Here is a 41,612-nt window from a genome sequence, read left to right as displayed (position 1 = left end):
GCCCGTAGCTCAGTTGGATAGAGTACCTGGCTACGAACCAGGCGGTCGGGAGTTCGAATCTCTCCGGGCGCACCATTACATCGCGGCAACAACCAGACAATGCAAGCGCGCCCGTAGCTCAGTTGGATAGAGTACCTGGCTACGAACCAGGCGGTCGGGAGTTCGAATCTCTCCGGGCGCACCATTGCATCGATGACGAAAAAAGGCAGCCACGGGCTGCCTTTTTCGTGTGCGCGTTCATGACCGGATCGGGTCGCCGGCACGTACCGCCGACATGGCCATCTGGTCCGCTTCGCGCGGGATCTCCGGCGCCGGGCAGCGGCCACCGGCATGCTCGTCATGCGCCAGCCAGTCATCGACCACGCCGCCGAGCAGGTCCAGCCGAAGTGGCAGGGTGATGTGGTCTTCGCCACGCATCTCGATGTAATGCACGCGCGGGCTGGCGGCGGCCAGCGCACGCCCCTGGTCCACCCGCACGTGTGCGTCATCCTGGCCGTGCAGCAGCAGCACGCAGGCGCGCGTATCGGCCAGCGCACGGGTCACGTCCACCGTGTCCAGATCCAGGTCCAGGCGCTGGCTCGCAGCGGCGATCACCGCATTGATGTCCTGTCCGCCGTAGCGCCAGCGACCATACGCGGCCATCGCCTGCGCCTTCCATGCGGTGGGCTGCAGCGACATCAGGTGCGGGATCATGCTGCGGATCGCCTCGCCGGCGTTGGCGAACGATTCCATCGCCACCACGCCGGTGACCCGATCGCCGAGCTTGTCCGCCGTGAACAGCGCGGTTGCAGCGCCGTAGGACACGCCGAACAGGTACAGCGGCCCGACCACCTCCCCACGGCGCTGCAGCGCGTCGATCACATCGATCACGTCATCGGATTCGAACGTCCCATAGCCCGACGGCCCGGCACCGGAATGGCCATGGTTGCGCAGGTCGATGGTCACCACCCGGTAGCCGGATTCGGCCAACTGCAGCGACCACGGCAGCATCGAATCGCCGTTCATCATCCAGCCGTGCAGCAGCACCACGGTGCCACGCGGCGCCTGCGGCTGGAACGGCTGCGGCAGGGCCAGCTGCAGCCCGGTGTTCAGGGGCTCGCCGTTGTCATGCTGCTGCGCCAGGTAGTGATAGCGCAGCCCGTAGCGGCCCGGATCGAAGGCGCGCCAGAACAGCGGCACCCCGGCGCGGCCCGTCACGAACCCATGGCGGTTGGGGACCGCGTCCACCGCTTCGGCGATGCGCGCGGTATCGAGCAGCGTGGAAACGCCTCCGGGCGCGACCAGCCGGTCGCTGAGCGAGGTGGAGGCAGCGGATGAGGTGAGCGATGAGCACGCGGCCAGCCACAGGCCGGCCCCGGCCAGCGCGAGCAGCAGCAGGCGTTTCATGGGCACAGGAGTTCACATTGAGCCGCGCAGCGTAGCGACGGCGCGCTGGGCGCTCTACCGCAACCAGATGACCAAATCGTGACACCCCAGCCGGGGTTCAGCCATCGGCGGTCACAGCCATGCCGACATCTGCCCCCACCACCCCTCCATCAACCCCGGCTGGCGCATCCGCTCGCGCCACCAGCGCAGCGCCGCGCCTTCCTCCCCGGTGCGCCAGGCCAGCCAGAAGGTCTCGTCCGGCTTGGGCTCCTCCACCTGCCGCACCACCAGCCGGCCCTGCGCCACCGCGGCCTGCACATAGGGTTCGGGCAGGAAACCGAAGCCCAGCCCCGCGCACTGCAGGCGGAACTTGCTGACCGTATCGGGCACGGTCACCGTCTCCTGCCCCATCAGCAGCCCGACCGTGCGCGGCAGCAGCCGGCGCGCGGAATCGGCCACCGCAATGGCGCAGTGCCCGGCCAGCTGTTCCCGCCCGAGTGGTTCCGGCAGCGCCGCCAGCGGGTGTCCCGGCGCCACCGCGAACACGAACCGCACCACGCCCAGCGGCTCCACCACGTAGCCACCGCCACTGGGGCCCTCCCCGGCTGCGCCGACCAGTAGATCCGCACGCCGGTCCAGCAGCGCCTCCCATGTACCCGACAGGGCTTCGCTGATCAGGCGGATCCGGGTCTGCTCGGCGACCGTGCTGAAGGCGCGCACATCCTCGGCCAGCAGCGCCGGCTGGAACAGCGAATCCACCGCCACGGTCAGCTCGGCCTCCCAGCCGGAAGCCACCCGCCGTACCCGCATCTCAAGCTCGCGGGCGGCGCGCAGCAGGTGCCGGCCCTCGTCCAGCAGCGCGACCCCGGCCTCGGTCAAATGTGCGCGCGGGCCAATCCGGTCGAACAGCTGCACCCCCAGGTCCTGCTCCAGCTTGGAGACGGTGTAGGAGATGGTCGAAGGCACCTTGTGCAGCTCCTTGCCGGCCGAGGCGAACGAGCCACGGCGGTCGATGGCATCCAGGATCTGCAGGGCGTCGAGGCTGAGCTTGAGCATTCGAATTTTTCGATGATGGCTTGCAAAACTATCCGTTTTTCAAGCGGCAGGCGCAAGCGGATACTGGCGCCAACAGGAAAGGGGCAGCACACACCGCCCCGGACCGCCATCGAAACCATCGAACACCCGAGGAGAACCACCATGCTGCAGATCCGCAAGAGCGCCACCCGTGGCCAGGCCAACCATGGCTGGCTGAACTCCCAGCACACCTTCTCCTTCGCCGGTTACTACGACGCGCGCTACACCAGCTTCGGCCCGCTGCGCGTGATCAACGAAGACAAGGTGATCGGCGGCCAGGGCTTCGGCACCCACAGCCACAGCAACATGGAGATCATCTCCTACGTGCTGGGCGGCGCGCTGGAGCACAAGGACTCGATGGGCACCGGCTCGGTGCTGCGTTACGGCGACGTGCAGCGCATGAGTGCCGGCAGCGGGGTCAGCCACAGCGAGTTCAACCACTCGGCCGACGAGACCGTGCATTTCCTGCAGATCTGGCTGTTCCCGGATACCGAGAACATCGCCCCGAGCTACCAGGAAACGCATTTCGCCCCGGACGCCAAGCGCGGCCAGTTGCGCCTGATCGCCTCGAAGGATGGCCGTGACGGTTCGCTGCTGATCCACCAGGACGCCAACATCTACGCCACGATCCTGGACGGCGACGAGCGCGCCCACCTGGCCCTGGCCCCGCGCCGTGGCGCCTATGTGCAGGTTGCCCGCGGCCAGCTGCAGGTCAACGGCATCACCCTGGACACCGGCGACGCGCTGCAGATCACCGACGAAGCGCAGGTGACCCTGGAAAATGCCAGCGACGCCGAAGTGCTGGTGTTCGACCTGCCGCTGTAACCGCAGCGGCCCTCACCAACGCCCCGAGCTGATCGGGGCGTTGTCATGTCTGGGCTCAGGACCCGGGCACCGGGGCGTCGTCGGCAATCAGCTTCGCCTGCTTCAACTCCGCCCAGAGCGCGGACGGGATGGCCACCGACATGGACGCCACGTTGGCCTGCACCTGTCCGGGCGTGCGTGCACCCGGAATCACCGCGGACACGACCTCTGGCGCATCCGCGAACTGCAACGCCACGGTGCGCAGATCGACGCCGTGGCGGTCGCAGATGGCCTGCACGGCCGCACGCTTCTTCGGCGCCCACTCGGGCACCTTGCCGTCGTAGAGGTACCGATCGCGGCCGGCCAGGTAGCCGGCGAGCAGCGGCGCCCCCACCACCACCGACGCACCGTGCCGGGCGATGGCCGGGAAGGTGTCGTGCAACGCCTGCTCGTGGTCGAGCAGCGAGTACTGGCAGGCGAGCAGGAAGATATCCGGATCGGCTTCCTGGATCGCGCGCAGCGCCGGCTCCGGGCGGTTCACGCCAAATCCCCATCCCTTGATCAGACCCTCCTCGCGCATCCGGGTCAGCGCGGGCATCGCGCCCTTGGCCGCCTCGGCGAAGCGCTGCTCCCACGGCATGCCAAGGTCCTTCTCGTTATCCGGCGACAGGTCGTGGATGAAGACCACATCCAGCTGCGCGACCCCCAGCCGGTTGAGGCTGTCTTCCACCGAACGACGAACGCCGTCGGCGGAATAGTCATAGCGGTAGTGGAACGGCGACGGGTCTTTCCACATGGTGTCCTGCAGCTCGCCAGCGGTGGCGGTCAGCAGTCGGCCGACCTTGGTCGACAGCGTGTACTCACCCACCGGGTGGTTGTGCAGGTGATGCCCCATCCGTCGTTCGCTCAGGCCCAGGCCATACCAGGGCGACGTGTCGAAGTAGCGCACGCCTGCGGCGTAGGCTGCGGCCAGGGTCTGTTCGCTTTGCGCGTCGGTGGCCGGGGCAAAGCCGTTGCCGATGGCCACCCCGCCCAGCCCGAGGCGCGTGCGCGGCCGAAAGCGCTCGCCCTTGGCGGCGGCGTGGGTGGCCAGCGGCTGCGCGGCGCTGCGGCCACGTGTTGGCAGCACGCTGCCGGGCGCGGCGGCGCTGGACTGCGCCAGCAACGGTGAACTGGCCAATGCGGCGGTACCGGCAGCGGCGGCGGAAAGGAAGTGGCGACGTGCGTTCACGGCGACTCCGGGTGCGGGGGAGCAACCACCCTCGCAGAATGCCAGTGCACGGCGTGCGGGCAACACGTCAACGCTGCGGCAACAGCGCACAAAGAAAAAGGCCTTCGTACTTGCGTACGAAGGCCTTTTCTACAACTGGCGGAGCGGGAGGGATTCGAACCCTCGATACAGTTTTTGGCCGTATACTCCCTTAGCAGGGGAGCCCCTTCAGCCACTCGGGCACCGCTCCAGTATTCTGGTTCCGCCGCTTCGATGTTTCTTCTCAGCGGGGGCGCGAAGAATAACGTTTTTCACACCCCGAGGTAAAGCCTTAATCGGAAGAATTTTCACTTCCCGATGCATTCGGCTCGTCGCCTCGCTGGATGCGCTGGTAAATCTCTTCGCGGTGCACGGCCACGTCCTTCGGGGCGGTGATGCCAATACGCACCTGATTGCCCTTGACGCCGAGCACGGTGACGCTGACGTCGTTACCGATCATCAGGGTTTCGCCAACACGGCGAGTCAGGATCAACATTTTTGCAAGTCTCCAGGGAACCGGTGGATTTTCCCGACCGGCTCGGCGCCCAGCCAAGGAACGCCACACGACAAAGGGAAAAGATTAGCCATAGTACCGTCAGCCCTCCTGCGCCATCAAGGAGCAGGAGGATTCAGGCGTTCAGATACGAGGGGTGACCCAGTCGACGACGGCAGCCAGTGCAGAAGCAAGGGCGGGCCCGTCCTCGCCACCACCCTGGGCGAGGTCCGGGCGGCCGCCGCCCTTGCCCCCGATCTGACTGGCGATGTGGGACAACAGTTCCCCGGCCTTTACCTTGCCCGTTGCACTGCCGTTCACGCCGGCGACCAGGGCCGCCTTGCCGTCCTGCGTGCCGGCCAGCACGATCACCGCATCGCCCAGCTGCTGCTTGAGGCGATCGATCGCTTCGCGCAGTGCCTTGGCATCGAAACCTTCCAGGCGCGCGGCCAGCACCTTGACGCCTTTGACCTCAACTGCGCCAGCGCCCAGGTCGGCGGTCGCGCCCGCCGCCTGCTTGGCCTTCATGGCCTCCAGTTCGCGTTCCAGCTTCTTCTGGCGCTCGCCAAGCTGGCGGATCTTGTCGACCACTTCGCCCGCATTGCCGCCGAGCAGCGCGGCCGCTTCGGCCAGTTGGGCTTCTTCGTGGGCCACGTAGTCCAGCGCGCCCTGCCCGGTCACCGCCTCGATACGGCGCACGCCCGAAGACACGCCGCCTTCGGAGGTGATCTTGAACAGGCCGATGTCGCCGGTGCGCGTTACGTGCGTGCCACCACACAGTTCAGTGGAGTAATTGCCCATCTTCAGCACGCGCACGTTTTCGCCGTACTTCTCGCCGAACAGTGCCATCGCGCCGAAATCCAGCGCTTCCTGCATGCCCATGTTGTGCACTTCGGCCGCATTGTTGGCGCGTACCTGCTCGTTGACCTTGCGCTCGATCACGGCAAGGTCCGCGGCACTGATCGGCTGGAAGTGCGAGAAGTCGAAGCGCAGGCGGTCCGGTGCCACCAGCGAGCCCTTCTGCTGCACGTGGGTGCCCAGCACTTCACGCAGTGCGGCGTGCAGCAGGTGGGTGGCCGAGTGGTTGAGGATGGTGGCGCCGCGGCGCTGGTCGTCCACAACGCCGCCCAGCACATCGCCCACCTTCAGGCTGCCCTGGGTGACGGTGCCGACGTGGCCGTGGAACTGGCCCGCGAACTTCTGCGTATCGGTGATCTGCAGCTGCACGTCGTTGCCGGCCAGGCTGCCGGTGTCGCCCACCTGGCCACCCGATTCGGCATAGAACGGGGTCTGGTCGGTCAGCACGATGACCTCGTCGCCGGCCTGCACCGCGTCCACCGGGCGCCCGTCCTTGAGCAGGGCCACCACGGTCAGGCCGTCGGCCTGCAGGCGGTCGTAACCCAGGAACGTGGTGGGCTTGAGCGTGGCGACCAGCTCGGCCGACAGCGTCACGCCGCCACCGAACTTGCCGCCCTTGCGGCCGTCCTCACGCTGCTTCTCCATTGCCGCATTGAAACCGTCGATGTCCACGGTCAGGTCGCGCTCGCGCGCGATGTCCTGGGTCAGGTCGAGTGGGAAGCCGTAGGTGTCATAGAGGCGGAAGGCATCCGCGCCCGGAATGACGCCATTGGTCACCTGCGCGGCGACGTCGTCGAAGATCTTCATGCCCGAATCGAGCGTCTGCGCGAAACGCTCTTCCTCGGCCTGCAGCGCACGCACCACGGTATCGGCCTGTGCAGGCAGTTCCGCGTAGGCCTCGCCCATCTGCTCGACCAGGGTGGGCACCAGCTTGCTGAAGAACGGCTGGCGCACGCCCAGCATCCAGCCATGGCGCAGGGCGCGGCGGATGATCCGGCGCAGCACGTAGCCGCGGCCTTCGTTGGACGGCAGCACGCCGTCGACGATCAGGAACGAACAGGCACGGATGTGATCGGCGATCACGCGCAGCGACTTGTTCTCCAGGTCGGCCATGCCGGTCAGTTCGCTGGCCTTGCGGATCAGCGCCTGGAACAGGTCGATCTCATAGTTGGTGTGCACGTGCTGCAGGATCGCGGCCAGGCGTTCCAGGCCCATGCCGGTGTCCACGCACGGCGCCGGCAGCGGCACCAGGGTGCCGTCCGGCTGGCGATCGAACTGCATGAACACCAGGTTCCAGATTTCGATGTAACGGTCGCCGTCTTCATCCGGCGAACCCGGCGGGCCACCGGCGATATGGTCGCCATGGTCGTAGAAGATTTCGGTGCACGGGCCGCACGGACCGGTATCGGCCATCTGCCAGAAGTTGTCCGAGGCAAACGGCGCGCCCTTGTTGTCGCCGATGCGCACGATGCGTTCTTCCGGAATGCCGACCATGTCGCGCCACAGCGCGTAGGCCTCGTCATCGGTCTGGTAGACGGTGACCAGCAGGCGGTCGGCCGGCAGCTTCCAGACCTGGGTCAACAGCTCCCAGGCCCAGGCAATGGCGTCCTTCTTGAAGTAGTCGCCGAACGACCAGTTGCCCAGCATTTCGAAGAAGGTGTGGTGGCGCGCGGTGTAGCCGACCTGGTCCAGGTCGTTGTGCTTGCCGCCGGCCCGCAGGCAGCGCTGCACGTCCGCCGCGCGCACGTAGCTGCGCTTTTCGGCGCCAAGGAACACGTCCTTGAACTGCACCATGCCGGAGTTGGTGAACAACAGGGTCGGATCATTGCCCGGCACCAGCGGTGCCGACGGCACGATGGTGTGGCCCTTGCCCTTGAAGAACTCAAGGAAATCGCTGCGGATCTGGGAGGTAGTGAATTTGACGGGTGCGTTCATGGGGGCTGGCTTCATGCGGGCCGGCCGGTCCTTCGCACACAGCCCCAATGGCCGGGTGTCGAGAGCAGGACCGCCGAAACCACAAAGGGTATCAGGCCCGGGCCCCCGGGACACGTCCGGGTGACGGGCGCGCTGCGCGCCCTTCAGTCATCCGGGTCGTAGCGGGTGGCACGGCGGATGGTGTCGCCATCGAACCCGCGGCGGGCCAGCAGATCCGCGGCTTTGCGGCGCTGGGGCAGCTCCTGGGGGCCGGCCTCGCCAAAGCGGCGGCAGACCAGGTCCCGGGCGTTCTCTGTCCAGTCGCCTTCGAAGGTGTCCATGGCGGCGGCGACCTGCTCGCTGTCCAGCCCATGGGTGCCCAGTTCGGCGCGGATGTGGAGGGGGCCATAGCCTGTGTTCGCACGGATGCGGACCAGGTTCTCGGCAAAGCGGGTGTCATCCTGCCAGCCGGCCTCGGTGAGCTTGTCCACGGCGGCAGTAGCGGCGTCGCTTTCGATGCCGCGGGCAGTGAGCTTGCGGGTCAATTCCTTGCGCGAATGCTCACGGCGTACCAGCAGGCCAAGCGCGCGTTGGACCGGGGTCTGTTCACGGACGCGGCGCTTGCGGCCGGGTGCCGGGGCGTCTGGGTCGTGCATGGGCACCTCGATGAAATGCGCCGTCCGTGGCGCTCCCCCCGTCGGGGGAAGGTTGAACCCCCCGGGACAGGGCAAGCGTCACTGACGGCGCTGCCCTGCCCCGCAGGAAACTTACTCGGCGTCGTCATCACCGTCGCTGTCACCGCTCTCGCGGGCAGCCTCGGCCGGCTGGAACTTCTCGCGCAGCTCGGCTTCCAGGCGCTGGGCCACCTGCGGGTTGTCGCGCAGGTAACCGCGGGCGTTGTCCTTGCCCTGGCCGATGCGCTCTTCGCCGTAGCTGTACCAGGCACCGGCCTTCTCGACCAGCTTGGCTTCCACGCCCATGTCGATCAGCTCGCCTTCGCGGCTGATGCCTTCGCCATACAGGATTTCGGTGATGACCTGCTTGAACGGGGGCGCCAGCTTGTTCTTGACGACCTTGATCTTGGTCTGGTTGCCGATGATCTCGTCGCCCTTCTTGATCGCGCCGATGCGGCGGATGTCCAGGCGCACCGAGGCGTAGAACTTCAACGCGTTGCCGCCGGTGGTCACTTCCGGGCTCTGGCCCGGCATCATCACGCCGATCTTCATGCGCAGCTGGTTGATGAAGACCACCAGCGTGTTGGAGCGCTTGATGTTGCCGGTCAGCTTGCGCAGCGCCTGGCTCATCAGGCGGGCCTGCAGGCCCGGCAGCTGGTCGCCCATTTCGCCTTCGATTTCGGCCTTCGGGGTCAGCGCGGCGACCGAGTCGACCACCACGATGTCCACCGAGCCGGAACGGACCAGCATGTCGGCAATTTCCAGCGCCTGCTCACCGGTATCCGGCTGGGACAGCAGCAGGTCGTCCACGTTCACGCCCAGCTTGGCGGCGTAGATCGGGTCGAGGGCGTGCTCGGCGTCGATGAAGGCGGCGGTACCGCCCTTCTTCTGGCATTCGGCAATGGCCTGCAGGGTCAGGGTGGTCTTGCCCGAGGACTCCGGACCATAGATCTCCACGACACGGCCCTTCGGCAGGCCGCCGATGCCGAGCGCGATGTCCAGCATCAGCGAACCGGTCGGGATGACCTCGACGGCCTCGATGACACGGTCGCCCATGCGCATGACGGAGCCCTTGCCGAACTGCTTTTCGATCTGGCTCAGGGCGGCGGTCAGGGCACGCTTTTTGTTCTCGTCCATCGGATTGGTCCTTGCAGAGGTCATGTCGTTGGAGGTGTTGTCTTTGGAGGTCTTCTTGGCCACGGGGTCACTTTAAGGTTGGCGTATCGCACAGGCTGAGATTCTGCCCGGCGTTCGGAAAAAAATTATCGGACATCCGTACCAACCTCAGCCAAACCAGAGAATCGCCACAAAAGACCGTGCATGTCGTGCGTTGAAGGGATCAGCGGTTCGGGCGCAGCAGCCCGCAATAGAGGCCTTCAATCGCGAAGTCCTGGTCGGGCAGCACTTCGATCGGCTTGTAATCGGGGTTGCGCGGCAGCAGCCGGATCCGGTCCTTGCCCATCTTCAGCAGCTTGACGGTGATCTCGTCATCAATGCGCGCCACCACGATCTGGCCCGAGCGGGCATCGCGGGTACGGTGCACGCCGATGAGGTCGCCGTCAAAGATGCCTTCGTCGATCATCGAGTCGCCCTGGACCTTGAGCAGGTAGTCCGGCGCGGGCGAGAAGAACACCCGGTCCAGCACCACGAAATCATCCGAGCCGATGTCCGCCCCGATCGGCAGGCCGGCCGCGACCCGCCCCAGCACCGGCAGGCGCAGCACGTGGTCGGGCAGCGCAGCGGCCGGCAGCGAGGCGGGCAGCCCGTCCTGCAGCGGCGGCACCTGCACCAGCCGGATGCCGCGGGCCTGGCCGGGAATGCGACGGATCGCCCCGGCCTGTTCCAGCGCTTCCAGGTGGTACTGCGCGGCCCGCACGCCCTTGAAGCCGAACGCACGGGCGATTTCCGTCTGCGACGGCGGCGCGCCGTCGGTCTCGATGCGCTCGGCGATCAACTGCAGGATCGCCTGCTGGGTATCGGTAAGGTCCATGGTTAGTAGTAATACTACTAACGCCCGAAAGTTTCAAGGCTCCGGACGAAAAAGCGAAGCAGAACCCACCGTATCCAGATCCCAACGGAGGCCCGTAGCACTTCGTAGTGCCGACTGTCAGTCGGCAACCGCGCGCAGCGCGGCCGGGTGTCCGAAGCCGCACCCGCCCCTCTTCCGGCCATCCGTCCAACGTTTAGCGGTGCCGAAGCCGCCGGTCAGGTGTCATGACGCCGTCCGAAGAGCAGCCGACCAACGGTCGGCTCTACCGCCCGCCCGTTACCGCCCCGACCGCCAGATCGACACCAGTATCCACACCCCGCAGAACCCCGCCCCCACGAATCCGGCCACGCCCAGCGCCAGCAGCCAGCGGCTCGACAGCCCACCCACGCTGTGCATCACGATCGACGACCCAATGATCAACGCAGCGGTGACGATCCCCACCACCAGCCGGTTCGCCGCCCGGTTGACCTGCTCGCCGAAGCCCTGCAGCGCAGTCGTCTCCACCTTCAACTGCAAACGCCCCCGCCGCGCCATCTGCACCAGCTGGCGCACATCGCGCGGCAGGTCACCGGCCAGGTCCAGCAGGCCGGCCACGCTGCGCTTGCCGCGCTTGAGCAGGGCCGACGGCGCGAACCGTTGCCACATCACCCGCTCCAGGAACGGGCGCGCGGCGGTGGCCATGTCGAACTGCGGGTCGAGCTGGCGGCCCATGCCTTCCAGCGTCAGGAACGTCTTGATCATCAGCGCCAGGTCGGCCGGCAGGGTCAGCGCGTACTGGCGCAGCAGCTGGGTGATGTTGCCCAGCATCAGGCCCATGTGCAGGTCCTTCAGCGGCACGCCCCGGTACTGGTCGACGAAGGTACTGATGTCCTGCTGCAGCCGCGATTCGTCCACGTCCACGCCACCGGACCAGTCCAGCAGCACGTCGGTGACCGACTCCGGCTCCTGGCTGACCAGCCCGTGCAGCAGCTGCGCGACCTGGAAGCGGCGCTGCTCGGAGATCGCCCCGACCATGCCGAAGTCGATCACGCCGATCCGGCCATCGCGCAGGTAAATGATGTTGCCCGGGTGCGGATCGGCGTGGAAGCAGCCGTCCTCGAGCACCATCTTGAGCACGATGCGGCCGCCGGTGCGGGCCAGCCGGACCCGGTCGAGCCCGGCCGCATCCACGCCGGCGAGGTCGCGGCCGGGGATGCCGTCCACGAAGTCCTGCACGTTGAGGCTCTCGCAGGTCCACTGCCAGTGCACCTTGGGAATCAGGATGTCGTTGCGCCCGGCGAAGTTGCGCGCGATGCGCTCGGCATTGCGGCACTCGGCGGCGAAATCCAGCTCGCGCCGGAGCGACACCTGGAACTGCTGGACCACCTCGGCCGGCCGGTAGCGGCGCATGTCCGGCAGGCGCGCTTCGACGATTTCGGCCAGCCGCGCGAGCAGGCGCAGGTCGGCTTCGATCACCTCGCGGATGCCGGGGCGGCGGATCTTCAGCACCACCTCGCTGCCATCGTGCAGCGTGGCCCGGTGCGCCTGGGCCAGCGAGGCCGCCGCCAACGGGGTTTCATCGAGCCAGGCGAACACCTCGGTAGCCGGCGCGCCCAGGTCGGCTTCCAGCTGCTCGCGGACCTGCGCATACGGCAACGCCGGCACCGCGTTCTGCAACTCGGAGAATTCGGCGATCCAGTCCGGCGGGAACAGGTCCACGCGGGTGGCCAGCACCTGGCCGAGTTTGACGAAGGTAGGGCCGAGTTCTTCCATCGCCCGGCGCACCCGCACCGGGGCGGTCATGCGCAGGATCTGCTGGGTATCGTTCCAGTGCAGCAGGCGGCCGGCACGTTCCAGCACGTCGGCCAGGCCGATGCGGCGCACCAGGTCGCCGAAGCCATAGCGGATCAGGACCGAGGCGATTTCCTGCAGACGCCCCAGATCACGGACGGTTCCCAGCGTTTCCCACATCGGTGCACCCTCGTTCGACAGCAGGGCTCAGGATGTCACAGCGCCGGGAAAATTCCCGTCAGCGCCTGCTGCACGGTCTGCCGGCGGATGGCTTCGCGGTCGCCCTCGAACTGGAACAGCTGCGCGCGGGCATAGCCACCGCGCTGCTTCCAGCCGATCCAGACGCTGCCCACCGGCTTGTCCGGGCTGCCGCCACCGGGGCCGGCGATGCCGGTCACGGCCACGGCCATGCCGGCACCGGAATTGACCAGCGCGCCGGACACCATTTCCAGCACCGTTTCGCGGCTGACCGCCCCGAACTGCTCCAGGGTCTGCGCGCGCACGCCCAGCAGACGCTGCTTGGCCTCGTAGCTGTACACCACCATGCCGCAGTCGAAGAACGCCGACGAGCCGGCGATGTCGGTCATCGCCTTGGCGATCCAGCCGCCGCTGCAGCTTTCGGCAGTGACCAGCTGCAGCGCAGCCGCTTGCAGCTGCTGGCCGACGTCACGGGCCAGGTCGCCGAGTTCGGCATCGGTGGGGACAGTCACGGACTCACCATTCGGGCAGTTTTTCCGGAAGCAGTGCGCGGATCGGGGCGCCGTCGTCGGCGGCAGCCAGTTTCTCCGCTTCGGCGATCGGGATCTCGACCTGCAGCAGCCAGCCGTCCTCGTCGCTGCGTTCGCCGCGCACCACTTCCAGCTGGTGCAGGCGCGAACGCAGGCGACCGGCGGTCGGCGGCAGGCGCAGGTCGCCACTGACGTGCTGCAGGCCCAGGCGCTTGCCCAGCACCGATTGCAGCAGGTCCAGGCCCAGCCCATCGCGGGCCGAGATCCAGACGCGTTCACGGCGTGCGGTATCGGGAATGCCGTCCTGGGCGTCGTGGCGGACCTCGCTGCCTTCGATGCGGTCGATCTTGTTGAACACCAGCAGCTGCGGCAGTTCGCCCGCACCCACTTCGTTGAGCACTTCGTCGACCTGCGCGATGCGCTCCTCACGGTGCGGATCGGCCGCATCGACCACGTGCAGCAGGAAGTCGGCCTCGCGCGCTTCGCTCAGGGTCGCGCGGAACGCGGCCACCAGTTCGTGCGGCAGGTCGCGGACGAAGCCCACGGTATCGGCCAGCACCACGTTGCCGCCCGGCACCGCGATGCGGCGCACGGTCGGGTCCAGGGTGGCGAACAGCTTGTCGGCGGCGTACGCCTCCGCACCCGTCAGCGCATTGAACAGCGTCGACTTGCCGGCATTGGTATAGCCCACCAGCGCCACGCGCGGCAGTTCGCTGCGCACGCGGGCACGGCGCATCTGGGTGCGCTGCACTTCGACCTTTTCCAGCCGCTTCTGCAGCTGTTCCACCCGCTTCTGCAGCAGGCGGCGGTCGGTTTCGAGCTGGGTTTCACCCGGACCGCGCAGGCCGATGGCACCGCCGCGCTGGCGCTCCAGGTGGGTCCAGCCACGGACCAGCCGGGTGGACATGTGGCGCAGCTGCGCCAGCTCCACCTGCAGCTTGCCTTCGTGGCTGTGCGCACGCTGGGCGAAGATGTCCAGGATCAGGCCGGTGCGGTCGATCACCCGGCGCTCCAGAAAGCGCTCCAGGTTGCGCTCCTGCGAGGGCGAGAGCGCATGGTTGACCAGCACCAGGTCGGCGCCGGTGGCCTCGGCGGCCGCCTTGATCTCGTCCAGCTTGCCCGAGCCGATCAGGATCGACGGGTTGGGCCGGTCGATGCGCGCGGTCAAGGTGGCGGCGATGCTGGCCCCGGCAGAGCGGGCCAGATCGGTGAATTCTTCCAGCACATCTTCCTCCAGCCGGCCGGAATGCGGCTGGATCAGGAGCGCGTGTTCGCCTCGCTTGGAACGGTCAAACACGCGCGTCTCCGCAGTTGCTTACTTCATTCAACGTCGTCTTCTTCCTGGGCGCCGTCGGCGCCACCTTCATTGGACTGCACATAGCCACCACCGGGGCCCACCCGGACATTGCGTGCCGGCACCACGGTCGAAATGGCGTGCTTGTACACCATCTGGCTGACCGTATTGCGCAGCAGGACAACGAACTGGTCGAACGATTCGATCGTTCCCTGCAATTTGATGCCATTGACCAGATACACCGACACCGGCACGCGTTCGCGCCGAAGTGCATTCAGAAACGGATCCTGCAGCGATTGCCCCTTGGACATTGCACACTCCTCATTATTGTTTTTATGGTCTTCCGGCAACTGCCACGCCCCCCGCCACCGGAACCCCCGATGGTACACGGGCCAAGGGCAAGGCGCTGTGGCTCAACGGGCAACAAAGGCCGCTACGGCATCTGCCAGGGAATCCCCGTCGATATGGGGATCGAACCAGCGTGCATCAAGCTCGCCGCGCAGCCAGGTCAACTGGCGCTTGGCCAGCTGCCGGGTGGCCTGAATGGACCGGTCACGGAAGTCGCGGGGACTGCCCTGCCCGTCCAGGAACTCCCAGGCCTGGCGATAGCCGACCGCCCGGACCGCCGGCAGGTCCAGCGGCGCGGCCACCGCCGCCATCTCCGGCAGCGCACGCAGTGCCCGCACCTCGTCCAGGAAACCCTGGGCGAGCATGTTGTCGAACCGGGTTTCGATGCGCTGGTGCAGCACGCTACGCTCGCGCGGGGCCAGCACCAGCTTCAGGCAGCGCACCGGCAGCCGATCCACGCCGGGCAGCTTCTGCCATTCGCTGATCGGCGTGCCGGTCAGGCGATACACCTCCAGCGCCCGCTGGATGCGCTGCGGGTCGGTCGCATGGATGCGCGCTGCGGCGGCGGGGTCTATCCCAGCCAGCTCAGCATGCAGGGCGGGCCATCCGCGTTCGGCGGCCTCGGCACCAATCGCCACGCGGGTAGCCGGGTCGGCCGGCGGCATCGGCGACAGCCCCTGCAGCAGCGCGCGGAAGTACAACCCGGTGCCGCCTGCCAGGATCGGCATGCGTCCGCGCGCGACGATGTCGGCCACCACGCGGGCGGCATCAACGGCGAATTCCGCCGCTGAATAGGTCTGCCACGGATCGCGCAGGTCGAGCAGGTGGTGTGGCGCCTGCGCGCGCTCGGCGGCATCGGGCTTGGCCGAGCCGATATCCAGCCCGCGATACACCAGCGCCGAATCCACGCTGACGATCTCTCCGTCCAGTTGCCGCGCCAGTGCGATGGCGGTGGCGGTCTTGCCCGACGCGGTCGGGCCCATCACCGCGATCGCCAGCGGGCGCCGGTCGGCGCCCATCAGCCCTCGTCCGGCCAGCGCGGCATCGCCGGCGCGGCATCCACCCGCGGCATCGGCACCGCGTCGACCGCTGCCCACACTTTCAGCGCGTCCACGGTGGCGGCGACGTCGTGCACGCGCAGGATCGTCGCGCCGCGCTGGGCGGCGATCAGGTGTGCGGCGACCGAACCGGCCACGCGCTCGCGCGGCGCCTCGCGCCCGGTCAGTTCGCCGATGCTGCGCTTGCGCGACAGCCCGGCCAGCATCGGCACGCCCAGTTCCAGGAAGCGCGCCGAGCGCGCCAGCAGGATCATGTTGTGGTCGGTGGTCTTGCCGAAGCCGAAACCCAGGTCGATCACCAGGTTCTTCTTCGCAATGCCGGCCATCTCGGCCGAGAACATCCGATCGACCAGGAAGCGGTGCACCTCGGCCACGACGTCGTCGTAGTGCGGGGTGTCCTGCATGCTGCCGGGCTCGCCCTGCATGTGCATCAGCACCACCGGCACGCCCAGTTCGGCGGCGGCGGCCAAGGCCCCGTCCTGCCGCAGTGCATGGATGTCGTTGATCATGCCGGCACCGGCGGCCACGGCCGCGCGCATCACCTCCGGCTTGAAGGTGTCAATGCTGATCGGCACCTGCGTCTGGCGCGCAAGCTGTTCGATCACCGGGACCACCCGGCGCAGCTCTTCTTCCAGTGGCACCGGTGCGGCCCCGGGGCGGGTCGATTCACCGCCGATGTCGAGCAGGTCAGCGCCTTCGGCCACCAGCTGCAAGCCGTGCGCGACCGCCGCTTCGGTATTGTCGTGCGCGCCGCCATCCGAGAAAGAATCCGGGGTGACGTTGACGATGCCCATGACGCGCGGGCGGTCCAGCCGCAACACACGGCCGCCGCAGTCCAGCTGGGGAGAAGTATCGAACATGGGCCTTCCACGAAATACGCCAGCGCCTAGTTTACGCCGGCGTACTCCGATAACCCGCGGCCTGCGGGGTTTGGCCGGCTAGAAATCGCCCAGTTTGGCCTCGTCGGTCGGCTTGGCCAGCCATTCGGCAAGGTCGTTGCCGATGGCGGTGACAACCCGTTCCAGCACGTCGCAGGAGCCTTTGAACCCGCCGAATGCGCCGCCGCGGGAAACACGTCGCGCGGTCACGGTGGCAACCTTCTGGCCGTCCTGCGTCAGCACGCCGCGCACGGTTGCCGACTTGAAGTGACCGCTGAAGGCGTTGCCGGCACTCTGTGCCTCCACCAGCTCCAGCTTCAGCGCCCGGCCCGTGGAGACGGCCTCCGCATCGAACGCGATCGTATTGCCGAATTTCGGGGCGTTGCTGCCCAGCGAGGTTGCAAGCTGCGCCCCCATGCGGCATTCGGCCTTGATGTTATCGGCGATGTAAGCGGACTCCGAGAACGGAATCGGATCCTGCACGTGGATGGTGTCCGCCATGGCAGGCGTGGCAAGGCAGAGCAGCACGGCTGTCGCCGCGTACCGTGAGTGACGCATGGTATTCCCCCTGGAATGTTGGCCGCGGCTGCCTCATGCAACCGCGCCCGCGCATCGTGCCGATTGCCACGCAGCGGCGCAAGGGCTCAGCGGCGGCGGCGCTTGCGGTCGAGGTACAAGGTCTTGGCCACGCTCAGGCCGATGCCGATCACGATCCCTACGATGCCTCCGAGCAGGTAGTTTCCACTGAGCAGGCCTGCGGCGGCACCGACGACGGTGGCGATCACCATTTCCGTGGTGTGCGAGACCGGGGGCGGCGGCGTGGACATGGATACTCCGGGACAGGTGTGGGGCAAGCCACATTGTCGCCCGGATCGCCCGCGCCAGAAACGATGAAGGCCGGGTTTCCCCGACCTCCATGCGTTACCTGTTCATCGTCAGAGCTGTTCGGCAGGCCCGGCGATAGGCGGCACCGGACGGGCGTCACCGCCCTTGTCGTTGTTGTTGCTGCCACCGTCCTTGTTGGACTTGCCCCAACCCATCGGCGGCGGCGGATCGCGGCCTTCCATGATGGCGTCGATCTGCGGCGCATCGATGGTCTCGTACTGCAGCAGCAGCTGGGACATCGTGTGCAGCTTGTCGAGGTTGGCGGTGACCAGCTCGGTGGTGCGGGCGTAGGCCTTGTCCAGGATGCTGCGCACCACTTCATCGATGCGGCGCGCGGTATCGTCGGACACGCTCTTGTGCTGGGTCACCGAACGGCCCAGGAACACTTCATCGTCCTCCTCGCCATAGGCGATCGGGCCGAGCTCGTCGGACAGGCCCCACTTGGTGACCATGTTGCGGGCCATCTTGGTGGCGCGTTCGATGTCGTTGGAGGCACCGGTGGTGACCTTGTCGGCGCCGAAGATCAGCTCTTCCGCGACGCGGCCGCCGTACAGCGAGCACAGCTGCGATTCGATCGCCACGCGGTTCATCGAGTACTTGTCGCCTTCCGGCAGGTACATGGTCACGCCCAGCGCGCGACCGCGCGGGATGATGGTGACCTTGTAGACCGGATCGTGCTCGGGCACCAGGCGGCCGACGATGGCGTGGCCGGCTTCGTGGTAGGCGGTGAGCGTCTTTTCTTCCTCGCTCATGGCCATCGAACGACGCTCGGCACCCATCAGGATCTTGTCGCGGGCGCGGTCGAAGTGCTCCATGCGCACTTCCTTCTCGTTGCCGCGTGCGGCAAACAGCGCCGCCTCGTTGCACAGGTTGGCCAGGTCGGCACCGGAGAAGCCCGGGGTACCGCGCGCGATCACCATCGGCTCGACATCATCGGCCAGCGGCAGCTTGCGCATGTGCACCTTGAGGATCTGCTCACGGCCCTTGACGTCGGCCAGCCCCACCACGACCTGGCGGTCGAAGCGGCCCGGGCGCAGCAGCGCCGGGTCCAGCACGTCGGGACGGTTGGTGGCGGCAATGACGATCACGCCCTCGCCCCCCTCGAAGCCGTCCATTTCCACCAGCAGCTGGTTCAGGGTCTGCTCGCGCTCGTCATGACCGCCACCCAGGCCGGCACCGCGATGGCGGCCGACGGCGTCGATTTCGTCGATGAAGATGATGCACGGGGCCTGCTTCTTGGCCTGCTCGAACATGTCGCGCACGCGGCTGGCGCCGACGCCGACGAACATTTCCACGAAGTCCGAGCCGGAGATCGAGAAGAACGGGACCTTGGCTTCGCCGGCGATGGCACGGGCCAGCAGGGTCTTGCCGGTACCCGGCGGGCCGACCATCAGCACGCCGCGCGGGATCTTGCCGCCCAGCTTGGTGAACTTGGTCGGATCGCGCAGGAAGTCGACCAGTTCGCCGACTTCTTCCTTGGCTTCGTCGCAGCCGGCGACATCGGCGAAGGTGACCTTGATCTGGTCTTCGCCCTGCAGCTTGGCGCGCGACTTGCCGAAGGACATCGCGCCCTTGGCACCGCCTCCACCGCCCTGCATCTGGCGCATGATGAACAACCAGAAGCCGATGATCAGGATCACCGGGAGGAAGTTCATCAGGATCGCGCCCAGCGAGATGCCGCTGGACGGCTCTTCCTGGACGATTTCCACGTTCTTGGCGCGCAGGATGTTGATCAGGTCGCGGTCCATCGGCGCGGTGATCGTGGCCGACTGGCCGCTGCGCGTGGTGTACGAGATCTGGTTGGTGCCGCTGCGCATGTCGCCGCTGAAGGTGACCTTCTGGACGTTGCCGCCATCCACCTGGTCCAGGAACTGCGAATACGTGGCGCCCTGGGCACCGGCGCCGCTGCTCTTTGGCGAGAAGCTCTGGAACACCACCATGAGCACCACGGCGACGACCACCCATAGCAGGAGGTTCTTGGTCAAGTCGTTCATCCTCATTGGCTCCGGTGTTCCTCTAATGCCTGACGCTATTGGTATGGTTGAGCTTACTTGATCTGGGCGCGTTTGCCCTGCCCCAAGGCATACACCTCGGGCGAGCGCTTCCGGGACGCTTCAGGCTTGCGGATCACGACCTTGTCGTACCGGCGGCGCATCTCGCGCACGTAGTCGTCAAAGCCCACGCCCTGGAACAGCTTGATCAGGAACGCGCCACCCGGCTTGAGATGGTTGTCGGCAAAATCCAGCGCCAACTCGGCCAGGTGCATCATCCGCGGTTGGTCTACCGCGTCCATACCACTTTTATTGGGGGCCATATCCGAGAGCACAAGGTCTACCGGCTGGTCCCCGAGCATGGCTTCAAACTGCGATAGGACGGCCTGCTCCCTGAAGTCCCCGTGAAGGAACTCCACCCCGGCCAGCGGCGGCATCTCCAGGATGTCCAGCGCCAGCACCCTTCCGGTGTCGCCGATCTGGCGCCGGACCTGCTGGGACCAGCCCCCCGGGGCGGCGCCCAGGTCGACCACGACCATATGCGGCTTCAGCAGCCGGTCACGCGCGAGCAGCTCCTCCAGCTTGTAAGCCGCGCGCGAGCGCATGCCCTCGGCCTGGGCCTTCTTCACGAAGGGGTCGGCGAAGTGTTCTTTCAACCAGCGTTGGCTGCTCTTGCTGCGGGAAACCATTGGAGATAGGGCCGGACGGGGTGGTCATGATACCCTGATCGCCCCAGTTAACCGCTTGTTCCTGAATGTCTATTGTCCTGACCTCCTCCCAGACCCGCTTCCTCCGCGGCCAAGCCCATGGTCTGAACGCCCTGCTGCAGATCGGCGGCAAGGGGGTCACGCCGGCCTTCCTGGCCGAGCTGAACGAGGTGCTGGAGCGCCACGAACTGATCAAGGTGAAGGTGGCCGCGGAAGACCGCGATGCACGCGACGCCATGATCGCCGAGCTGGTGCAGGCCTCCGACAGTGCGCTGGTGCAGCGCATCGGCCACGTGGCCGTGCTCTACCGCCCCAGCAAGGAACAGCGCCAGATCGTGCTTCCGCGCGGCTGATCGCCATGCAGCTGAACCACGAAATCCCGGATTTTGCCTATGCGTTCCGCATCGTCGGCGCCGACTCGGTGGTGTTCGAAGACCGCGTGAACGCCGGCACCCGGCGGGTGGTGAAGAGCTTCATCGTCACCCCGCAGGCATTGCTGGAAGATTGGCCGGCACCCGCCAGCGTCAAGGAGCTGACCCCGGACCACCTGGCCACGGTGCTGGCCCAGCAGCCGGAACTGGTCATCCTTGGAACGGGGGAAAAGCAGCAATTCCCATCCGCGGCTGTCATGGGGGCCTGTCTGACCCGCAACATCGGCATCGAGGTCATGGACAATGGAGCGGCCGCCAGGACATTCAACCTGCTTGCGGGTGAAGGCCGCAACGTAGCGGCGGCCATCCTCCTGCCGGGCTGAAATGGGTTGATTCCGTTCAGAAAAGGCTGCCGTTGGCAGCCTTTTTTTGTGGGTTCCGCCACGGTAGCGCCACGCCCTGCGTGGCTGCGCGATCACTTGGGGGGCAGGTACAACAGCGGGTCGACCGGCTTGCCGTTGTAGCGGATCTCGAAGTGCAGCATGTCGCGGGTGGTACCGGTGCGGCCCATCTCGGCGATCTGCTCGCCGGCCTTCACGCTCTGGCCTTCGTTGACCAGCCGCTTGCGGTTGTGGCCGTAGGCCGACAACCACTGATCGTTGTGCTTGATGATGATCAGCTCACCGAAGCCGACCAGCCCGGCACCGGAATAGACCACCACGCCCGATGCGGTGGCGCGCACCGGCTGGCCGCTGCTGCCGGCGATATCCACGCCCTGCTTGGTGACATCGGCGCCGACGAAGCGGCCCACCAGCGCGCCATCGGCCGGCCAGCGCCAGTCGATGTTGCTCTTGATGGCGGTGGTCGGCGACGGGGTCGGCGCAGGCGCAGGCGTCGAACCGGTGCCCGGGCGCGGCGCGGTCACCACGGTGGTCGGCGCACGGCCCGGGCTGCTGCCGGGGTACAGGCGGATGACCTGCCCGGGATAGATGGTGTACGGCTCGGCCAGCCCGTTCCAGGCGGCCAGGTCGCGCGGGGTGATGTTGTGGATGCGTGCCAGCGCGTAGAGGGTGTCGCCCCGGCGCACCACGGCGGTCTGCCCCGGCTTGGCTACCGACGTCTGCGGCGTGGTGTGCGTGGTGCGCCCGCCGGACGGCTTGACCACCGTAGCGGTGCCGCAGGCACTCAGGGTGGACACCACCAGCAGCAGGGCGGTCAGCCGTGTGGCCCCGCGCATACGATCAGCACTCATGCGAACTTCGCTCTCCAGACAAGCCAGGCCACCAGACCCACCACCAGTACGGTGGCGATCCAGCCCAGCGGTTCAATCCAACGCCGCAGCGCGGCTTCGGCGCGCGCCCCGCCAATGCGGATCACGGCCGCCAGCACGTACACGCGCTTGCCCCGCCCGATCAACATGCTCAGGAAGTACTGCGGCAGCGGCACGCCGACGATACCCGATGCCCACGTGAAGACCTTCATCGGGATGGGCATGAAGCCACCCAACACCAGGAAGGTGAACACCGCCCACGGGGATTCGGCCATCTTGGCCTGCACGATGGCGATGCCGCCTTCGATGCTGGTCAGCATGCCCATCGCCGCGAACAGCGGCTTGACCGCTTCAAACGCGTAGTGGCCCAGCGCATAGCCGACCAGCGCACCGGCCATCGAGCCGGCCAGGCTGAGCGTGGCGAACCACCAGCCGCGCTTGGGTTGGGCCACGCACATCGGTGCCAGCATCACTTCGGGCATCACCGGGAAGATGATCGCCTCGATGAAGCTGAGCACCGTCAGGTAGGTCGGGGCGCGCTCATGCGCGGCCCACTTCATCGCCCGCTCGTACAGCGGACCAAAAATCTTCATGACGCAACGCTCCTTGGAATCAGTCCAGCATGCCAGACAGCAGCGGCACGAACGTGACCGGTGCCAGTACCTGCTGTTCAACGCTGCCGTCGTCGCGGCGGGTCAGCTGGATCAGCGACTGCGCCCCTGCCCCACCGACCGGCGCGACCAGGCGTCCGCCCACGGCCAGCTGCTCGACCAGCGCATCGACCAGCGCCGGCGCGGCCGCGGTCACCACGATGGCGTCGAACGGCCCGTGTTCGGCCCAGCCGATGCGGCCATCGTCGTGCTTGCTGCGGATGTTCATGCCCAGCGCACGGAAGCGCTTGCGCGCCTGCCGCAGCAGGTCGCCGATGCGCTCGACGGTGTAGACCTCAAGCCCCAGCGCACCGAGTACGGCCGCCTGGTAGCCCGAGCCGGTGCCCACTTCCAGCACCTTCTTCGGCGCCGACTGCAGCACCGCTTCGGTCATCCGCGCCACCACCCACGGCTGGGAGATGGTCTGGCCGTGGCCGATCGGCAGTGCGGTGTCTTCGTAGGCGCGCGAGGCCAGGGCCTCGTCGATGAACAGATGCCGCGGCACCACCCGGATCGCATTGAGGGTGGCTTCGTCGGCAATGCCGCTCTCGCGCAGGCGTTCGACCAGGCGGTCGCGCACGCGCTGGGAGGTCATGCCAATCCCGACCGCTTCGGGCTGCAGGCGCAGGCGCTGACTCATGCCGGCCGGTCCAGCGCGGCGGTCAGCCCGCCTACCCAGCTGGCGACCTTCTCCAGTGCCTGGTAGCGGGTCAGGTCGACCTGGATCGGCGTGATCGAGATGAATCCGTTGCGCACGGCATGGAAGTCCGTGCCCGGGCCGGAATCCTGTTCGCGCCCGGCCGGGCCGATCCAGAACACTTCATTGCCGCGCGGGTCGCGCTGGGCAATGCAGCCTTCGGCACGGTGGCGGTTGCCCAGCCGGGTCACTTCGAAGCCACGCACCTCCGCCCACGGCAGGTCGGGCACGTTGACGTTGAGGATGGTGTCGGCCGGCAGCGGGTCGGCCTTGAGCCGGGTGACGATCTCCACCGCGGCACGCGCGGCGGTTTCAAAATTGCGCGGGTCGTGGTTGTGGGTGACCAGCGACATCGCCACCGCCGGCAGGCCTAGGAAACGCCCTTCCATCGCCGCCGACACGGTCCCGGAGTAGATGACGTCATCGCCCAGGTTGGCTGCGTTGTTGATGCCCGACACCACGATGTCCGGGTCGTATTCGAGCAGGCCGGTCAGCGCCAGGTGCACGCAGTCGGTCGGGGTGCCGGCTACCGAACAGGTGGAGTGGTCGATGCGCTTGACCCGCACCGGCAGGTCCAGGGTCAGCGAATTGCTGGCGCCGGAGCGGTCGCGGTCGGGGGCGACCACCATCACTTCGTGGCCGGCCTCGCGCAGCACGGAGGCGAGCATCCTGATGCCGGGGGCATCGACGCCGTCGTCGTTGCTGACCAGGATCCGCATCTGGGTTTTAACCGCTTGATTGTTCAAGACTTCATTTCCATCACTTTCCAGCGTTGGCGGGGCCGGCCTTCACCCGTTTCGGGATCACCGACCGCGCAAGTGCGTCAGCTATTGTGCCGCAAGCGGGCAGATCGGCCTACCCCGGCGGGAGGTAGGCACGGCCGATTCAGGGCATTAGGCTGTACGCATGTCACATCCTGAAGACGAAGATCCGGCCGCACTGTTCCGCGCCGCCATCGGCGAGGTCACGCCGCTGCGCAAACCGGTGGCTGCGCCACCGGCGACACCTCGACCGAAGCCGCGTGCGCGCATGGCCGAACAGGACGAGGACGCCGCGCGCGGAGAATTCGCCCGGCTGCTTCGCGACAGCAGCCCGCTGGAGGCCGGCGACACCGCCAGCTACCGGCGCGAGAACCTGCCGGCACGGATGTTCCAGCGGCTCAAGCGCGGCCAGTATTCGGTGCAGGACGAGCTGGACCTGCACGGTGCCACGGTGGCCCAGGCGGAGACGCTGCTGCGCCAGTTCCTGCTGGAAGCGCATGCGCACGAGCACGGCTGCGTGCGCATCATCCACGGCAAGGGGCTGCAGTCCGACGGCGGTGCGCCGGTGTTGAAGAACCTGGTAGACCGGCTGCTGCGCCAGCGCAATGACGTGCTGGCGTTCCATTCGGCGCCCGCCGGGCAAGGCGGGACGGGCGCGGTATTGGTGCTGTTGGCGCGACGGTGATCGCCCGCACCACGTAGAAATCAATCGTTCGACGAAGCGCTGCTGGCGTCGTCCACCGGACCCAGCTCGTGCAGCACGGCGGTGGCATAACACCCCGGCGGCAGCGCGAAGGTGAGCTCGAGCACATCTGCTTCCAGCCAGCGGTGCTGCAGGTTGGCCGGGCGCAGGCGCAACGCGCGGCGCTCCTGCTTCAGGCGCGCGCCTTCCAGCCCGGTGCGCAGCTGCAAGGATTGCTCGTCGCTGATCGCGCCCAGCTCCAGCGCGGCGGCGGCGCCGCTGCTGCGCAGCTCACCCTCGCCCCACAGCGGACCGCTGGGATGGATGTCGAAGCGACCCAGGCGATCCGCCAGCAGGTCGGTCCACGGTTCGGGACCGAACACGCTGCGGCTGCCATCGAGCATCCACACTTCACCCTCCAGCGGGCTGTCCCAGTTGCCCTGCGCCACGCGCTCGGCCAGCACCTGGTTGAACAGCGCCGAGCGCGCGGCCGAAAGCAGCAGCGAGCGCTGGTCGGGGCGCACGCGGCGGCCGCCAAACATGGCCAGTGCGGCCGGCACGTTGCCGCCATCGCGGCCGAAGCGCTGCTCGCCGAACCAGTTCGGCAGGCCACGCGCGGCGATCAGCGACAACCGCTCGTCGATCGCCTTCGCCTCGCCCTGCACGCTGCGCAGCACCAGCCGGAACCGGTTGCCGGCCAGCGCGCCGCGCTGCAGCTTGCGGTTGTGCCAGGTGGACTCGACCACCTCCACCTCATCCGAGGCCAACAGCGCGATGTCCGGCGCGATGCGCTTGGGCAGGTGCACGCTGAACCGCTGCGTGGTGACCGCATGCCGGTCCTTCATGCCCGCATAGCTGACCGCCATGTCCGGCAGCCCCGCCCACTTCGCCAGCAGCTTGGCCACATGCACGGTGTTGGCACCACGCTTGCGGATCGTCAGCAGCAGGTGCTCGCCTTCCCCGGTGGGCTCGAACGCCGGCAGTTCGTCCACCTGGAAATCTTCCGGGACGGTGCGGATGTCGGCGCGCAGCAACGGCTCGCCGAAGGCCAGCGGCAAGGGGATCACAGCGCCACCAACAGCACGACGGCCTGGGCAGCGATTCCTTCGCCGCGCCCGGTGAAACCGAGCTTCTCGGAGGTGGTGGCCTTGACGCTCACCGCATCCAGCGCGATGCCAAGCAGTCCGGCAATGCGCTCGCGCATGGCCAAGGCATGCGGGCCGACCTTGGGCCGCTCGCAGATCACGGTGATGTCGGTGTTGCCGACCTGCCAGCCGCGTTCGCGCAGCAGGCTGTTGCAGTGGTCAAGGAAGCGGCTGCTGTCAGCATCCTTCCAGCGCATGTCCGACGGCGGGAAGTGCTGGCCGATGTCGCCGAGCGACAGCGCGCCCAGCATGGCATCGCACAGGGCGTGCAGGATCACATCGCCATCGCTGTGCGCCAGCACGCCGCAGCTGTGCGCGACGCGCAGGCCGCCGAGCATGATGTGGTCGCCCTCGCCGAAGGCGTGGACGTCATAACCCTGCCCGATGCGGACCGGAGGAAACGGGGTGTTCATGGCAAAAAACCTGCGGTGATGGCCGGCGCGGAAGGGCTCAGGAGCCGCGGCGCGACAGCTCGAATTCGAATCGGGACAGATCGGCCGGGGTGGTGACCTTGAAGTTGTCCTCGTTGCCCTCGACCAGCAACGGGCGCAGGCCCTGGCGCTCCATCGCCATGGCGTCGTCGGTGACGTCCACGCCGGCGGCGGCCGCGTCCTGCAGCGCGCGGGCCAGCTGGTGGCGGCGGAACAGCTGCGGGGTCAGCGCGCGCCACAGGCGCGCACGCGGCTCGGTGCCATCAATGCCGCCGTCGTCGCCGGCCCGCTTGAGGGTATCGCGCACCGGCGCGGCCAGGATCGCGCCGACCGGATCGGCACGCCCCACTTCCAGCAGGCGACCGAGGTCGGCTGCGGCCAGGTTCGGCCGCGCGGCATCGTGGACCAGCACGAAATCGTCGGCCCGCACGCTGTCAGGCAGCGCCTGCAGGCCGGCCAGCACCGAGGCAGCACGGGTCGCCCCGCCGGTGCAGGTCAGGATCGGTTTGTCGGCCAACGACTGCCAGCCCGGCCAGTCGACATCGTTCTCGGCGATGACCACCATCACCCCGGCCACGACCGGGTGTGACAGCAGGGCTTCCAGGGTGTGCGCCAACAGCACCCGGTCGCCTGCGACCAGGTACTGCTTGGGCGTGTCGCTGCCGAAGCGGGTACCTCGGCCGGCGGCCGGAACCACGGCCCAGACACTGCCCATCAGGGCACGTCCGGGTGTGGCGCGTTCGGGTCGGCGGCCAGCGCCGGCGCACGCGGCGCCGCCACCGGTGCGTTCTCGACCACGCGGTAGAACTTCTCGCCGGGCTTGATCATGCCCAGCTCGCTGCGCGCGCGCTCTTCGATGGCGGCCTCGCCTTCCTTGAGGTCCTTGACCTCGGCCGCCAGCGCGTCATTGCGCTGTTGCAGGCCGGCGTTGTCGCGCTTCTGGGATTCGACCTGGGCTTCGAGCGTCATCACTTCTCCCGAATTGCCCGGGCCGAACCAGAAGCGGTACTGCAGCCATGCCAGCAGTACCGCGAGCACCAGCAGCAGCCAGCGCCAGTTGCGCATGCGGATCAGCGCTTCAGCGACACGAACGCGTCACGGCCGGCGTAACGCGCGCCGGCACCGAGGGCTTCCTCGATGCGCAGCAGCTGGTTGTACTTGGCCACGCGGTCGCTGCGGCACAGCGAGCCGGTCTTGATCTGGGTGGCGGTGGTGGCCACGGCGATGTCGGCGATGGTGGTGTCTTCGGTTTCGCCCGAACGGTGCGAGACCACCGCAGCGTAGTTGGCGTGGTGCGCCATGGCGATCGCTTCCAGGGTCTCGGTCAGGGTGCCGATCTGGTTGACCTTGATCAGGATCGCGTTGGCGGTGCCGGACTCGATGCCTTCCTTGAAGATCTTCGGGTTGGTCACGAACAGGTCGTCGCCGACCAGCTGCACCTTCTTGCCGATGCGGTCGGTAAGCAGCTTCCAGCCGGCCCAGTCGTTCTCGGCCAGGCCGTCTTCGATGGTGATGATGGGGTACTGCGCGGCCCAGTCGGCCAGGAAGTCGACGAACTGCTCGGAGGTGAGGCGCTTGTTCTCGCCCACCAGGTTGTACTTGCCGTTCTCGTAGAACTCGCTGGAGGCCACGTCCAGGCCCAGCAGCACGTCTTCGCCGGCGGTGTAGCCGGCCTTGCCGATCGCCTCGAGGATGGTGTCGAGCGCTTCGACGTTGCTGCGGAAGTCCGGCGCGAAGCCGCCTTCGTCGCCCACCGCCGTGCTCAGGCCGTGGCCCTTGAGCACCGACTTGAGCGAATGGAAGATTTCGGTACCGGCGCGCAGCGCTTCGGAGAACGAGGTGAAGCCGACCGGCAGCACCATGAATTCCTGGAAATCGACATTGTTGTCGGCATGCGCGCCGCCGTTGATGATGTTCATCATCGGCACCGGCAGGCTCACATCGGTGCTGCCCTTGGACAGGTACTGCCACAGCGCCTGCTTGTTGGCGGCAGCGGCGGCATGGGCATTGGCCATGGACACGGCCAGCAGTGCGTTCGCGCCCAGGCGACCCTTGTTCTCGGTGCCATCCAGGTCGATCAGGCGCCGGTCGAGGCCTTCCTGGTCGGCCGCGTCGAAGCCCTTCAGCGCGGAGGCGATGGTGGTGTTGACGTTGTTGACGGCGTTGCGCACGCCCTTGCCCAGGTAGCGGGTCTTGTCGCCATCACGCAGCTCGACCGCTTCCTTGGTCCCGGTGGAGGCACCCGACGGCACGGCGGCACGGCCGAACGAGCCGTCCTCCAGGGTGACTTCGGCTTCCAGCGTGGGGTTGCCACGGCTGTCGAGGATTTCACGGGCGTGGATGCTGCGGATCGTGGTCATAGCGGGCCGGTTACCAGTCAGAAAGGGGGAACGCCAAAAATCAATGCGTTGAAACGTGCCGCGTGATTATCCCCACCTGCCCCCCGCTTGCCAAATCCGCGCGCGGAAAGCGTTAGGGGCTACAGCAGGGAGGGCAGCAGCAGCACCAGCAACAGCAGGCCCAGCAGGCCCAGCGCGGCGCCGCCACCGGCCGGCTGGCGGCGCAGGCGCAACGCCAGCACGCCGGCCAGCACAGTGCCCAGCGCGCAGGTTGCGCCCAGCGCCAGGGTCAGGTTGATGGGCGTGGCGACGGCCTGGATGGCATGGCTGCCGTCACCGGGCGAACCCACTGCGGAAAACACCAGCACCATGAGCACGAACGCGCAGCCCCAGCTGGCTGTCGACAGAACCAACGCTGCCCAGCCCCAGGGCCACGCCCGCCAGTGGCGGCGCTGGCGACGGGCCAGCTGCGCCGCCCACGGGTCCTGGCTCAGGCGCTTGCTTCCTGCAACAGCGCGCCGCCGGCCTTGCGCTCACGCGCGGCACGGATGAAGCCGATGAACAGCGGGTGGCCATCGCGCGGGGTGGACAGGAATTCCGGGTGCGCCTGGCAGGCCAGGAACCACGGATGCTGGTCGCGCGAGAGCTCCACCACTTCCACCAGGGTGTCGTCCATCGATTTGCCGGCAATCACCAGGCCGGCATCTTCCAGCTGGGTGCGGTAGCGGTTGTTGAACTCGTAGCGGTGACGATGGCGCTCGGACACCACGTCCTTGCCGTACAGCTCGCGGGCCAGCGTGCCGGGCTTCAGGCGCTGCTCCTGCAGGCCCAGGCGCATGGTGCCGCCGAGATCGCTCTTGTCATCGCGCTTTTCCACATCGCCGGTGGCGGTGCGCCATTCGGTGATCAGGCCGATCACCGGGTTGGGCGACTGGCGGTCGTTTTCGGTGCTGTTGGCACCCTCCAGGCCGACCACGTTGCGGGCGAAATCGACCACGGCGGCCTGCATGCCGTAGCAGATGCCGAAATACGGCAGCTGCTGTTCACGGGCGAACTGCGAGGTGAGCACCTTGCCCTCGAAACCACGGTCGCCGAAGCCGCCCGGCACCAGGATGCCATCGACGTCCTTCAGCGCCGCCATGTCGGTGCCTTCCAGGTCCTGGGCTTCCAGCCACTTCAGGTTGACCCTGGTGCGCTGGCGCAGGCCGCCGTGCTTGAGCGCTTCGCCCACCGACTTGTAGGCGTCCTGGTGGTCGACGTACTTGCCGACCACGGCGATGGTGACTTCATCCACCGGGTGCAGGGTGGCATCCAGCGCGGCTTCCCATTCGTGCAGGTCGGCCGGACCGGCCTTGTCGCCGAGCTTGAGCTGGTTGATGACGATCTCGTCCAGGCCCTGGGCGTGCAGGCCCATCGGAATGCGGTACAGCACGTCGACGTCAGGCACGCTGATCACGGCGCGCTCGGACACATTGGTGAACTGGGCGATCTTGCGGCGCTCGGAGTCGGGCACCGGCTGCTCGGAACGGCACAGCAGCACGTCGGGCTGGATGCCGATCGAGCGCAGTTCCTTGACCGAGTGCTGGGTCGGCTTGGTCTTCAGCTCACCCGCCGCGGCGATGTACGGCACCAGGGTGAGGTGCATGAACAGGGCCTTCTCCGGGCCGCGCTCGGTGCGCACCTGGCGGATGGCTTCCAGGAACGGCAGGGATTCGATGTCGCCCACGGTGCCGCCGATTTCCACCAGCGCCACGTCGAAGCCTTCGGTGGCTTCGTCCATGCAGCGGCGGATCTCGTCGGTGATGTGCGGGATGACCTGCACGGTGGCGCCCAGGTAGTCGCCACGGCGCTCCTTGCGGATCACGTTCTCGTAGATGCGGCCGGTGGTGACCGAGTTCTTGCGGCTCAATCGGGTGCGCACGAAGCGCTCGTAGTGGCCCAGGTCCAGGTCGGTCTCGGCGCCATCGTCGGTGACATACACCTCGCCGTGCTGGAACGGGCTCATGGTGCCCGGGTCGACGTTGATGTACGGGTCGAGCTTCATCATCGTGACCTTCAGGCCACGGGCTTCGAGGATGGAGGCGAGCGAGGCGGCGGCAATGCCTTTGCCGAGCGAGGAAACCACGCCGCCGGTTACGAAGATCAAGGGAGTCATGGCTGGGGGTGTCCTGTCAGGAAGGGGGAAACGGCGCCGGCGCGCGGGGCGGCGGACGACGTGAAGGGGGAATCGGGGAGGATCCGGGCGGCGGCGGCGGGATGTTCACGCGCCAGGGCCGGGATCAGGGGGGCGATGACGTGGCGGCCGGTCGGCGAGGTCGGGTCGGCCGTGCCGGTCGCCGTTGGGACCGTCACCTCCTGCTTACCCTGCTGGCGGCCGCGCACGACCAGACCAGTCCATTCGCTGATGGATGACACGTAGTGCTCCCGGAAAGCCATAGTTTACAGATTGAGGGCGCCCAGCCCAAGGGGCACGAACGAAGACGCCCCGGCAAGCCGGGGCGTCGGGGAAGCCGAAACGCTTGTTCAGCGCTTCTTCTTGGCCTCTTCTTCCTCTTCCTGCTGGGGCGCCTGCTGGCCCTTGGCCTTCATTTCGGCGTTGGCGGCCGCGCGGCGCTTGGCCTTGGCGTCGGCTTCGGACTGCGCCTTGGCCTCGGCCTGCTCGCCCTGCTGCGCGGTGGACTGGCCCTGTCCGGCGTTCTGCGCCATTGCCAGCGGCACGGCCACGACGGCGGCGGCAATGGCAACGATGGTCAGCAACTTCTTCATGGGGGGTCTCCTCGCATATGGCTGGGGATGGGGAGCCGGGGCTCCGGTTTTCCCATCCCCTACAGTCTATCGCGTGCTCTTCGGCCGGCCCCTGAACGTGCGGCGTGCAAAAAAACCGGCCAGACCGCAAACTTCGCCGTCGCTATGCGCTTTATGAAGACAGATGAACACCCGCTATAACGCCGCCGATATTGAAGTCCTGTCCGGCCTGGACCCGGTCAAGCGCCGCCCGGGCATGTATACCGACACCGCGCGCCCGAACCACCTGGCGCAGGAAGTGATCGACAACGCCGTGGACGAAGCGCTGGCCGGGCACGCCCGGACGGTCGAGGTCACCCTGTACAAGGACGGCAGCTGCGAGGTCACCGATGACGGCCGCGGCATGCCGGTGGACATCCACCCGGAGGAGAAGGTGCCCGGCGTGGAGCTGATCCTGACCCGGCTGCATGCGGGCGGTAAGTTCAACAACAAGAACTACACCTTCTCCGGCGGCCTGCATGGCGTGGGCGTGAGCGTGGTCAATGCGCTGTCGACGCTGGTGGAAGTGCATATCCGGCGCGATGGCAGCGAGCACCGCATCACCTTCCGCAATGGCGACCGCGCCACGCCGCTGGAAGTGGTCGGCAGCGTGGGCAAGAAGAACACCGGTACGCGGGTGCGCTTCTGGGCCGACCCGAAGTACTTCGACACGCCCAAGTACAACCTGCGGGCGCTGCGCCACCTGTTGCGCGCCAAGGCGGTGCTGTGCCCGGGCCTGACAGTGAAGCTGCGCGACGAGGCCACCGACGAGCAGGACACCTGGTACTACGAAGATGGCCTGAGCGATTACCTGAAGGCTGAGCTGGGCGAGCGCGAAATGCTGCCGGCCGAGCTGTTCGTGGGCCAGCTGAAGAAAGATACCGAGGTGGTGGACTGGGCGGTGGCGTGGCTGCCGGAAGGCGAGCTGGTCCAGGAAAGCTATGTCAACCTGATTCCAACCGCGCAGCACGGCACCCACGCCAACGGGCTGCGCACGGGCCTGACCGAGGCGCTGCGCGAGTTCTGCGATTTCCGCAACCTGCTGCCGCGCGGAGTGAAGCTGGCCCCGGAAGACGTGTGGGACCGGGTCTCGTTCGTGCTGTCGCTGAAGATGACCGACCCGCAGTTCAGCGGGCAGACCAAGGAGCGGCTGTCGTCGCGCCAGGCCGCCGGGTTCGTCGAAGGCGCGGCACATGACGCCTTCAGCCTGCTGCTGAACCAGAACGTGGCGCTGGGCGAGCAGATCGCGCAGCTGGCGATCGAGCGTGCCAGTGCGCGCCTGAAGACCGAAAAGCTGGTGGTGCGCAAGAAGGTCACCCAGGGCCCTGCCCTGCCGGGCAAGCTGGCGGACTGCATCAGCCAGGACCTGTCGCGCACGGAGCTGTTCCTGGTGGAGGGTGATTCGGCCGGTGGCAGTGCCAAGCAGGCGCGTGACAAGGACTTCCAGGCGATCATGCCGCTGCGCGGCAAGATCCTGAACACCTGGGAAGTGTCGTCGGGCAGCGTGCTGGCGTCGGAAGAAGTGCACAACCTGGCCATCGCGATCGGCTGCGACCCGGGCAAGCAGGACATCAGCGGGCTGCGTTACGGCAAGGTGGTGATCCTGGCCGACGCGGACTCGGACGGCCTGCATATCGCAACGTTGCTGACGGCGCTGTTCCTGAAGCACTTCCCGTCGCTGGTGGATGCGGGCCACGTGTTCGTGGCGATGCCACCGCTGTTCCGCGTGGACGTGGGCAAGCAGGTGTTCTACGCGCTGGACGAGGAAGAAAAGCGTTCGCTGCTGGACAAGATCGAGCGCGAGAAGATCAAGGGCCAGGTCAACGTGACCCGCTTCAAGGGCCTGGGCGAGATGAACCCGCACCAGTTGCGCGAATCGACCATCCACCCCGACACGCGCCGCCTGGTGCAGCTGACGGTGGACGATGGCGAGCAGACCAGCGCGCTGATGGACATGCTGCTGGCCAAGAAGCGTGCGGGCGACCGCAAGCAGTGGCTGGAAAACAAGGGCGACCTGGCTTCCCTCGAAGTTTGATTGCTGATGAAAAATCCCGCTTCGGCGGGATTTTTTTTGGCTCTCGCGGGTGGCAGGCAATTCCGTAGTGCCGGGCCCTGCCCGGCAGCTTCATGCATCTGGCGAACAGCCGGTGGCCGTCGCTTGGCCTGAGCTGGGCCGGCGGGTGCGGGAGTACGGGGGCTTTGCGAAACATCCATGTTTCGCAAAGCCCCCGTACCCCCGCCCCCGCCGACCCTCGACGGTTAGTTGGTGGCCATGGGAGATCAACGGCGGTGCCGATCATTTTGATGCGTTACCGGCCGCGGTGGCGTTCCGTGCCGTCGTTCGGGAACCGACGCTACCGACCCCACGCACATTCGGCATGCCCGCCGCGTAGGGCCACGCCATGCGTGTCTGATTTTGGTATCCGCACGCGACCATCTATCGGGGGCGGAAAAAATGAAAACGCTGCTCTTCGCGACCAACCAGCAGACACAAAAAAAACCCGGCCGAAGCCGGGTTTTTCGCTTTTCAAACCAACCCTATCAGGTCCAGCCGAACAGCTCGAACAGCTTCAGGATCAGGTAGGCGCAGCCGCCGGCGGCCGGGATGGTGAGGATCCAGGCCCACACGATGCGTTCGATCACGCCAAAGCGCAGCGAACGCGGGTTCTTGGCGTAACCCACGCCCATGATGGCGGTGGAGATGCTGTGGGTGGTCGAAACCGGCATGCCGAAGTGCGCGGCCAGGGTCAGGATCGTGGCCGAGCTGGTCTCGGCCGCGAAGCCGTGGATCGGGTGCAGCTTGACCATCTTGTGGCCCAGCGTCTTGATGATCTTCCAGCCGCCCGAGGCGGTACCGGCGGCCATCACCACCGCGCAGGTCAGCACGATCCACATCGCGATGCCATCACCGGCGTGCGCGTCCGGGTGCATGAAGGCCAGCCAGGACGGCAGGTCGTTCAGTGCGCCGGTCGCCTCGGCGCCGATCAGGGTCATGGCGATGATGCCCATGGTCTTCTGCGCGTCGTTGTGGCCGTGGGCGAAGCCCATGTAGGCGGCCGACACGATCTGCGCCTTGCCGAAGAACGCGTTGACGATGCGCGGGCGGGCCAGGCGGCCCAGCCAGCCACCGGCCTTGGCCATGCCCGCGATGATCGCCCACAGCAGCAGCATCACCACGATGCCGAGCAGGAAGCCGGCGATCGGCGAGGTGATCATCGGCAGGAACACCTTCCACAGCAGGCCCTTGTTCTGCGCCCACGTGCCGATGCGTTCGGACCAGATCAGCGCGTCCCAGTTGTTGTGGGCGGCGGCCAGGCCGGCGCCGCACAGGCCACCGATCAGCGCGTGCGAGGACGACGACGGCAGGCCCTTCCACCAGGTGATCAGGTTCCAGATGATGCCGCCCAGCAGCGCGCACAGGATCACCTGCGGGGTCACGTCAACCACGCCGGTGTTGAGCAGGCCCGAGGCGATGGTCAGCGCCACGGCGGTGCCGGTCAGGGCGCCGATGAGGTTCATGAAGGCGGCGAGCATCACCGCCCAGCCGGGCGAGAGCACCTTGGTCGCCACCACGGTGGCGATGGAGTTGGCGGTGTCGTGGAAGCCGTTGATGAACTCGAAGACGAGCGCGGCCAGGATCACCACCAGAACGAGGGTCAGCATGCTGTGGCGTCCGTCAGCTGTTCTTCAGCACGATCTGGTAAGCCACCACACCGGCCTCGCGGCAACGGTCGATGGCCTTTTCCAGGATCTCGAAGAACTCCTTGAGCAGGAACATCTGCAGGTTGTCCAGGCGACCGGAGTAGATGTCGCGGTACAGCTCGAGCATCAGGCGATCGGCTTCGTTCTCCAGTGCACGCAGCTTCTCGTTGAGCGCGGTCATCCGGTCCAGGTTCATGTTGCGCAGGTCGTGGACCATCTCAACCACCACGCTGGCGGCCTGTTCGAGCATCGCCGCGCGAGGCGCGAAATCGATGTGTTCCAGATGCTTGGTGGCCAGCGAGTAGCGGTCGGCGAACTTCTCGACCTGCTTGGGAATCTTGTACAGCGCCGAGCCCAGCGCTTCGATGTCTTCGCGCTCGATCGGGGTCATGAAGCTGTCCACCAGCGCCTGGCTGATCTTGTCCGAGGCGGCGCGTTCGCGCAGGCGGGCCAGCTTGAACGCGTCAAGCGCGGGCTGCCGGTCGGCGTCGCGCAGCATCGAATGCAGCGCCTTGGCGCTGTCGTAGGCCGCCTGGGCAGCCTCGTCCAGCAGGGTATAGAACTGTTTGCCGGAGCCGAAAATGGTCTGCAGAGAGAACATTGAGAAACCTATTCGCCGTCGAGGAAGGACGGCACCGGGCGGAATTATGACGGTTTGATGTCCAATCCGGGTACTCCCGTCGTCTTCACACTGCCACCGGGCCACCTGAACGACCCTGTTTGCACCCCTCCCCCCGGCTTTTGTTAAGATGCGCGGGCACCTTCGGGTGCACTCTATGGACGACGACCCTTATCCCCCGCCGCGCCCGCCAGGCCTGACCTGGCCCGGTAGCCGCCCGCGCTTGAACACGCCCTCCCTGCCACCAACCGGGGATGACGCCCGTGTTTGAACTGATCCTGCTTGTTTTCGCCCTGATCCTGCTTAACGGGTTCTTCGCCATGTCCGAGATGTCGGTCATGACCTCGCGCAAGAGCCGCCTGAAGCAGATGGCCGGCACCTCCAAGCGCGCCGCCAAGGCGCTGGAGCTGTCCGAGAAGCCCGAAAGCTTCCTCTCCACCGTCCAGATCGGTATCACCGTGATCGGCGTGCTGACCGGCCTGCTCGGCGGCGACGCCATCGGCGAGGCCATTGCCATCTGGATCAAGAGCCTGATGCCCGGCTTCGGCCACGCCGAACTGGTCGGCAAGGGCTTGGCCGTCACCCTGATCACCTTCGTCACGCTGATCTTCGGCGAACTGGTGCCCAAACGCCTGGCGCTGACCCGCTCCGAGGACATCGCCGGGCTGGTCGCCCTGCCGATGAGCTGGCTGGCCAAGCTGGCCTTCCCGTTCGTCTGGCTGCTGTCCAAGACCACCCGGCTGGTCCTGCGCCTGTTGGGTCTGGGCAATGACGAAGCCGCCACGGTGACCGAAGAGGAGATCCGCATGCTCGTGGCCGAAAGCCACGAGGCCGGCGTGATCGACGCGCATGAGCGCGACATGATGAACCGGGTGATGCGCCTGGGCGACCGCACTGCCGACAGCCTGATGACTCCGCGCAACCGGATCGCCTGGCTCGATACCCAGGCCGACGCGGAGAAGAACCTGGCCACCATGCGCGAGCACGAGTTCTCGCGCTACCCGGTGTTCCGCGGCAACGACCAGGACATCGTCGGCGTGCTCGAGGTCAAGAGCCTGGTCACCCGCCTGGTGCGCGATGAGCACTCGCTGTTCCAGCAACTGCGCGAGCCGCTGTATGTCTCCGAATCCACCCATGCGATGAAGCTGCTGGAGATCTTCCGCGAGGAGCAGCAGTCGGTGGCGCTGGTGGTGGATGAGTACGGCGAGATCCAGGGGCTGGTGACCATCAGCGACCTGATGGGCGCGGTGGTCGGCCGCATGCAGTCGGTGGAGAACGTCGACGAGGACGCGCTGGTGGTGACCCGCGAGGACGGCTCGCTGCTGGTGGACGGGTCATTGTCGATCGAAGACCTGCGCGAGCTGATGGGCAACGCCGAACTGCCCGATGCCGATGACGGCGACTACTACACGCTGGCCGGCATGTGCATCCACTACTTCGGCCGCATTCCGCATGCCGGGGAGTACTTCGACTGGGCCGGCTGGCGCATCGAGATCGTCGACCTGGACGGCGCGCGCGTGGACAAGCTGCTGCTGCGCACGCTGGCCGAAGAGGAGACTGATGAACTCACCGGCTGATCCGCCCCCGGCGCCGGACCAGGGCCGCCCGGAATACCAGAACGAAGGCATCCGTACGCTGCTGGCGATGTTCGACCACGGCGATCCCGACGAACGCCTGCGCCTGGGGCAGATCCTGCAGGGCCTGCAGCAGAGCGCGTTCGGCGTGTTCCTGTTCATTGCGATCCTGCCGTCGTTCATTCCGGTTCCCGGGCTGGGCGGCGCCGTGAGCGGTCCGCTGGTAGTCCTGATCGGCGTGCAGATGCTGTGCGGCATGCGGCGCCCGTGGCTGCCGGGGTTCATCGCCAACCGCGGGCCGCGACGCGGCACGATGCATAAATTCCTGGGGAAGATAGACGGCGCGCTGCGCCGCCTGGATCGCATGCTCAAGCCGCGTCGTCCGGCCCTTCTCGTGCCCTTGCCGGCGCATGCATTCACCGGCCTGCTGCTGGTGCTGACCGGCGTGCTGCTGTCGCTGCCGATCCCGTTCACCAACTACCTGTTCGGGTTCCAGCTGCTGCTGTTCTCGCTGGCGCTGCTGGAACGCGACGGCACCCTGATGCTGGTCAACTGGATCGGCGCGATTGCCGCGGTGCTGTTCTTCAGCTTCAGCTCCGGCCAGTTGGTGCACTACCTGACCGAGCTGTTCCAGCGCTGGTTCTAACGCAGGTCGACCACGCCGTTGTCGGACAACGTGCTCGGGTCATCGCTGACTGCGGAGAGCACGAAGCTCAGCGCCTTGCCCAGCAGCGTGCCGGGGCCGTCCCAGTACTCGGCCGATTCGGCACGCACGTGGATCAGGCGCAGGTTCGGATCGTCCTTGCCGCCGGGGAAGAACAGCTTCATCGGAGGCGACCACAGTTCCTCCACCTTGGCGCGGTCGTCGACGATGCGCGCGATGCCCGCCACCGAGACGTAGGTGTTCTTCGACTGCGAGGCATAGGCCACGTTGACGCGCGGATTGAGCGCGATCTCGGCCACCTTGGGGCTGTCGGCGGCGGTGGCGAACCACAGGTCGCCGTCGAATTCGACTTCCTGGGTGCCCAGCGGGCGGCTGTACAGGCGCCCGTCCACGCCAGTGGTGGTGAACATGGCGATGTCCACGTCGCGGATCAGTTCGGCCAGCTGTTCGATGTGCTGCTGGCGATCTTGGTCGGCCATGCGGTGACTCCTGGAGTAAGGAGCTCCATCACACCGGAAGGGTGGGAATGGCGACGTGAACCGGATGGTCACGTCGCCTTCGCGTGTGGAGTGCGCCAGCCACGCAGGGCTGGCTCTACCCATCAGCGCGTCGCCGATTTCCACGCTTGCATCGCCAACCCGAACGAGCGCTTGCGCGCGCCATGGTCGTAGATGTTGGCGGTCAGCAGCAGTTCGTCGGGCTTGTGGCGCGCGGCGAACGCGGCCATGCCTTCGCTGACCTGGCGCTGGTCGCCGACCACCGCGCAGGCCAGCGCGTTCTGCACGCCGATCTTCTCGTGCGGCTGCCAGAAGGCTTCGATGTCGTCGATCGGCGGTGGAATCAGGCCCGGCAGGCCGCGACGCAGGTTGACGAAGCTCTGCTGCTGGGTGGTGAACAGGCGCTTGGCCTCGGCTTCGGATTCGGCCGCCACCACGTTCAGGCCCAGCACCGCGTACGGCGCGGTAAGGTACTGCGAGGCGCGGAACTCGCGGCGATACACCGCCAGCGCTTCGTCCATCGCATCCGGGGCGAAATGCGAAGCGAAGGCAAACGGCAGGCCCATTGCCGCCGCCAAGCGTGCACTGAACAGGCTGGAGCCCAGCAGCCACACCGGCACCGGGATGCCCGCGCCGGGGACCGCGCGCACGGCCTGCCCGGGCTGCGCCGGCTCGAAATAGTGAAGCAGCTCGCGCACGTCCTGCGGGAACTGGTCGGCGCTGTCGAAGTAGCGTCGCAGGGCGCGTGCGGTGGGCTGGTCGGTGCCCGGCGCGCGGCCCAGGCCGAGATCGATGCGGTCCGGGTACAGCGAGGCGAGCGTGCCGAACTGTTCGGCCACCTGCAGCGGGGAGTGGTTCGGCAGCATGATCCCGCCAGCCCCGACGCGGATGCGCTGGGTGCCGCCGGCCACGTGGCCGATCAGCACAGCAGTGGCGGCGCTGGCGATGCCTGGCATGTTGTGGTGCTCGGCCAGCCAGTAGCGGTGGAAGCCCCAGCCTTCTGCGTGCTGGGCCAGGTCGAGCATGTTGGCAAAGGCCTGGGTGGTATCGCTGCCCTCGCAGACCGGGGCCAGATCAAGAATCGACAGTTGCATGGGGCGTTCCATCAAAGGTTATCCCCTGTTGATGGGGGCGCCGGTCGAAGGACACCATGGCCGCTGGCGGAATGCTGATTCCCGCGCCATATCAATCCGCGGCCTGGTCAACCAGCGGCTTCAATTCCGCGTCGAGGGCCACGCGTTCATCGAACACGAAACAGCGGCCGTCGTAGCCTTCGCCACCCACGGCCTCGAAGTAGCCGAGGATGCCGCCGTCCAGCTGCAGCACGTTGTCCATGCCATCGTTGCGCATCCACAGCGCGGCCTTCTCGCAGCGGATGCCACCGGTGCAGAAGCTGACCACGGTGCTGTCACGCAACGCGTCGCGGTGCGGGGCCAGTGCCTCGGGCAGGTCGGTGAACTTTGTTATCGGCAGCACCAGCGCATCCTGGAAGGTGCCGTACTCGATTTCCTGGGTATTGCGGGTATCGAGCATGACCACCGGCTTGCCGTCATCGTCATGGCCCTGGCGCAGCCAGCGCTGCACCGTGGCCGGGTCCACCGAGGGGGCGCGTGGATAGGCAAGCGGCTGGCCGTCGTCGATGCGGAAGCTGATGATCTCCGGCTTGACCTTGGCCTTGAGCCGGGCGAACGGCTGCATCCGGCTGTAGCTGGTCTTCACCCGCAGCCCCTCGAAGCGCGGATCGGCGCGCAGCGCGGCGTAGAAGCCGTCGATGCCGGCTTCAGGGCCGGCCAGGAACAGGTTGATGCCCTCGCCCGCCACCAGCACGGTGCCACGCAGTGCGGCCGCCTCGGCGCGCGCCAGCAGCGTGGAACACAGCGCGTCCGGGTCGGCGATCGGGGTGAAGTGATAGGCGGCGGTATTGGCGATCATCCGCCCATTTTACCCGGGCCCCGCCCCACCCGCCCAACCGGGCATTCAGCCGCGCAGCAGCACGAACGGCAGCAGTACCAGCGCGGCGGCCACCAGCATGCCGGCCAGCACCGCCACCACGAACAGCGGGCGGCGCCGCAGCAGCGTGCCGAAGGTTTCGGCGCTGCCGTCGGCCAGCGCGGCCTGGCGCTCGGCGCGGACCCGCTCGCCGCGCGCCTGCTGGTACTCGGCCATCAGGGCCTTGGCCCGGGGCTGGTCGGCGTCGTCGCGGATCCAGATCCCGCCAAAGGAGATTCCCCACGGGCTGGGTTCGGTGCGGTAATGGGCGATGCCCGCCCGGTCCAGCAGGGTGATCACATCCTGGATTTCATCGTCCGCGACATTGCGCAGGTTGAGCAGCAGTTTCGACATGCGCCCATGATAGCGCCCGGCGATGCGCTACCCTTGCGTCCCATTTTCCATCCGGTGCCGCCCATGCGTGCTCTGCCGAAGTTCCTGCTCGTTCCCGCGCTGCTGTCGCTGCTGGCCGCCTGCACCCCGCCCGGCCCGCCGCCGGGCGGCAGCATCGCCACCTTAGAGAAGATCGACACCCAGCCCGGCACCGGCGCCGAGGCCACCCCGGGCAGCACCATCGTGGTCCATTACACCGGCTGGGTGTACGACGAGAAAGCCGCCGATAAGCACGGCGAAAAGTTCGACAGCTCGGTCGATCGCGGCGAGCCGTTCAGCTTCGGGCTGGGCCAGGGCCGGGTGATCAGGGGCTGGGACGAAGGCTTTGCCGGCATGAAGGTCGGCGGCAAGCGCACCCTGATGATTCCGGCTGACTACGGCTATGGCGCCTCCGGCGCCGGCCCGATCCCGCCGAACGCCTCGCTGGTGTTCGATGTCGAGCTGCTCGACGTCAAGCCGCGCTGAACCGCATGAGCACTCCCGTCCACCCTGCGCGACGCGTGGCGATCATCGGCGGCGGCCCGGCCGGGCTGATGGCGGCAGAGACCGTGCGCGCCGCCGGCCACGCCGTGGACCTGTACGAGGCCAAAGGCTCGCCCGGGCGCAAGTTCCTGATCGCCGGCAAGGGCGGCTTGAACCTCACCCATTCCGATCCGCAGGACGTGTTCGTGTCCCGCTACCGTGAGCGTGCGACCGAGGTCGGCACGTGGCTGGCCGATTTCGACGGCCCCGCACTGCGCGAGTGGGCGGCAGGCTTTGGCGTGGACACCTATGTTGGCACCTCCGGGCGGGTGTTCCCGGTCGACCGCAAGGCGGCCCCGCTGCTGCGTGGCTGGGTGCGGCGGCTCAAGGAACAGGGCGTGCGCTTCCATGTGCAGCACCGCTGGACCGGGTGGCAGGACGACGGTGCGCTGCGCTTCGAGACGCCGGACGGGGTTGCCACGGTGCAGGCCGATGCGGTGGT

Annotated in this window: 46 protein-coding genes and 2 tRNA genes (1 of these 48 cut by a window edge); 10 read left to right on the top strand and 38 right to left on the bottom strand. The window is 67.2% G+C overall.

The window, feature by feature from the left end:
- The first annotated feature begins 107 nt into the window (after positions 1-107).
- Positions 108-184, top strand: a tRNA-Arg gene (locus tag V9K91_RS05730).
- A gap of 53 nt (positions 185-237) precedes the next feature.
- Here the strand turns inward: V9K91_RS05730 and V9K91_RS05725 are convergent.
- Together V9K91_RS05725 and V9K91_RS05720 are read right to left on the bottom strand one after the other, a co-directional pair.
- The gene (locus V9K91_RS05725; RefSeq protein WP_249834061.1) at positions 238-1,386 is read right to left on the bottom strand and encodes an alpha/beta fold hydrolase; all 1,149 of its coding nucleotides are present in this window, start codon (positions 1,384-1,386) and stop codon (positions 238-240) included.
- A 111-nt stretch (positions 1,387-1,497) separates the two neighbouring features.
- Entirely contained in the window at positions 1,498-2,421 is a 924-nt protein-coding gene (locus V9K91_RS05720) for a LysR family transcriptional regulator (RefSeq protein WP_093534126.1), read from the bottom strand.
- A 141-nt stretch (positions 2,422-2,562) separates the two neighbouring features.
- Here V9K91_RS05720 and V9K91_RS05715 point away from each other — a divergent pair, with 141 nt between their 5' ends.
- Complete coding sequence (locus V9K91_RS05715) at positions 2,563-3,264, top strand: pirin family protein (RefSeq protein WP_093534124.1); 702 nt, start codon at positions 2,563-2,565, stop codon at positions 3,262-3,264.
- 55 nt (positions 3,265-3,319) lie between these two features.
- Here V9K91_RS05715 and V9K91_RS05710 read toward each other — a convergent pair whose 3' ends face one another.
- The 17 genes from V9K91_RS05710 to rlmE form a co-directional block, all read right to left on the bottom strand.
- The gene (locus V9K91_RS05710) at positions 3,320-4,474 is read right to left on the bottom strand and encodes an aldo/keto reductase (protein WP_336443785.1); all 1,155 of its coding nucleotides are present in this window, start codon (positions 4,472-4,474) and stop codon (positions 3,320-3,322) included.
- 136 nt (positions 4,475-4,610) lie between these two features.
- Positions 4,611-4,703, bottom strand: a tRNA-Ser gene (locus V9K91_RS05705).
- An 81-nt stretch (positions 4,704-4,784) separates the two neighbouring features.
- The gene (csrA, locus tag V9K91_RS05700) at positions 4,785-4,988 is read right to left on the bottom strand and encodes a carbon storage regulator CsrA (protein WP_068850911.1); all 204 of its coding nucleotides are present in this window, start codon (positions 4,986-4,988) and stop codon (positions 4,785-4,787) included.
- Positions 4,989-5,129: 141 nt separating this feature from the next.
- The gene (gene alaS, locus V9K91_RS05695) at positions 5,130-7,778 is read right to left on the bottom strand and encodes an alanine--tRNA ligase (RefSeq protein ID WP_336443784.1); all 2,649 of its coding nucleotides are present in this window, start codon (positions 7,776-7,778) and stop codon (positions 5,130-5,132) included.
- Between the two features lie 143 nt (positions 7,779-7,921).
- The gene (gene recX, locus V9K91_RS05690; RefSeq protein WP_068850905.1) at positions 7,922-8,413 is read right to left on the bottom strand and encodes a recombination regulator RecX; all 492 of its coding nucleotides are present in this window, start codon (positions 8,411-8,413) and stop codon (positions 7,922-7,924) included.
- A 111-nt stretch (positions 8,414-8,524) separates the two neighbouring features.
- Entirely contained in the window at positions 8,525-9,568 is a 1,044-nt protein-coding gene (gene recA, locus V9K91_RS05685) for a recombinase RecA (protein WP_068850903.1), read from the bottom strand.
- 202 nt (positions 9,569-9,770) lie between these two features.
- Positions 9,771-10,421 (bottom strand): transcriptional repressor LexA, encoded by a 651-nt coding sequence (lexA, locus tag V9K91_RS05680; protein ID WP_249834059.1) that lies wholly within the window; start codon positions 10,419-10,421, stop codon positions 9,771-9,773.
- A 276-nt stretch (positions 10,422-10,697) separates the two neighbouring features.
- On the bottom strand, positions 10,698-12,371 hold the full coding sequence (gene ubiB, locus V9K91_RS05675; protein WP_210132272.1) for a 2-polyprenylphenol 6-hydroxylase: 1,674 nt from the start codon (positions 12,369-12,371) through the stop codon (positions 10,698-10,700).
- Between the two features lie 35 nt (positions 12,372-12,406).
- Positions 12,407-12,901, bottom strand: coding sequence for a nicotinamide-nucleotide amidohydrolase family protein (locus V9K91_RS05670; RefSeq protein WP_068850893.1), 495 nt, complete (start codon positions 12,899-12,901; stop codon positions 12,407-12,409).
- Positions 12,902-12,905: 4 nt separating this feature from the next.
- Positions 12,906-14,216 carry a ribosome rescue GTPase HflX gene (gene hflX / locus V9K91_RS05665; protein WP_093534114.1) on the bottom strand — a complete coding sequence of 437 codons (1,311 nt, stop codon included), beginning with the start codon at positions 14,214-14,216 and terminating at the stop codon, positions 12,906-12,908.
- A gap of 23 nt (positions 14,217-14,239) precedes the next feature.
- On the bottom strand, positions 14,240-14,524 hold the full coding sequence (gene hfq, locus V9K91_RS05660) for an RNA chaperone Hfq (protein ID WP_068850887.1): 285 nt from the start codon (positions 14,522-14,524) through the stop codon (positions 14,240-14,242).
- 102 nt (positions 14,525-14,626) lie between these two features.
- Positions 14,627-15,580 carry a tRNA (adenosine(37)-N6)-dimethylallyltransferase MiaA gene (gene miaA / locus V9K91_RS05655; RefSeq protein ID WP_210132271.1) on the bottom strand — a complete coding sequence of 318 codons (954 nt, stop codon included), beginning with the start codon at positions 15,578-15,580 and terminating at the stop codon, positions 14,627-14,629.
- Positions 15,580-16,479, bottom strand: coding sequence for a dihydropteroate synthase (folP, locus tag V9K91_RS05650; RefSeq protein WP_068850881.1), 900 nt, complete (start codon positions 16,477-16,479; stop codon positions 15,580-15,582). Before folP ends, miaA begins: the two co-directional genes overlap by 1 nt.
- A 78-nt stretch (positions 16,480-16,557) precedes the next feature.
- Complete coding sequence (locus V9K91_RS05645) at positions 16,558-16,998, bottom strand: hypothetical protein (protein ID WP_093534110.1); 441 nt, start codon at positions 16,996-16,998, stop codon at positions 16,558-16,560.
- Between the two features lie 143 nt (positions 16,999-17,141).
- The gene (locus V9K91_RS05640; RefSeq protein WP_068850876.1) at positions 17,142-17,324 is read right to left on the bottom strand and encodes a hypothetical protein; all 183 of its coding nucleotides are present in this window, start codon (positions 17,322-17,324) and stop codon (positions 17,142-17,144) included.
- A gap of 108 nt (positions 17,325-17,432) precedes the next feature.
- Positions 17,433-19,376, bottom strand: a complete 1,944-nt coding sequence (gene ftsH / locus V9K91_RS05635; RefSeq protein ID WP_176472670.1) for an ATP-dependent zinc metalloprotease FtsH — start codon at positions 19,374-19,376, stop codon at positions 17,433-17,435.
- Positions 19,377-19,429: 53 nt separating this feature from the next.
- Positions 19,430-20,062, bottom strand: coding sequence for a 23S rRNA (uridine(2552)-2'-O)-methyltransferase RlmE (gene rlmE / locus V9K91_RS05630; protein WP_095364050.1), 633 nt, complete (start codon positions 20,060-20,062; stop codon positions 19,430-19,432).
- 65 nt (positions 20,063-20,127) lie between these two features.
- On the opposite strand from rlmE, the gene yhbY reads away from it, so the two are divergent.
- On the top strand, positions 20,128-20,433 hold the full coding sequence (gene yhbY / locus V9K91_RS05625; RefSeq protein ID WP_068850867.1) for a ribosome assembly RNA-binding protein YhbY: 306 nt from the start codon (positions 20,128-20,130) through the stop codon (positions 20,431-20,433).
- A gap of 5 nt (positions 20,434-20,438) precedes the next feature.
- Entirely contained in the window at positions 20,439-20,834 is a 396-nt protein-coding gene (locus V9K91_RS05620) for an Mth938-like domain-containing protein (RefSeq protein ID WP_068850864.1), read from the top strand.
- Between the two features lie 92 nt (positions 20,835-20,926).
- Here V9K91_RS05620 and V9K91_RS05615 read toward each other — a convergent pair whose 3' ends face one another.
- From V9K91_RS05615 to surE, 4 genes are read right to left on the bottom strand one after another with little or no spacing between them, the layout of a single operon-like run.
- Positions 20,927-21,703 carry a peptidoglycan DD-metalloendopeptidase family protein gene (locus tag V9K91_RS05615; protein ID WP_068850861.1) on the bottom strand — a complete coding sequence of 259 codons (777 nt, stop codon included), beginning with the start codon at positions 21,701-21,703 and terminating at the stop codon, positions 20,927-20,929.
- Positions 21,700-22,314, bottom strand: coding sequence for a DedA family protein (locus tag V9K91_RS05610; RefSeq protein WP_068850859.1), 615 nt, complete (start codon positions 22,312-22,314; stop codon positions 21,700-21,702). Before V9K91_RS05610 ends, V9K91_RS05615 begins: the two co-directional genes overlap by 4 nt.
- Positions 22,315-22,333: 19 nt before the next feature.
- On the bottom strand, positions 22,334-23,011 hold the full coding sequence (locus V9K91_RS05605; RefSeq protein WP_068850856.1) for a protein-L-isoaspartate(D-aspartate) O-methyltransferase: 678 nt from the start codon (positions 23,009-23,011) through the stop codon (positions 22,334-22,336).
- On the bottom strand, positions 23,008-23,787 hold the full coding sequence (gene surE, locus V9K91_RS05600) for a 5'/3'-nucleotidase SurE (RefSeq protein ID WP_068850853.1): 780 nt from the start codon (positions 23,785-23,787) through the stop codon (positions 23,008-23,010). The genes V9K91_RS05605 and surE overlap by 4 nt, the downstream gene beginning before the upstream one ends.
- 187 nt (positions 23,788-23,974) lie before the next feature.
- Here surE and V9K91_RS05595 point away from each other — a divergent pair, with 187 nt between their 5' ends.
- Entirely contained in the window at positions 23,975-24,514 is a 540-nt protein-coding gene (locus V9K91_RS05595) for a Smr/MutS family protein (protein WP_068850850.1), read from the top strand.
- A 20-nt stretch (positions 24,515-24,534) separates the two neighbouring features.
- On the opposite strand, the gene truD is transcribed toward V9K91_RS05595, so the two are convergent.
- The 9 genes from truD to V9K91_RS05550 form a co-directional block, all read right to left on the bottom strand.
- The gene (truD, locus tag V9K91_RS05590; RefSeq protein WP_336443783.1) at positions 24,535-25,578 is read right to left on the bottom strand and encodes a tRNA pseudouridine(13) synthase TruD; all 1,044 of its coding nucleotides are present in this window, start codon (positions 25,576-25,578) and stop codon (positions 24,535-24,537) included.
- A complete protein-coding gene (ispF, locus tag V9K91_RS05585) occupies positions 25,575-26,069 on the bottom strand; it encodes a 2-C-methyl-D-erythritol 2,4-cyclodiphosphate synthase (protein ID WP_068850844.1) in 495 nt (164 codons plus the stop codon). The genes truD and ispF overlap by 4 nt, the downstream gene beginning before the upstream one ends.
- A gap of 37 nt (positions 26,070-26,106) precedes the next feature.
- Positions 26,107-26,805 (bottom strand): 2-C-methyl-D-erythritol 4-phosphate cytidylyltransferase, encoded by a 699-nt coding sequence (gene ispD, locus V9K91_RS05580; protein ID WP_093534104.1) that lies wholly within the window; start codon positions 26,803-26,805, stop codon positions 26,107-26,109.
- The gene (ftsB, locus tag V9K91_RS05575; protein WP_282247430.1) at positions 26,802-27,152 is read right to left on the bottom strand and encodes a cell division protein FtsB; all 351 of its coding nucleotides are present in this window, start codon (positions 27,150-27,152) and stop codon (positions 26,802-26,804) included. Before ftsB ends, ispD begins: the two co-directional genes overlap by 4 nt.
- A 5-nt stretch (positions 27,153-27,157) precedes the next feature.
- Positions 27,158-28,447 (bottom strand): phosphopyruvate hydratase, encoded by a 1,290-nt coding sequence (gene eno / locus V9K91_RS05570; protein WP_068850835.1) that lies wholly within the window; start codon positions 28,445-28,447, stop codon positions 27,158-27,160.
- 119 nt (positions 28,448-28,566) lie between these two features.
- Positions 28,567-28,839 (bottom strand): hypothetical protein, encoded by a 273-nt coding sequence (locus V9K91_RS05565; RefSeq protein WP_249834053.1) that lies wholly within the window; start codon positions 28,837-28,839, stop codon positions 28,567-28,569.
- A gap of 77 nt (positions 28,840-28,916) precedes the next feature.
- Positions 28,917-30,581 (bottom strand): CTP synthase, encoded by a 1,665-nt coding sequence (locus V9K91_RS05560; RefSeq protein WP_068850828.1) that lies wholly within the window; start codon positions 30,579-30,581, stop codon positions 28,917-28,919.
- Positions 30,578-30,841, bottom strand: coding sequence for a hypothetical protein (locus tag V9K91_RS05555; protein WP_157771708.1), 264 nt, complete (start codon positions 30,839-30,841; stop codon positions 30,578-30,580). The genes V9K91_RS05560 and V9K91_RS05555 overlap by 4 nt, the downstream gene beginning before the upstream one ends.
- Before the next feature lie 108 nt (positions 30,842-30,949).
- Positions 30,950-31,192 carry a hypothetical protein gene (locus V9K91_RS05550; protein WP_068850822.1) on the bottom strand — a complete coding sequence of 81 codons (243 nt, stop codon included), beginning with the start codon at positions 31,190-31,192 and terminating at the stop codon, positions 30,950-30,952.
- Between the two features lie 163 nt (positions 31,193-31,355).
- Here V9K91_RS05550 and parE point away from each other — a divergent pair, with 163 nt between their 5' ends.
- Entirely contained in the window at positions 31,356-33,245 is a 1,890-nt protein-coding gene (gene parE / locus V9K91_RS05545) for a DNA topoisomerase IV subunit B (RefSeq protein ID WP_068850819.1), read from the top strand.
- Between the two features lie 506 nt (positions 33,246-33,751).
- On the opposite strand, the gene V9K91_RS05540 is transcribed toward parE, so the two are convergent.
- Positions 33,752-34,873 (bottom strand): inorganic phosphate transporter, encoded by a 1,122-nt coding sequence (locus V9K91_RS05540; protein WP_068850816.1) that lies wholly within the window; start codon positions 34,871-34,873, stop codon positions 33,752-33,754.
- Between the two features lie 13 nt (positions 34,874-34,886).
- Positions 34,887-35,513: a DUF47 family protein gene (locus tag V9K91_RS05535; protein WP_068850813.1), complete on the bottom strand. Its 627-nt coding sequence runs from the start codon at positions 35,511-35,513 to the stop codon at positions 34,887-34,889.
- Positions 35,514-35,785: 272 nt separating this feature from the next.
- On the opposite strand from V9K91_RS05535, the gene V9K91_RS05530 reads away from it, so the two are divergent.
- Both V9K91_RS05530 and V9K91_RS05525 read left to right on the top strand, forming a co-directional pair.
- Positions 35,786-37,108: a hemolysin family protein gene (locus V9K91_RS05530; RefSeq protein ID WP_217535997.1), complete on the top strand. Its 1,323-nt coding sequence runs from the start codon at positions 35,786-35,788 to the stop codon at positions 37,106-37,108.
- Entirely contained in the window at positions 37,092-37,751 is a 660-nt protein-coding gene (locus V9K91_RS05525) for an exopolysaccharide biosynthesis protein (RefSeq protein ID WP_093534090.1), read from the top strand. Before V9K91_RS05530 ends, V9K91_RS05525 begins: the two co-directional genes overlap by 17 nt.
- Here the strand turns inward: V9K91_RS05525 and V9K91_RS05520 are convergent.
- From V9K91_RS05520 to V9K91_RS05505, 4 genes are all read right to left on the bottom strand, one after another.
- Entirely contained in the window at positions 37,748-38,248 is a 501-nt protein-coding gene (locus V9K91_RS05520; protein WP_068850805.1) for a pyridoxamine 5'-phosphate oxidase family protein, read from the bottom strand. The two genes, V9K91_RS05525 and V9K91_RS05520, sit on opposite strands and share 4 nt — an antisense overlap.
- Positions 38,249-38,370: 122 nt before the next feature.
- Positions 38,371-39,360, bottom strand: a complete 990-nt coding sequence (locus tag V9K91_RS05515; protein WP_093534515.1) for an LLM class flavin-dependent oxidoreductase — start codon at positions 39,358-39,360, stop codon at positions 38,371-38,373.
- Between the two features lie 91 nt (positions 39,361-39,451).
- The gene (locus V9K91_RS05510) at positions 39,452-40,198 is read right to left on the bottom strand and encodes a sulfurtransferase (protein WP_336443782.1); all 747 of its coding nucleotides are present in this window, start codon (positions 40,196-40,198) and stop codon (positions 39,452-39,454) included.
- 45 nt (positions 40,199-40,243) lie between these two features.
- Positions 40,244-40,609 (bottom strand): DUF6164 family protein, encoded by a 366-nt coding sequence (locus V9K91_RS05505; RefSeq protein ID WP_068850799.1) that lies wholly within the window; start codon positions 40,607-40,609, stop codon positions 40,244-40,246.
- A 63-nt stretch (positions 40,610-40,672) separates the two neighbouring features.
- Between V9K91_RS05505 and V9K91_RS05500 the strand changes: the two genes are divergently transcribed.
- On the top strand, positions 40,673-41,113 hold the full coding sequence (locus tag V9K91_RS05500; protein WP_336443781.1) for an FKBP-type peptidyl-prolyl cis-trans isomerase: 441 nt from the start codon (positions 40,673-40,675) through the stop codon (positions 41,111-41,113).
- A gap of 5 nt (positions 41,114-41,118) precedes the next feature.
- A protein-coding gene (locus tag V9K91_RS05495; RefSeq protein WP_336443780.1) for a TIGR03862 family flavoprotein crosses the window boundary here: on the top strand, positions 41,119-41,612 show its 5' end (the start). 751 nt of this gene lie beyond the right edge of the window; 494 of the gene's 1,245 nt are visible here — the first part of the coding sequence; the start codon lies at positions 41,119-41,121; its stop codon lies off the right edge, out of view.

It is taken from the genome of Stenotrophomonas sp. CCNWLW57, from assembly GCF_037203925.1.
Lineage (GTDB): Bacteria > Pseudomonadota > Gammaproteobacteria > Xanthomonadales > Xanthomonadaceae > Stenotrophomonas > Stenotrophomonas rhizophila_A.
This window is presented reverse-complemented; position numbering and strand designations above follow the sequence as displayed.

Coding starts and splice junctions, on each gene's coding strand:
- V9K91_RS05725 (WP_249834061.1), bottom strand. CDS start 1,386: ATGAAACGCCTGCTGCTGCTCGCGCTGGCCGGGGCCGGCCTGTGGCTG.
- V9K91_RS05720 (WP_093534126.1), bottom strand. CDS start 2,421: ATGCTCAAGCTCAGCCTCGACGCCCTGCAGATCCTGGATGCCATCGAC.
- V9K91_RS05715 (WP_093534124.1), top strand. CDS start 2,563: ATGCTGCAGATCCGCAAGAGCGCCACCCGTGGCCAGGCCAACCATGGC.
- csrA (WP_068850911.1), bottom strand. CDS start 4,988: ATGTTGATCCTGACTCGCCGTGTTGGCGAAACCCTGATGATCGGTAAC.
- alaS (WP_336443784.1), bottom strand. CDS start 7,778: ATGAACGCACCCGTCAAATTCACTACCTCCCAGATCCGCAGCGATTTC.
- recX (WP_068850905.1), bottom strand. CDS start 8,413: ATGCACGACCCAGACGCCCCGGCACCCGGCCGCAAGCGCCGCGTCCGT.
- recA (WP_068850903.1), bottom strand. CDS start 9,568: ATGGACGAGAACAAAAAGCGTGCCCTGACCGCCGCCCTGAGCCAGATC.
- lexA (WP_249834059.1), bottom strand. CDS start 10,421: ATGGACCTTACCGATACCCAGCAGGCGATCCTGCAGTTGATCGCCGAG.
- ubiB (WP_210132272.1), bottom strand. CDS start 12,371: ATGTGGGAAACGCTGGGAACCGTCCGTGATCTGGGGCGTCTGCAGGAA.
- hfq (WP_068850887.1), bottom strand. CDS start 14,524: ATGTCCAAGGGGCAATCGCTGCAGGATCCGTTTCTGAATGCACTTCGG.
- miaA (WP_210132271.1), bottom strand. CDS start 15,580: ATGGGCGCCGACCGGCGCCCGCTGGCGATCGCGGTGATGGGCCCGACC.
- folP (WP_068850881.1), bottom strand. CDS start 16,479: ATGTTCGATACTTCTCCCCAGCTGGACTGCGGCGGCCGTGTGTTGCGG.
- V9K91_RS05645 (WP_093534110.1), bottom strand. CDS start 16,998: ATGGCGGACACCATCCACGTGCAGGATCCGATTCCGTTCTCGGAGTCC.
- V9K91_RS05640 (WP_068850876.1), bottom strand. CDS start 17,324: ATGTCCACGCCGCCGCCCCCGGTCTCGCACACCACGGAAATGGTGATC.
- ftsH (WP_176472670.1), bottom strand. CDS start 19,376: ATGAACGACTTGACCAAGAACCTCCTGCTATGGGTGGTCGTCGCCGTG.
- rlmE (WP_095364050.1), bottom strand. CDS start 20,062: ATGGTTTCCCGCAGCAAGAGCAGCCAACGCTGGTTGAAAGAACACTTC.
- yhbY (WP_068850867.1), top strand. CDS start 20,128: ATGTCTATTGTCCTGACCTCCTCCCAGACCCGCTTCCTCCGCGGCCAA.
- V9K91_RS05620 (WP_068850864.1), top strand. CDS start 20,439: ATGCAGCTGAACCACGAAATCCCGGATTTTGCCTATGCGTTCCGCATC.
- V9K91_RS05615 (WP_068850861.1), bottom strand. CDS start 21,703: ATGAGTGCTGATCGTATGCGCGGGGCCACACGGCTGACCGCCCTGCTG.
- V9K91_RS05610 (WP_068850859.1), bottom strand. CDS start 22,314: ATGAAGATTTTTGGTCCGCTGTACGAGCGGGCGATGAAGTGGGCCGCG.
- V9K91_RS05605 (WP_068850856.1), bottom strand. CDS start 23,011: ATGAGTCAGCGCCTGCGCCTGCAGCCCGAAGCGGTCGGGATTGGCATG.
- surE (WP_068850853.1), bottom strand. CDS start 23,787: ATGCGGATCCTGGTCAGCAACGACGACGGCGTCGATGCCCCCGGCATC.
- V9K91_RS05595 (WP_068850850.1), top strand. CDS start 23,975: ATGTCACATCCTGAAGACGAAGATCCGGCCGCACTGTTCCGCGCCGCC.
- ispF (WP_068850844.1), bottom strand. CDS start 26,069: ATGAACACCCCGTTTCCTCCGGTCCGCATCGGGCAGGGTTATGACGTC.
- ftsB (WP_282247430.1), bottom strand. CDS start 27,152: ATGCGCAACTGGCGCTGGCTGCTGCTGGTGCTCGCGGTACTGCTGGCA.
- eno (WP_068850835.1), bottom strand. CDS start 28,447: ATGACCACGATCCGCAGCATCCACGCCCGTGAAATCCTCGACAGCCGT.
- V9K91_RS05560 (WP_068850828.1), bottom strand. CDS start 30,581: ATGACTCCCTTGATCTTCGTAACCGGCGGCGTGGTTTCCTCGCTCGGC.
- V9K91_RS05550 (WP_068850822.1), bottom strand. CDS start 31,192: ATGAAGAAGTTGCTGACCATCGTTGCCATTGCCGCCGCCGTCGTGGCC.
- parE (WP_068850819.1), top strand. CDS start 31,356: ATGAACACCCGCTATAACGCCGCCGATATTGAAGTCCTGTCCGGCCTG.
- V9K91_RS05540 (WP_068850816.1), bottom strand. CDS start 34,873: ATGCTGACCCTCGTTCTGGTGGTGATCCTGGCCGCGCTCGTCTTCGAG.
- V9K91_RS05535 (WP_068850813.1), bottom strand. CDS start 35,513: ATGTTCTCTCTGCAGACCATTTTCGGCTCCGGCAAACAGTTCTATACC.
- V9K91_RS05530 (WP_217535997.1), top strand. CDS start 35,786: ATGACGCCCGTGTTTGAACTGATCCTGCTTGTTTTCGCCCTGATCCTG.
- V9K91_RS05525 (WP_093534090.1), top strand. CDS start 37,092: ATGAACTCACCGGCTGATCCGCCCCCGGCGCCGGACCAGGGCCGCCCG.
- V9K91_RS05520 (WP_068850805.1), bottom strand. CDS start 38,248: ATGGCCGACCAAGATCGCCAGCAGCACATCGAACAGCTGGCCGAACTG.
- V9K91_RS05515 (WP_093534515.1), bottom strand. CDS start 39,360: ATGCAACTGTCGATTCTTGATCTGGCCCCGGTCTGCGAGGGCAGCGAT.
- V9K91_RS05510 (WP_336443782.1), bottom strand. CDS start 40,198: ATGATCGCCAATACCGCCGCCTATCACTTCACCCCGATCGCCGACCCG.
- V9K91_RS05505 (WP_068850799.1), bottom strand. CDS start 40,609: ATGTCGAAACTGCTGCTCAACCTGCGCAATGTCGCGGACGATGAAATC.
- V9K91_RS05500 (WP_336443781.1), top strand. CDS start 40,673: ATGCGTGCTCTGCCGAAGTTCCTGCTCGTTCCCGCGCTGCTGTCGCTG.